52 protein-coding genes, 2 tRNA genes and 1 pseudogene are annotated in these 56079 nt (G+C 67.8%); 30 read left to right on the plus strand and 25 right to left on the minus strand.

The window, feature by feature from the left end:
* The 4 genes and pseudogenes from ASV56_RS22610 to ASV56_RS06525 all read left to right on the plus strand — a co-directional run.
* Positions 1-400: restriction endonuclease subunit S (locus tag ASV56_RS22610; protein WP_172823734.1), on the plus strand; the 400-nt coding region annotated here is incomplete at its 5' end.
* On the plus strand, positions 401-1468 hold the full coding sequence (locus ASV56_RS06520) for a hypothetical protein (protein WP_216635373.1): 1068 nt from the start codon (positions 401-403) through the stop codon (positions 1466-1468).
* 129 nt (positions 1469-1597) lie between these two features.
* Positions 1598-2056, plus strand: coding sequence for a PDDEXK family nuclease (locus ASV56_RS24360; protein ID WP_253879889.1), 459 nt, complete (start codon positions 1598-1600; stop codon positions 2054-2056).
* Positions 1960-4713, plus strand: a pseudogene (locus ASV56_RS06525) (type I restriction endonuclease subunit R). The gene ASV56_RS24360 and the pseudogene ASV56_RS06525 overlap by 97 nt, the downstream one beginning before the upstream one ends.
* A gap of 233 nt (positions 4714-4946) precedes the next feature.
* Here ASV56_RS06525 and ASV56_RS06530 read toward each other — a convergent pair.
* The 3 genes from ASV56_RS06530 to leuB form a co-directional block, all read right to left on the minus strand.
* A tRNA-Pro gene (locus ASV56_RS06530) sits at positions 4947-5023 on the minus strand.
* A gap of 69 nt (positions 5024-5092) precedes the next feature.
* Complete coding sequence (locus tag ASV56_RS06535; protein ID WP_062561271.1) at positions 5093-6043, minus strand: DMT family transporter; 951 nt, start codon at positions 6041-6043, stop codon at positions 5093-5095.
* Positions 6044-6100: 57 nt separating this feature from the next.
* Positions 6101-7219, minus strand: coding sequence for a 3-isopropylmalate dehydrogenase (leuB, locus tag ASV56_RS06540; protein WP_062561272.1), 1119 nt, complete (start codon positions 7217-7219; stop codon positions 6101-6103).
* Positions 7220-7369: 150 nt separating this feature from the next.
* Between leuB and ASV56_RS06545 the strand changes: the two genes are divergently transcribed.
* From ASV56_RS06545 to ASV56_RS06565, 5 genes are all read left to right on the plus strand, one after another.
* A complete protein-coding gene (locus tag ASV56_RS06545; RefSeq protein WP_062561273.1) occupies positions 7370-7786 on the plus strand; it encodes a hypothetical protein in 417 nt (138 codons plus the stop codon).
* 56 nt (positions 7787-7842) lie between these two features.
* Positions 7843-8640, plus strand: a complete 798-nt coding sequence (locus tag ASV56_RS06550) for a uracil-DNA glycosylase (RefSeq protein WP_062561274.1) — start codon at positions 7843-7845, stop codon at positions 8638-8640.
* Positions 8641-8823: 183 nt separating this feature from the next.
* Positions 8824-10971: a hypothetical protein gene (locus tag ASV56_RS06555; RefSeq protein ID WP_062561275.1), complete on the plus strand. Its 2148-nt coding sequence runs from the start codon at positions 8824-8826 to the stop codon at positions 10969-10971.
* Positions 10968-12668 (plus strand): glycosyltransferase family 4 protein, encoded by a 1701-nt coding sequence (locus ASV56_RS06560; protein WP_062561276.1) that lies wholly within the window; start codon positions 10968-10970, stop codon positions 12666-12668. The genes ASV56_RS06555 and ASV56_RS06560 overlap by 4 nt, the downstream gene beginning before the upstream one ends.
* Before the next feature lie 3 nt (positions 12669-12671).
* A complete protein-coding gene (locus ASV56_RS06565) occupies positions 12672-13553 on the plus strand; it encodes a sulfotransferase domain-containing protein (protein ID WP_062561277.1) in 882 nt (293 codons plus the stop codon).
* Positions 13554-13561: 8 nt separating this feature from the next.
* Here ASV56_RS06565 and ASV56_RS06570 read toward each other — a convergent pair whose 3' ends face one another.
* Positions 13562-14512, minus strand: coding sequence for an L-threonylcarbamoyladenylate synthase (locus ASV56_RS06570; protein ID WP_062561278.1), 951 nt, complete (start codon positions 14510-14512; stop codon positions 13562-13564).
* Between the two features lie 114 nt (positions 14513-14626).
* On the opposite strand from ASV56_RS06570, the gene ASV56_RS06575 reads away from it, so the two are divergent.
* Genes ASV56_RS06575 through ASV56_RS06590 form a run of 4 tightly spaced genes read left to right on the plus strand, consistent with a single transcriptional unit; the run spans position 14627 to position 18218 of the window.
* Positions 14627-16318: an acyl-CoA dehydrogenase gene (locus ASV56_RS06575; RefSeq protein WP_062561279.1), complete on the plus strand. Its 1692-nt coding sequence runs from the start codon at positions 14627-14629 to the stop codon at positions 16316-16318.
* The gene (locus ASV56_RS06580) at positions 16315-17337 is read left to right on the plus strand and encodes an MBL fold metallo-hydrolase (protein WP_062561280.1); all 1023 of its coding nucleotides are present in this window, start codon (positions 16315-16317) and stop codon (positions 17335-17337) included. The genes ASV56_RS06575 and ASV56_RS06580 overlap by 4 nt, the downstream gene beginning before the upstream one ends.
* A gap of 59 nt (positions 17338-17396) precedes the next feature.
* Positions 17397-17549 (plus strand): aa3-type cytochrome c oxidase subunit IV, encoded by a 153-nt coding sequence (locus ASV56_RS06585; RefSeq protein ID WP_017998621.1) that lies wholly within the window; start codon positions 17397-17399, stop codon positions 17547-17549.
* A 21-nt stretch (positions 17550-17570) separates the two neighbouring features.
* A complete protein-coding gene (locus ASV56_RS06590; RefSeq protein WP_017998622.1) occupies positions 17571-18218 on the plus strand; it encodes a hypothetical protein in 648 nt (215 codons plus the stop codon).
* Here ASV56_RS06590 and ASV56_RS06595 read toward each other — a convergent pair.
* Together ASV56_RS06595 and ASV56_RS06600 are read right to left on the minus strand one after the other, a co-directional pair.
* On the minus strand, positions 18203-18532 hold the full coding sequence (locus ASV56_RS06595) for an AzlD domain-containing protein (protein WP_062561281.1): 330 nt from the start codon (positions 18530-18532) through the stop codon (positions 18203-18205). The genes ASV56_RS06590 and ASV56_RS06595 overlap by 16 nt on opposite strands.
* Positions 18529-19314 carry an AzlC family ABC transporter permease gene (locus ASV56_RS06600; RefSeq protein WP_172823735.1) on the minus strand — a complete coding sequence of 262 codons (786 nt, stop codon included), beginning with the start codon at positions 19312-19314 and terminating at the stop codon, positions 18529-18531. The genes ASV56_RS06595 and ASV56_RS06600 overlap by 4 nt, the downstream gene beginning before the upstream one ends.
* Positions 19315-19383: 69 nt before the next feature.
* Here ASV56_RS06600 and ASV56_RS06605 point away from each other — a divergent pair, with 69 nt between their 5' ends.
* Positions 19384-19983: a GNAT family N-acetyltransferase gene (locus ASV56_RS06605; protein WP_062561282.1), complete on the plus strand. Its 600-nt coding sequence runs from the start codon at positions 19384-19386 to the stop codon at positions 19981-19983.
* Here ASV56_RS06605 and ASV56_RS06610 read toward each other — a convergent pair.
* Both ASV56_RS06610 and greA read right to left on the minus strand, forming a co-directional pair.
* Positions 19980-20951: a hypothetical protein gene (locus ASV56_RS06610; protein ID WP_062561283.1), complete on the minus strand. Its 972-nt coding sequence runs from the start codon at positions 20949-20951 to the stop codon at positions 19980-19982. The two genes, ASV56_RS06605 and ASV56_RS06610, sit on opposite strands and share 4 nt — an antisense overlap.
* Before the next feature lie 15 nt (positions 20952-20966).
* On the minus strand, positions 20967-21437 hold the full coding sequence (greA, locus tag ASV56_RS06615; RefSeq protein ID WP_062561284.1) for a transcription elongation factor GreA: 471 nt from the start codon (positions 21435-21437) through the stop codon (positions 20967-20969).
* 275 nt (positions 21438-21712) lie between these two features.
* Here greA and ASV56_RS06620 point away from each other — a divergent pair, with 275 nt between their 5' ends.
* From ASV56_RS06620 to ASV56_RS06670, 11 genes are all read left to right on the plus strand, one after another.
* Positions 21713-23359 (plus strand): electron transfer flavoprotein-ubiquinone oxidoreductase, encoded by a 1647-nt coding sequence (locus ASV56_RS06620; RefSeq protein ID WP_062561285.1) that lies wholly within the window; start codon positions 21713-21715, stop codon positions 23357-23359.
* A 95-nt stretch (positions 23360-23454) separates the two neighbouring features.
* Positions 23455-25281, plus strand: a complete 1827-nt coding sequence (locus ASV56_RS06625) for a tetratricopeptide repeat protein (protein WP_253879891.1) — start codon at positions 23455-23457, stop codon at positions 25279-25281.
* A gap of 3 nt (positions 25282-25284) precedes the next feature.
* Positions 25285-26106 carry a 4-(cytidine 5'-diphospho)-2-C-methyl-D-erythritol kinase gene (locus ASV56_RS06630; RefSeq protein ID WP_062561286.1) on the plus strand — a complete coding sequence of 274 codons (822 nt, stop codon included), beginning with the start codon at positions 25285-25287 and terminating at the stop codon, positions 26104-26106.
* 32 nt (positions 26107-26138) lie between these two features.
* The gene (locus tag ASV56_RS06635; protein WP_062561287.1) at positions 26139-26870 is read left to right on the plus strand and encodes a pyridoxine 5'-phosphate synthase; all 732 of its coding nucleotides are present in this window, start codon (positions 26139-26141) and stop codon (positions 26868-26870) included.
* 43 nt (positions 26871-26913) lie between these two features.
* Positions 26914-27363: a holo-ACP synthase gene (gene acpS / locus ASV56_RS06640; RefSeq protein WP_062561288.1), complete on the plus strand. Its 450-nt coding sequence runs from the start codon at positions 26914-26916 to the stop codon at positions 27361-27363.
* A 29-nt stretch (positions 27364-27392) separates the two neighbouring features.
* Positions 27393-28181, plus strand: coding sequence for a signal peptidase I (gene lepB / locus ASV56_RS06645; protein WP_062561289.1), 789 nt, complete (start codon positions 27393-27395; stop codon positions 28179-28181).
* A 40-nt stretch (positions 28182-28221) separates the two neighbouring features.
* The gene (rnc, locus tag ASV56_RS06650; RefSeq protein WP_062561290.1) at positions 28222-28911 is read left to right on the plus strand and encodes a ribonuclease III; all 690 of its coding nucleotides are present in this window, start codon (positions 28222-28224) and stop codon (positions 28909-28911) included.
* Positions 28908-29819 carry a GTPase Era gene (gene era / locus ASV56_RS06655; protein ID WP_062561291.1) on the plus strand — a complete coding sequence of 304 codons (912 nt, stop codon included), beginning with the start codon at positions 28908-28910 and terminating at the stop codon, positions 29817-29819. Before rnc ends, era begins: the two co-directional genes overlap by 4 nt.
* 8 nt (positions 29820-29827) lie before the next feature.
* Positions 29828-30163 carry a DUF1491 family protein gene (locus tag ASV56_RS06660; protein WP_062561292.1) on the plus strand — a complete coding sequence of 112 codons (336 nt, stop codon included), beginning with the start codon at positions 29828-29830 and terminating at the stop codon, positions 30161-30163.
* Between the two features lie 229 nt (positions 30164-30392).
* On the plus strand, positions 30393-32831 hold the full coding sequence (gene gyrB, locus ASV56_RS06665; RefSeq protein WP_062561293.1) for a DNA topoisomerase (ATP-hydrolyzing) subunit B: 2439 nt from the start codon (positions 30393-30395) through the stop codon (positions 32829-32831).
* A 211-nt stretch (positions 32832-33042) separates the two neighbouring features.
* Positions 33043-33756, plus strand: coding sequence for an outer membrane protein (locus ASV56_RS06670; protein WP_253879893.1), 714 nt, complete (start codon positions 33043-33045; stop codon positions 33754-33756).
* Between the two features lie 63 nt (positions 33757-33819).
* Here the strand turns inward: ASV56_RS06670 and pdeM are convergent, their stop codons facing one another.
* The 5 genes from pdeM to ASV56_RS06695 are packed head-to-tail and all read right to left on the minus strand — an operon-like array spanning position 33820 to position 39936.
* On the minus strand, positions 33820-34476 hold the full coding sequence (pdeM, locus tag ASV56_RS06675) for a ligase-associated DNA damage response endonuclease PdeM (protein ID WP_062561295.1): 657 nt from the start codon (positions 34474-34476) through the stop codon (positions 33820-33822).
* Positions 34473-36902 carry a ligase-associated DNA damage response DEXH box helicase gene (locus ASV56_RS06680; protein ID WP_062561296.1) on the minus strand — a complete coding sequence of 810 codons (2430 nt, stop codon included), beginning with the start codon at positions 36900-36902 and terminating at the stop codon, positions 34473-34475. Before ASV56_RS06680 ends, pdeM begins: the two co-directional genes overlap by 4 nt.
* Positions 36899-38443 carry a cisplatin damage response ATP-dependent DNA ligase gene (locus tag ASV56_RS06685; RefSeq protein WP_062561297.1) on the minus strand — a complete coding sequence of 515 codons (1545 nt, stop codon included), beginning with the start codon at positions 38441-38443 and terminating at the stop codon, positions 36899-36901. The genes ASV56_RS06680 and ASV56_RS06685 overlap by 4 nt, the downstream gene beginning before the upstream one ends.
* A complete protein-coding gene (locus ASV56_RS06690; RefSeq protein ID WP_062561298.1) occupies positions 38440-39432 on the minus strand; it encodes a ligase-associated DNA damage response exonuclease in 993 nt (330 codons plus the stop codon). The genes ASV56_RS06685 and ASV56_RS06690 overlap by 4 nt, the downstream gene beginning before the upstream one ends.
* A gap of 30 nt (positions 39433-39462) precedes the next feature.
* The gene (locus tag ASV56_RS06695) at positions 39463-39936 is read right to left on the minus strand and encodes an Lrp/AsnC family transcriptional regulator (RefSeq protein WP_062561299.1); all 474 of its coding nucleotides are present in this window, start codon (positions 39934-39936) and stop codon (positions 39463-39465) included.
* A 94-nt stretch (positions 39937-40030) separates the two neighbouring features.
* On the opposite strand from ASV56_RS06695, the gene ASV56_RS06700 reads away from it, so the two are divergent.
* Positions 40031-41434: an aminotransferase class V-fold PLP-dependent enzyme gene (locus tag ASV56_RS06700; protein ID WP_062561300.1), complete on the plus strand. Its 1404-nt coding sequence runs from the start codon at positions 40031-40033 to the stop codon at positions 41432-41434.
* On the opposite strand, the gene ASV56_RS06705 is transcribed toward ASV56_RS06700, so the two are convergent.
* Entirely contained in the window at positions 41412-42113 is a 702-nt protein-coding gene (locus ASV56_RS06705; protein WP_062561301.1) for a helix-turn-helix transcriptional regulator, read from the minus strand. The two genes, ASV56_RS06700 and ASV56_RS06705, sit on opposite strands and share 23 nt — an antisense overlap.
* 60 nt (positions 42114-42173) lie before the next feature.
* Here ASV56_RS06705 and ASV56_RS06710 point away from each other — a divergent pair, with 60 nt between their 5' ends.
* Complete coding sequence (locus ASV56_RS06710; protein ID WP_062561302.1) at positions 42174-42767, plus strand: glutathione S-transferase family protein; 594 nt, start codon at positions 42174-42176, stop codon at positions 42765-42767.
* Here ASV56_RS06710 and ASV56_RS06715 read toward each other — a convergent pair.
* The 3 genes from ASV56_RS06715 to ASV56_RS06725 all read right to left on the minus strand — a co-directional run bounded on the left by ASV56_RS06715 (position 42722) and on the right by ASV56_RS06725 (position 45766).
* Positions 42722-43645, minus strand: coding sequence for a DMT family transporter (locus tag ASV56_RS06715; RefSeq protein ID WP_062561303.1), 924 nt, complete (start codon positions 43643-43645; stop codon positions 42722-42724). The genes ASV56_RS06710 and ASV56_RS06715 overlap by 46 nt on opposite strands.
* 185 nt (positions 43646-43830) lie before the next feature.
* On the minus strand, positions 43831-44130 hold the full coding sequence (locus tag ASV56_RS06720; RefSeq protein ID WP_017998648.1) for an HU family DNA-binding protein: 300 nt from the start codon (positions 44128-44130) through the stop codon (positions 43831-43833).
* A gap of 151 nt (positions 44131-44281) precedes the next feature.
* On the minus strand, positions 44282-45766 hold the full coding sequence (locus ASV56_RS06725) for an AMP nucleosidase (protein WP_062561304.1): 1485 nt from the start codon (positions 45764-45766) through the stop codon (positions 44282-44284).
* Between the two features lie 96 nt (positions 45767-45862).
* Between ASV56_RS06725 and ASV56_RS06730 the strand changes: the two genes are divergently transcribed.
* Entirely contained in the window at positions 45863-46849 is a 987-nt protein-coding gene (locus tag ASV56_RS06730; protein WP_062561305.1) for an LLM class flavin-dependent oxidoreductase, read from the plus strand.
* Positions 46846-47703: an SDR family oxidoreductase gene (locus ASV56_RS06735; RefSeq protein ID WP_062561306.1), complete on the plus strand. Its 858-nt coding sequence runs from the start codon at positions 46846-46848 to the stop codon at positions 47701-47703. Before ASV56_RS06730 ends, ASV56_RS06735 begins: the two co-directional genes overlap by 4 nt.
* Here ASV56_RS06735 and ASV56_RS06740 read toward each other — a convergent pair.
* From ASV56_RS06740 to dapF, 8 genes are all read right to left on the minus strand, one after another.
* Positions 47700-48323 (minus strand): COG3650 family protein, encoded by a 624-nt coding sequence (locus ASV56_RS06740; protein WP_062561307.1) that lies wholly within the window; start codon positions 48321-48323, stop codon positions 47700-47702. The two genes, ASV56_RS06735 and ASV56_RS06740, sit on opposite strands and share 4 nt — an antisense overlap.
* A 98-nt stretch (positions 48324-48421) precedes the next feature.
* The gene (locus tag ASV56_RS06745) at positions 48422-49243 is read right to left on the minus strand and encodes a hypothetical protein (RefSeq protein WP_156429091.1); all 822 of its coding nucleotides are present in this window, start codon (positions 49241-49243) and stop codon (positions 48422-48424) included.
* Positions 49240-51162, minus strand: coding sequence for a 1-deoxy-D-xylulose-5-phosphate synthase (gene dxs, locus ASV56_RS06750; protein WP_062561309.1), 1923 nt, complete (start codon positions 51160-51162; stop codon positions 49240-49242). Before dxs ends, ASV56_RS06745 begins: the two co-directional genes overlap by 4 nt.
* Positions 51163-51186: 24 nt before the next feature.
* Positions 51187-52050 (minus strand): polyprenyl synthetase family protein, encoded by an 864-nt coding sequence (locus tag ASV56_RS06755; protein WP_062561310.1) that lies wholly within the window; start codon positions 52048-52050, stop codon positions 51187-51189.
* Positions 52050-52286, minus strand: a complete 237-nt coding sequence (locus ASV56_RS06760) for an exodeoxyribonuclease VII small subunit (protein WP_017998656.1) — start codon at positions 52284-52286, stop codon at positions 52050-52052. Before ASV56_RS06760 ends, ASV56_RS06755 begins: the two co-directional genes overlap by 1 nt.
* A complete protein-coding gene (locus ASV56_RS06765) occupies positions 52283-53200 on the minus strand; it encodes a histone deacetylase family protein (protein ID WP_062561311.1) in 918 nt (305 codons plus the stop codon). The genes ASV56_RS06760 and ASV56_RS06765 overlap by 4 nt, the downstream gene beginning before the upstream one ends.
* A gap of 165 nt (positions 53201-53365) precedes the next feature.
* On the minus strand, positions 53366-54619 hold the full coding sequence (gene mtaB / locus ASV56_RS06770; protein ID WP_156429138.1) for a tRNA (N(6)-L-threonylcarbamoyladenosine(37)-C(2))-methylthiotransferase MtaB: 1254 nt from the start codon (positions 54617-54619) through the stop codon (positions 53366-53368).
* 5 nt (positions 54620-54624) lie between these two features.
* Positions 54625-55440: a diaminopimelate epimerase gene (gene dapF / locus ASV56_RS06775; RefSeq protein WP_062561313.1), complete on the minus strand. Its 816-nt coding sequence runs from the start codon at positions 55438-55440 to the stop codon at positions 54625-54627.
* A 97-nt stretch (positions 55441-55537) separates the two neighbouring features.
* Here dapF and ASV56_RS06780 point away from each other — a divergent pair.
* Positions 55538-55613: transfer RNA gene (locus tag ASV56_RS06780), tRNA-Lys, on the plus strand.
* Positions 55614-56079 lie beyond the last annotated feature (466 nt).

Here is a 56079-nt window from a genome sequence, read left to right on the forward strand (position 1 = left end):
GGGTGCAACCGCAGGACGCTCTGCCATCAACAAGATTCCATTAACCACAAACCAGCACTGTTGCTGCCTTGCGATTGATCCGTCACAGGCGAACTATCGCTATGTGTTCCATTGGGTGAGTAGAAACTATGAGACTCTGAGGGATATGGGGCAAGGTGCACGCGGGGACTTGAATTCAGGTCTTATCAAAGGGTTCAAAATACCTATCCCATTCGCTGACGACCCGAAGAAGTCTCTTGAGGACCAAGCCCGCATAGTCGTCATTCTCGACAAGTTCGACACGCTGACAAACTCCATCACGGAAGGCCTGCCCCGCGAAATTGAGTTGCGCGAAAAGCAATATGCTTTTTACCGCGATCAACTGTTGAGCTTTCCCAAGCCGGACGCGGAGGCTGCGTAGATGGGACAGACGCTGACCGAAACCGCTGCAACGCTGCGGGATGCCGACAAGAAGGTGCAGTTGATCTATGCGTTCAATGCCTCCGGCAAGACGCGCCTTTCACGTGAATTCAGGGAGCTGATCGACCCGAAGACCGAGGAGCGGGACGACGATCATCGCCCCAAGGTGCTCTACTACAACGCCTTCACCGAAGACCTCTTCTACTGGGACAATGATCTGACCGGTGATACCGAGCGGAAGCTCTGTATCCAGCCGAATGCGTTCACCAGATCCGCCTTCGAAGATCTCGGGCTCGACCTCAACGTCATCACCGTTTTTCAGCGTTACACACAGCCGAACCTAACGCCCCGCTTCAACGAGGAGTACAAAGCCAAAGACAGGGATGGCAACGAGATCACCGTGCCTGCGTTTTCGGAAGTAACTTTCTCACTTGAACGCGGTGACGATGAAAGCGTCGGAAATCTAAAAATCTCGAAGGGTGAAGAAAGCAATTTCATTTGGAGCGTGTTCTATTGCCTGCTGGATCAGGTCATCAGCACTCGGAACGTCGTCGAAGTGGACGAGCGTGAGACGGATCAATTCAATGACCTCGAGTACATATTCATCGATGATCCTGTCAGCTCCCTTGATGAGAACCACCTCATCCAGCTTGCGGTCGATGTAGCTCACCTCGTAAAAAGGAGTATTTATGTCGAAGGCGTAGGTTTGAGGTTTGTCATTACAACGCACAACCCATTATTTTTTAATGTACTTCACAATGAATTAAATGGTGATGACAAAGCGCTGAGCTACAAGGGAAAAACGTACTCAAAATATCGCCTTGAAAAAGAAGAAGATGGAACTTTCAGTTTGTCGTCACAGCCGAACGACTCTCCGTTTTCTTATCACCTGTACTTGCTCCGTAAGCTTCAAGAAGCTTCAGAAAATGGGGAAATAAAAAATATCACTTTAATTTCATACGAAATATTTTGGAAAAGAGCTCGACATTTCTCGGTCACAATCGTTGGAATGAACTTCTTCCCAAAACAACCGACGGTAGGCCAAATCCTTATCAATCAAGAATTCTGAATATTTCAAGTCACTCCAAGCAATCTGGCGAAGAGAATCAGTACATAAGCGATGATGACAAACGGGTTTTTCGATACTTAGTCAGAAATATTGCTAAGAATTATCAAACTTGGCATTGGGAAGGTGAAGATGCCTGAGCAGACAACGCCGATCGCCGAGACCAATCGCTTTATCGTTCTCGATAAATATGTGCGCGCTTGGGAGGCGGCTAACAGCTATCAGTCTGAGACAGACCTAGAGCGCGAGCTTGTTCAGGACCTGCACGATCAGGGCTATGAGTATCTGCCTGACCTGAAAACAACCGACGCCATGCTGGCCAATGTTCGCGTTCAGTTGCAAGCTCTCAACGATGTTCAATTTACAGATAAGGAATGGGCGCGCTTCGTTGAGACCTATCTGGATCGGCCCAGCGACAGTGCCACTGATAGACCCGCAAGCTTCACGACGACTACATCTTTGACTTCGTCTTCGATGATGGCCGTATCCAGAACATCTATCTGGCTGATAAGGCCAATGTCTGCCGCAACAAGGTTCAGGTCATTAAGCAGTTCGAGCAAGCGGGCGCTCATGCGAACCGATACGATGTGACCATTCTGGTGAACGGGCTGCCGCTGGTGCAAGTCGAGCTTAAAAAGCGCGGCGTTGCCATTCGGGAAGCGTTCAACCAGATCCACCGCTACAGCAAGGAGAGCTTCAACTCGGACAGTTCGCTCTTTAAGTACCTTCAGATCTTCGTAATCTCGAACGGCACGGATACGCGCTACTTCGCCAACACGACCAAGCGCGATAAGAACAGCTTTGACTTCACGATGAACTGGGCGCAGGCCGATAACAGCTTGATCCGGGATCTAAAGGATTTTACGGCGACCTTCTTCGAGAAGCGCACGCTGTTGAAGGTGTTGCTGAACTATTCGGTCTTCGACGTTAGTGACACGCTGCTGGTAATGCGCCCCTATCAGATCGCGGCGACGGAACGAATCCTAAGGAAAATCAGAAGTTCCTTCGAAGCCAAGACCTCCCAAGGCAAGATTTTGGGCAAGCCCGAAAGCGGCGGATTTATCTGGCATACGACGGGATCAGGCAAGACGCTGACCAGCTTCAAGGCCGCCCGCTTGGCCACTGAACTCGATTTCATCGACAAGGTCTTTTTCGTGGTCGACCGCAAAGACCTCGATTACCAGACGATGAAAGAGTATCAGCGCTTCTCGCCTGACAGCGGCAACGGTTCCGACAGCACAGCAGGGTTGAAGCGCAACCTCTCCAAGGACGATAACAAAATCATCGGCACAACGATCCAGAAGCTCAACAATCTGATGAAGAGCGAGGGCGACCTGCCGGTCTATACCCAGCACGTCGTCTTCATTTTCGACGAGTGCCATCGCAGCCAGTTTGGTGAGGCACAGAAGAACCTCAAGCGTAAGTTCAAAAAGTTCTGCCAGTTCGGCTTTACCGGCACGCCGATATTTCCGGAAAATGCTTCGGGTGCGGAGACGACGGCCAGCGTATTCGGGAGCGAACTTCATTCCTATGTGATCACGGACGCAATCCGCGACGAAAAGGTGCTCAAGTTTAAGGTCGACTACAACGATGTGCGCCCGACGTTCAAAGCGATCGAATCCGAACAGGATGAAAAGAAGCTGACCACCGCCGAAAACCGGCATGCTCTTCAGCACCCCGAACGAATCGCCGAGATTTCCCAGTACATTCTCGATAACTTTCGCCGCAAGACGCATCGTCTCTATGGAGACAATAAGGGCTTCAACGCCATGTTCGCGGTGAGCAGCGTTGATGCAGCCAAGCTCTATTATGAAAATCTGAATACGCTGCAGGACGGTAGCGACAGGCCGTTGAAGATTGCGACCATCTTTTCATTCGCGGCTAACGAAGAACAGGATGCGATTGGCGACATCCCTGAGGAGAGTTTTGAGGTTTCGGCGCTGAACAGCAGCGCCAAGGAGTTTTTGAACGCTGCCATCGCGGACTACAACGCCCGTTTCCGAACGAATTTCAGCGTTGATAGCAAAGGCTTCCAGAATTATTACCGGGATCTGGCGAAGCGGGTGAAGTCCAAGGAAGTCGACCTGCTCATTGTGGTTGGCATGTTCCTGACCGGCTTTGACGCGCCAACCCTGAACACACTGTTTGTGGACAAGAACCTGCGTTTTCACGGCTTTATACAAGCCTACTCCCGCACCAACCGCATTTATAATGCGACGAAGTCTTTCGGCAACATCGTTACCTTCCGCGACCTAGAAGAGGCGACCGTAAAGGCGATCACACTCTTTGGCAACGCCAATACCAAGAACGTCGTTCTGGAGAAGAGCTACTCAGAAGACATGGAAGGTTTTACGGACCAGACGACAGGCGAGGCGCGGCGAGGCTTTGTTGATGTCGTCCGTGAGCTGGAAGAGCGTGTCCCGAACCCCGCCGCCATCGAAAAGGAAGCGGACAAGAAGGCCTTTGCGAAGCTGTTCGGCGAGTATCTCCGTGTTGAGAATATCCTTCAGAATTATGATGAGTTCTCCAGCCTAAGAGAGCTTCAGGAGATTGACGAGAGTGATGTCGAAGCGGTGAGAGCGTTCAAGGAGCGGCATCATTTGAGTGATGATGAAGTTGACGAGCTCAAGAGCATCGAGATGCCTGCTGACCGAAAGGTCCAGGACTACCGTTCGACCTACAATGACATCCGGGATTGACTTCGCCGTGAAAAGGCGAGCGCCGAGCAGATTGAGTCAACGACCGACTGGGATGATGTCGTCTTTGAGGTCGACCTCTTGAAGTCCCAGGAAATAAATCTGGATTATATCCTTGAGCTAATCTTCGAGCACAGCAAAAAAACGAAGAGCAAGTCAGAGCTCGTTGGCGAAGTGCGCCGTGTCATCCGCGCCAGTATTGGCAACCGCGCGAAAGAAAGCCTCATCGTCGATTTCATCAATCAGACAAACCTTAACGAGCTGGAGGACAAGGCCGGGGTTATTGAGGCGTTCTTTGCCTTCGCACAAGCCGAACAACGCCGGGAAGCGGAAGAACTGATAAACGATGAAAAATTGAATTCGGATGCCGCCAAGCGCTACATCACGACCTCGATTAAGCGCGAATATGCAAGCGAAAACGGCACGGAGTTGAACTCCATCCTTCCCAAAATGAGCCCGCTCAATCCACAATACCTGACCAAAAAAAGAGACGTGTTCCAGCGCATCTCTGCGTTCGTTGAGAAGTTCAAGGGCGTTGGCGGAAGAATTTAGGCGTGATCATGATGGATAGTCGCGAACCACTGCATACCAGCTCTGGTTTTCGACACATCGTTAGGCACCGCCGTTAACGCCGATACCAGCACTCAGTCGACCCACCTGCACACTCGTCGAGTGGGTAGCACTATTCTGTTATAATTCAATTAGTTGGGAAAGCGCCGACATCTTCAAGAGGCAATTTTCGTGATCAAAAAGGCAGAACTATCTGCCTCTTATCACCGGGAAAATGGTCGGAGCGAGAGGATTCGAACCTCCGACCCCCTGCTCCCGAAGCAGGTGCGCTACCAGGCTGCGCTACGCTCCGACCGTGAGGCGGCAGGTAGCCCGTCGCGCCGGCGAATGCAAGGGGGATCTCGCAGATTTCGTCAGCCTATCAGTCACGCCGCCAGAGCCGGCCCAGAAGGCTGGGACGCGGCGCGGTTACCGTCTCGGAACGCAGCCGCGCCTCGGTCACCGGGCGCAGCCGGGACGAGCCGGTGCGCTCGCGCATCAGGATGTAGAGCCCCGAGCCGATGATCAGCCCCGCCCCCAGCAGCGTCATCGCATCCGGCCGCTCGTCGAACAGCAGCCAGCCGAAGCCGATCGCCCAGAGCATCTGCGAATATTGCATCGGCGCGACATTGGCGGCCTCGCCCGCCTGATAGGCCAGGATCAGCAGGAAACCCGCCGCCAGGCCCAGCACCGCGATGACGCCGGTCAGCGCCAGGTCCCCGGCCAGCATCGGCCGATAGGCGAAACCCAGCGAGGCGCCGGTCAGCAGGAAGTTCCCGATCATCGGCCACAGGAGCAGGATCACCGTCCGCTCGGACCGGCCCAGCTTGCGCACGGCGATGGCCGACAGCGCCGTGGCCGTCGTCCCCATCAGCGCCGCAAGATGGCCCAGGCCCAGGGGCGTCACCCCCGGGCGCAGCACGACCAGCACGCCGCAAAGCCCGGCGACCACGGCCGCCCAGCGATGCAGGCCAACCCGCTCGCCCAGAAGCGGCACCGAGAGCACCGTCACCAGCAGCGGCGCCGCGAAGAGGATGGAATAGACCTGCGCCATCGGCAGGGTCGAAAAGGCATAGAAGCCGCCCACGCCTGAGCCGACGATGCAGATCGAGCGCAACCCGACCCAGAACGGGTTGCGCGGCCGCAAGGTGCCATGCGTCCGATCGCGCAAGAGCAGCACCGCCAGCGGCGGGAATGACAGCAGGGCCGAGAAGAACAGGATCTGCAGCGCCGGATAGGTCTCGCCCAGCAGCTTGATGATCACGTCATGGGTCGAATAGATGCCCATGGCCAGCAGGGCCAGCAGCGCGCCCTTGATATTGCCCGCCGTCATGATCCTCCCCGACGGTGATGATGGGGCCGCGCCCGCCGGGCAGGCGCGGCCGATGCCTTATTGCGCCGAAAGCGCGGCCAGGATGTGGTCGCCCATCTCGGCGGTCGAGACCGGCTTGCCGCCCTCGGGGCCCATCAGGTCGCCGGTGCGCAGGCCGTCGGCCAGAACCTTCTCGACGGCCTTCTCCAGCATGTCGGCCTCGGCGCCCAGGTCGAAGGAATAGCGCAGGCACATGGCAAAGCTCAGGATGCAGGCGATGGGGTTGGCCTTGCCCTGCCCGGCGATGTCGGGGGCCGAGCCATGCACCGGCTCATACAGCGCCTTGGGCCGGCCGTTCGCCATCGGCGCGCCAAGGCTGGCCGAGGGCAGCATGCCCAGGCTGCCGGTCAGCATCGCCGCCGCGTCGGACAGGATGTCGCCGAACAGGTTGTCGGTCACGATCACGTCGAACTGGCGCGGGTTCCTGACCAGCTGCATGGCGCCGTTGTCGGCATACATGTGCGACAGCTCGACATCGGGATATTCGTTGTCGTGGACCCATTGCACCTCTTCGCGCCACAGGATGCCGGATTCCATGACATTGGCCTTTTCCATCGAGCAGACGCGGCCCGCGCGCTTGCGGGCCAGTTCGAAGGCCGAGCGGGCGACGCGGCGGATCTCGCCCGAGGTATAGCGCTGGGTGTTCACGCCGACGCGGCCGCCCTCGTTCTCGGGGTCGTTGTCGTCGGAAATGCCGCGCGGCTCGCCGAAATAGACGCCCGAGGTCAGCTCGCGCACGATAAGGATATCGAGCCCGGCCACCACGTCCCGCTTCAGCGAGGAGAAGTCGGCCAGCGCGTCGAAACATTGCGCCGGGCGCAGGTTGGCGAACAGGTCCATCTCCTTGCGCAGGCGCAGAAGGCCGCGCTCGGGCTTCACCGAGAAATCCAGGTTGTCGTATTTCGGCCCGCCCACGGCGCCCAGCAGCACGGCATCCACCTCTTGCGCCTTCTGCATGGTCGCGTCGGCCAGGGGCTTGCCGTGCTTGTCATAGGCGGCGCCGCCGACCAGATCCTCGCTGACCTCGAAGGACAGGCCGCGGTTCTGCTCGAACCAGCCGATGACCTTGCGCACCTCGGCCATGACTTCGGGGCCGATGCCGTCGCCGGGCAGAATCAGCAGGGAAAAGGGGGTCATCGCAGGCATCCTCTATGCTTCTGGCTGTCGCCAATCGCGTATCCTTGCGCATTCCCTGCGTCAAGTTCACGGCGAATTGGCTTGCGATCGCGGGGTGGATCGGGCCGGATGGGCCGCGTTCGGGAATGCCGAAACCAAGGGGGACAGCCCATGAAGACGAAAGCGGCCGCGGCGAGAATCACACTGGCGGGGGCGATGCTGATGCTGGCCGGGGCGGCGCTGGCGGATGGCGGCATCACCGTGCAGCTTCCCGACGTCTCGGGCCTGTCGGAGGCCGAGGCGAAGGCGCTGATCGCCGAGCTTGCGAATGTGAATGTCATCACCTCGAACTGCCCGGCCTATCCGGTGACGGACGGGGAATGGACGCTGATCACCGGCACCGGCGACCGGCTGGCGGCCCGGCTGGGGCTGGACGCCTCGGCCTATGACCGGACCTATTACGGCCCGGCCTTCAAGCTGCTGGACGATCCCGGCGCCTGCGACCGCATCGGGCCGACCGCCAGGCCGCTGATCCAGCGCCTGGTCGGCATGGGCGGCGGCACCACGCCCCTGACGCAGTCGCAATAGCCCCCGGCGGATCGCCGCACCTTGCCGGCGCCCGCCCGGCGGCCTAGCCTGCGCGCATGACCGCAGATCCGACCTACAGGGGATTCGCGCTGGATGCCGAGACGGCGCTGGCGCTCTTGCAATGGCAGGCCGAACTCGGCGCGGACGAGCCCTGCCTCGACGCGCCGCTCGACCGCTATGACCAGCCCGCGCCGGCCCCTGCCCCCGGCCCGGCCGCCCCCGCACCCAGGCCGCCCGACACCGCCCTGGACCTGGCCGCCCAGGCCGAGGCCATGGCCGCCGCCGCGACCAGCCTGGCCGAGCTGGCCGCCGCGCAAGAGGCGTTCGACGGCATCGAGCTGAAGAAGGGCGCGCGCAATTTCTGCTTTGCCGACGGCAACCCCTCGGCCCGGGTGATGGTCATCGGCGAGGCCCCGGGCGAGGAAGAGGACAACCAGGGCCGCCCCTTCGTCGGCCGCGCCGGCCAGCTTCTGGACCGCATGTTCGCGGCCATCGGCCTGTCGCGCGAGGCGGTGGATGCGGAAAGGGCGCTCTACATCACCAATGTCCTGACCTGGCGCCCGCCCGGCAACCGCCGCCCCGAGCCGGCCGAGATCGCCGTCATGCTGCCCTTCCTTCGCCGCCATGTCGAACTGGCGCAGCCCGAGGTCCTGGTGCTGATGGGCAACACGCCCTGCATGGCGGCGCTGAACCGGCAGGGCATCCTGAAGCTGCGCGGCACCTGGACCGAAGCCTTCGGCCTGCCGGCGCTGCCGATGACGCATCCTTCCTACCTGCTGCGCACCCCCGCCGCCAAGCGCGAGGCCTGGGCCGACCTTCTGTCGCTGGCGGCGCAGCTGGACGGCCAGGGCTGACCCCGGCCGGCGCTTTCCCCCGCGGCAGGCCCCGCCGCCGCGATCACAACTGCAAGCGGCGACATGCCGAGCCGGCGACGAAGCCTTGACGCTTGCGCGGCGCAGCTTCTATCAGACTGCTTGCTGCCGATTCGGCCTTTTTCGGGGCTTTCGGACACAATCCAATTTGACGAGGCGGTTCCTTTGCTTGTCCCCCAGTTCACGCGCATCGCCGCCGGCCTTGCCCCCGAGCGCGCCGCGCGGGAATCGGCGCAGCGCAAGTTCGGCAATTTCAAGCTGGACGCGAACAACTTCAGCCATCCCGACCAGCTTGCGGCGCTGCTTGGCCCCTATCGCATGGTCAGCTTCGACCTGTTCGACACGCTGCTCTGGCGCGAGATCGCGCTCGAGGACGTGCATGCCAAGACCGCCGCCTTCGGTGAACGCCTGATCCGGGGCGACGACGGCCCGCTGCCGCGCGGCCTGCTGCTGCATTCGCGCAGCCGCCATCAGGAGACGCTGAAAAAGGCCGGCATGGCCTCGAAGACCGCCTATCGCAACGAGATCGACCTGGCCGATGTCTTCGACACCGCGCTGGCGCCCTATATCGCCGACGACGCGCGCCGCGCCCGGGCGGTGGAATCGTTGCTGGCCTATGAGATCGAGACCGAGCATCGGGTGCTGACCGTCGATCCGGCGATGCGCGACTTCCTCGAGCGGCTGCGCGTGCAGGACAAGGTGCTGGTCCTGGCCTCGGACATGTATTTCTCGGAACGCTGGCTGCGCGAGCTGCTGACCCGGCTGGACCTGCTGAAATATTTCGACCATGTCTTCGTCTCGGCCACGGTGGGCGTGACCAAGCACAGCGGCAAGCTGTTCGACCATATCGACGCCACGCTGGGGTCGGCCGACTGGCGCCGGCTGCACCTGGGCGACAACTGGAACAACGACGTGGTGCAGCCGCGCAAGCACGGCTGGGACGCGCTGCACTACATGAATCCCGAAAACGAGATGCGCAAGCACCGGCTGGAGCTGCTGCACAGGCTCGACGCCCATCGCCGCCCGGCGGCGGCGCAGGCGCTGCTGGCGCAGATCCGCGGCGACAAGCCCGAGGACGGGCTGGTGCGGCTGGTCACGGCCGGCTTCCTCAGCTTTTCGCGGCAGGTGCTGGCCACCGCGCAACAGGGCGGCTTTGACCGGGTGCTGTTCCTGACCCGCGACGGCACCATCTATCACCACCTGATCCGCCAGCTGATCGCCGACACCGGCGCCGGGGACACGCTGGACCTGCCGCAGCTGGCCGACTTGGCCTTCAGCCGCCGCGCCGGGGTGCTGCTGACCTGCCCGCCATGCTCCGACCCGGATTGGGAGCGCTATATCCGCCACCACATCGGCTGGCTGCGCGGCGGAGGCGCCTCGCTGGGCAGCCTGATGCGGACCTTCGCCCTGTCGCGCGAGGATATGGCCGGCGCGCGCGGGCTCGACAAATGGGTCGACGCCTATCTGGACGGGCGCGACGATTGCGACGTGGATTTCGCCGCCATCCTGGCCCAGCCGGAGCTGGCGCAGGCGGTCGATGCCGCGGTGCAGGTCAAGCGCCAGCGCGTCATCGACTACCTCGACCAGCAGGACCTGTTCCTGCCCGACCAGCGCGTGCTGCTGGTCGACATCGGCTATTCCGGCACGGTGCTGAAATCGCTGTCCGAGCATATGTATGCGCTCGAGGCGCAGGGCCAGCGCCTGGGCAGCCGGCTGGTGATGATGATGTTCGCCGCCAACCGCTATTTCGCCGGCAACCTTGGCCAGATGCATCCGCGCGCCAGCATGCTGGATCCGGTGATGATCGGCCGCGAGGACTGGCGCCAGCGCGCCGCGGCGCTGAACTTCGCCTGGCTCGAGCCCTTCGCCGTGGACCGCACCCGCGGCAGCCTGCGCGACTTCCAGCCCGATGCGCAGGGCGTGATGCAGCCGGTCTTCGGCCCGGCCGGGCTGGACCGCACCCCGATCACCCGCGAGCGCATCCTGGCGACCGCGCGCGAGGTCGATGCCGTGCTGCGCCGCTCGCCCATGCCCGACCGCGAGGCCGAGGCGACGATCGGTCGCGGCATCTCGGACTGCTTCTCGCACCCGCGTCGCGACACGCTGCAGGCCGTGGACGGGCTGACCCATCACGCCGGCCTGACCGAGGTGGTCGAGGGCGGCATGCTGGCCCGCGTCCGGCCCTGGCGGCTGCGCAGCGACCTGGCGCGCTGCATGCGCGAGGATCGCTGGGTGCAGGGCAGCATGGCCGCCAGCCGGCTGGGCTGGCTGAACCCGCTGCTGAACCGCATCATCGGTATCACCACCCGATGAAAATCCTGTTCTACAACTGGGCGCAGTTCGACAACCCGACCATGGCGGGCGGCGGCGTCACCATGTATCTGCGTAACATCATCGACGAACTGCTGTCGCGCGACGGCATCGAGGTCTATTTCCTGTCCTCGGGCGACAAGTATCGCTTCTTCGACCGCAAGCCCCGGATCGAGCCGACCGCGAACGTCTATGGCAACCCGCGGCTCAAGACCTTCACGCTATACAATTCGCCGATCAAGGCGCCGGCGCATGACGCCTTCTATTCGGTCGACCAATGGTTGCGCGACGATGTCACGCCGCGGCTGATCGGCGCATTCATCCAGGCGCATGGCCCGTTCGACGCCTTCCACATCCACAACCTGGAAGGCATCGGCTCGGGCGTGCTGGCGCTGCCCAAGGGCGACAAGCTGCGGCGGCTGTTCTATACCTTCCACAATTACATGCCGGTCTGCCCGCAGATCGAGCTGCTCTACGACAACCGCCTGCCCTGCACCGATTATCACGACGGCGCCCGCTGCACCGGCTGCCTGGGCCACGACCGGCGCATGGCCGACCTGATCGCCTTCGACCGCGTCGGCGCCGCGCTCAAGGGGCGCGGGCTGGCCGGGCATCCGCTGGGCGGCTTCCTGTTCGACGCCTTCGCCGGCACCAAGTCCTGGGCCAAGGCGTTGCGCAACCTGTTCAACGACCTGCGCCACGGCTTGCGCACCCGCTTCCGCCACTGGCACCTGCGGCCCAGGACCGAGCCGGGGCGCACGAACTCCTGGCAGGCGACGCCGCGCACGCCCGACCCGGTGCCGCTGCCGCCGCGCGACCCGATCCTGGACAGCACCGCCTATCGGCAATGGCGCGAGGCGAACGGCCGCGCGCTGCATGACAATGCCGACGGCATCTTCGCGGTCTCGGACCTCTGCGGCCAGACCGCCATGCGCTTCCTGCCGCCCGGCACCCGGGTCGAGACCCTGCTCTTGCCCATCGACATCGAGATCCCGCTCTCGGAACGGCAGGAGCTGCGCGACACGCGCGAGATCCTGCGCGCCAAGGTCAATCCCCCGGCCGCGGAGGACGAGGACGACATCGCCCCGGCCGGCGCCCGCCAGGCCTCGAACGCGCCCGAAGGCGTCACCCTGTCCTTCATCGGCTATGACATCCCGTCGAAGGGCCTGCCCTTCCTGATCGACGCGCTGGCCCAGATCGACGATCCGTTCTATCGCGACCATGTCGACCTGTTGATCGTCGCCCGCATGGGGCCGCAGCGCGAACGCCAGCTCGCGCAGCTTGAGACCCGGTTCCGCAGCGTGCGGATCGTGCCCAGCTATGCGCGCGAGCAGATCGCGGCGCTGTCGCAGCTGATCGACCTGAACGTGGTGCCCTCGATCTGGTGGGAGACCTTCAACCAGGTCACGGTCGAGCTGGCGCGCCTGGGCGTGCCCTCGCTGGTTTCAAGCCATGTCGGCGCCAAGCAGACCCTGACCCGGCCCGAGGACTTCGTCTTCGAGGCCGGCGACGCCGCCGATTTCCGCGCCAAGCTGGACCGGCTGGTGCGCGACCCGGCCCTGCGCGACAGCTTCTTCGACGAGGAACTGCAGATGCCCTCGCTGGCCCAGCACGTGGACTGGCTGCTGGAGCGGTATCGGGGAAAACAGCAAGACGAGGCAGGTCACATCGGTGACGTTACTGAAAGGATGACAGGCTAGAACATGCGCGGATATCTGTTCTGCATCGGAGCGGCGAAATCAGGGACGACCTGGCTTTATGAGCAATTGCGCCACTCGCCGGAGATCTATTTCAGCCCAGAAAAAGAGCTGCATTATTTCTTCTCCCGCTATGGCAGTTTCGATCGCCTGCCCAACAACACCCGCTTCAGGTCGCTTCAAGCCTTTGTCAATCTGGCGGCACAGAACTATCAGTCAAAGCTTCCCGACGGCGAATATGCACGCAAGTTTTCGTTCTTCGAGAAGAACCTCAGTTGGTATCAGAATTTCGCCAGGGGTCCGGTCTGCGACAGCTGGTATCGTCAGCTTTTCGGCGACGCCCGCCCGCATCAATATGCCTGTGACTTCAGCCCCTCGACCAGCAAGATCGGCCTTGATGGCGTCCATGCCATCCGAGCGCTGGGACCTAATGTCAAACTCATCTACATCCTGCGCAATCCGGTAAAGCGGCTTTGGTCGCATCTGAAGTTCCATGCAGAATTCATGGGCCGCTGGGAGGAAGTCAGAAACTATTCCCCTGACCAGATGCTTCGTTTTATCAAGGACTTCGATCTGGATGAGGACGGTAAGTATGCGCGGCATCTGGAGCGGTTCCTTCAGGTCTTTGACCGCAAGGACGTTCTCGTGCTGGACTTCGACGATATCAGATCCGAACCGACCGGTCTGATGGCCAAGGTTGCAGACTTCCTCGATATCCGTCCCTTGCAGCTTCCCGAAAGCGCGCGCGAAGCCGTCAACGTCAGTTCGCGCATGGATATGCCGCAGGGCCTGCTGGATGGCTTCAAGTCCGAGATGCTTAGGGACACCCGAATCCTGGACGGTTTGGGCGTCGACTTCGTGCGGAAATGGTATTCCAGCTTGGAATAACAGTCGTCCTACCTCGGCGCCGCCGCCCGGCGCAGGCGGTCGTTGACCGCGGCGCCGAGGCCGGTCTCGGGCACCGGCGCCACCGCGATGGGGCGGCCGTCCGCATCGGCGCGGTGCAAGAGCTCGAACAGCCGCGCCGCCGCCTCGGTCGGGTCGCCCGCCTCGCTCAGCGACATCTCGCCGGCGATGGGGCCGAAGCCGATCAGCAGCTCGCCCGGGCGCGCCTCGCGCGCGTCCAGCCGCACCGGGGCACGGGGCGCGTAATGGCTGGTCAGCTGGCCGGGCGCGCTCGGCGCGGCGGCGTCCAGCACCGGACGGGCCAGCGGACGGCCCAGCACCGCCTCGATCGCCTCGGCGGCGACGCCGCCCGGGCGCAGCAGCGCCGGCGCGCCATCGACCCAGCCCAGGATCGTCGATTCCACCCCGACCGGACAGGGCCCGGCATCCAGGACCGCGGCGATGCGGCCGCCAAGCCCGGTCTCGGGGTCGGCGACATGGGCCGCGGCGGTCGGGCTGATCCGCCCCGAGGGGTTGGCCGAAGGCGCCGCCAGCGGCCCGCCGAAAGCGCGCAGCAGATCGCGCGCCACCGCCAGCGCCGGCACCCGGATCGCCACCGTGGAAAGCCCCGCCGTGACCAGTCCGGCGATGCCCGCGCCCGGCCGCAAGGGCAGCACCAGCGTCAGCGCCCCCGGCCAGAAGGCCCGCGCCAAGGCCAGCGCCGGGGCGTCGAACACCGCGATGCGCTCGGCCGCGGCCAGGTCGGGCAGATGCACGATCAACGGGTTGAAGGCGGGCCGGCCCTTGGCCTCATAGATCGCGGCCACGGCGCGCGGGTTGCGCGCGTCGCCGGCCAGCCCATAGACCGTCTCGGTCGGGATCGCGACCAGCGCGCCCTGCGCCAGCAGCGCGGCGGCGGCGGCGATGCCGTGGGAATCGGGCTTCAGGATCCGGGTCTTCATGCCGTTACGTGAGGTTGCGGTTGCTGGCCACCGGCCGGCACCTATGATCGGGAACAAGGGATCAGTTACGCGCCAGAGCCGCATTTGCCAAGGCGCCAGAGGGAGAGAAGTCGGATGGCTTACCAGGCGCCGGTCGAGCAGATCGCATTCATCCTGAACCGGATCGTGGCCTTTCCACAGTTGGCCGAAACCGAGACCTTTGCCGAGGCCACGCCCGAGACCCTGGCCGCCGTGCTGTCCGAGGCCGGAAAGCTGGCGACCGAGGTGATCGCGCCGGTCAACCGCGCCGGCGACCTGACGCCCGCGCGGCTGGAGAACGGCAGGCTGCGTTCCTCGCCCGGCTATGCCGAGGCCTTCCGGGCCCTGGCCGAGGGCGGCTGGATCGGCATCGCCGCCAATCCGGAATACGGCGGCATGGGCCTGCCGCAGGCGCTGAACATGGCGGTCGGCGAGATGGTCGCCTCGGGCTGCCTGGCCTTGCAGCTGAACCCGCTCTTGACCCAGGGCCAGATCGAGGCGCTGGAGCATCACGGCAGCGACGCGCTGAAATCGCTCTATCTGCCGAAGCTGATCTCGGGCGAGTGGTCGGGCACGATGAACCTGACCGAGCCGCAGGCCGGTTCCGACGTCGGCGCGCTGACCACCCGCGCCGAACGGGCCGAGGACGGCAGCTATCGCGTCACCGGGCAAAAGATCTTCATCACCTGGGGCGACAGCGACGTGACGGAGAACGTCTGCCACCTGGTGCTGGCCCGCCTGCCCGACGGCGGCAAGGGCACGCGCGGCATCAGCCTGTTCATGGTGCCGAAGTTCATCCCCGACGCGGACGGCAACCCCGGCGTCGCCAACGACCTGCGCGTCGTCAGCTTGGAGCACAAGCTGGGCATCCACGGCTCGCCCACCTGCGTGATGAGCTTCGAGGGCGCCAAGGGCTGGCTGGTAGGCGAAGAGCACAAGGGCATGGCCGCCATGTTCACCATGATGAACTGCGCCCGTTTGGGCGTCGGCGTGCAGGGCGTGGCGCAGGCCGAGGCGGCATTGCAGCAGGCCGTGGCCTATGCCGCCGAGCGCAACCAGATGGGCCCGATCATCCGCCACCCCGACGTGCGCCGGATGCTGGCCGAATCGCGGGCCGAGGTCTTTGCCGCCCGCGCCATCTGCATGGCCTGCGCCGTGGCGCTGGACATGGCGCGGGCCACCGGGTCCGAGGACTGGGCGGCACGCGGCGCGCTGCTGACCCCGATCGCCAAGGCGCATGGCACCGATGTCGGCATTCGCGTCGCGGATACCGCGGTGCAGGTGCATGGCGGCATGGGCTATATCGAGGAGACCGGCGCGGCGCAGTATCTGCGCGACGTGCGCATCACCGCGATCTACGAGGGCACGAACGGCATCCAGGCCATGGACCTGGTCGGCCGCAAGCTGATGGACGGCGGCGCGGCGGCGATGGCGCTGCTGGACGAGATCCTCGACGGTGCCAAGGCGGCGCAGGCCGAGGAGCCGGAACTGGCGAATCAGGTCTGGCAGGCGGCCGAGACCCTGCGCGAGGCGACGCTGGAACTGCTCGACCGCGACCTGGACGAGCGTTTCGCCGGCGCCGTACCCTATCTTGCCGCCTTCGCCCGGGTGCTGGGCGGGCATTTCCACCTGCGCGCCGCGACCGGCGGCGGCAGCAAGGCGCTGGCCCGGGTCTATATCGCCCGCATCCTGCCGCATTTCGCCGCCGACCTGGCCGCCGCCCGCGCCGGGCTGGCCGATCTGCAAGCGCTTGACGAGGCGGTGTTCGCGGGCCAAATGGCCGGGTGATACGCAGCGAGACCCATACCATTCCGCCCGAGGGCGAGGCGCATGAGATCGCCCCCGGCGTGCTGTGGCTGCAAATGCCGCTGCCCTTCAAGCCCGATGCGGTGAACGTCTATGCCTTCCGTGACGCCGAGGGCTGGACGCTGGTCGATACCGGGCTCGACAGCCGCCGCGGCCGGGCGCTGTGGCAAAGGATTCTGCAAGGCCCGCTGGCCGGGGCGCCGGTGACGCGGGTCATCGCCACCCATCACCATATCGACCACATGGGGCTGGCCGGCTGGTTCCAGGCCCAGGGGGCCGAGCTCTGGACCTCGCGCACGGCCTGGCTGATGGCGCGGATGGGGGTGCTGGACCTGCAGGAGCGGCCGACGCCGCAGGCGCTGGCCTTCTGGCGCCGCGCCGGCATGCCGGCCGAGATCATCGAGGAGCGCAGCGGCGAGCGGCCCTTCAACAGCGCCGATTTCTGCGCCCCGCTGCCGCCCGGCTATCGCCGGCTGCGCGAGGGCCAGCAGATCGCCTTCGGCAACCGGCGCTGGATCGTGCGCATGGGCAATGGCCATGCGCCCGAGCATGTGACGCTGTGGTCCTTGGACGACGATCTGGTCATCGGCGGCGACCAGCTTCTGGCGACGATCTCGCCCAATCTTGGCGTCTATCCGACCGAGCCCGAGGCCGATACCGTGGGCGACTGGCTGGAAAGCTGCGCGCGGCTGGCGGAGTTCGCCACGCCGCAGCAGCTGATCCTGCCCGGCCACAAGCTGCCCTATCGCGGCCTGCCGACCCGGCTGCGCCAGCTGGCCGAGAACCAGCGCGCCGCGCTGAACCGCGTGGTCGAGGCACTGCGGCCCGGCCCGCTCAGCGCCGCGGGCTGCTTTCCGGCGCTCTATCGCCGGCACATCGCCAAGCCGGAATTCGGCCTCGCGCTGGCCGAGGCGGTGGGCCATATCAACCACCTGCGCGCCAGCGGCCGGGTGTGGCACGCCGGCACATCCGAAACCGGCGCCGCGCTTTGGGGGGCGTGACAGGCCGGCCGGCTTGCGCTATCCCTTGGCCCGACGCATCGCATTCGACGGACAGGATCATGGCCTCGCATCACGAAATCACCGAACACAAGCACGGCGAAATGGACATCCGCGCCCACCAGGCGACCTTTGCCGGCTTCATCAAGGCCGCGACCTGGGTCTGCGTGCTGAGCATCGCCGTCCTGGTGTTCATGGCGCTCAGCAACGCCTGACCCAGACCGGAGATCCGAATCATGCAAAGGCGTGCCTTCCTTGCGCTGGCGCTGCCGGCCGCGCTTGCGGCTTGCGGTGCCGACCACAAATGGGCCAGCGACGAGGCCCTGCGCCAGGCGCGCTATGTCACGAACGAGCCGCCGTCGATCACGCTTTTCACCGTGATCGGCATTCCGCGCGGCGAAGGCGGGCATTCCGCGCTGATGATCAACGGCAGCCAGCGGGTGATCTATGACCCGGCCGGCAGCTGGGAACATCCCGCCATCCCCGAGCGGGGCGACGTGCTTTACGGCATCACCCCGAACTTCAAGAACTTCTACATCGACTACCACGCGCGCGAGACCTATTGGGTCGCCGAGGACACCGTGCCGGTGTCGCTGGCCGTGGCCGATGCCGCCATCCGCGCGGTCGAGGCGCAGGGCGCCTCGAACAAGAGCTTCTGCGCCGTGAACACCGGCCAGGCGCTGCGCAAGGTGCCGGGCTTTGCCGGCGCGCCCACGGGGCTGTCGCCGCTGAAGCTGCGCGACTGGTTCCTGACCCTGCCCGGCGTGCAGTCCAGAAAGCACATGGACGGCGATCCGGCCAACAACCACAACGTGCTGGTGCGGCAGAAAAGCGGCGTGATCGAGGGTTACGGCCAGGACGGCCAGCTTCACCCGATCAGGTAAAGCGACAGGTAAAGCGCGGTCATCCCCGACAGGATGGCCGCCAGCGCATTGCGCGTCGCCACCCCCGCCACGATGGCCACCGCCGCCGCGAACAGCCGCGCCGGATCGGGCTGGCCCTGGGTCGCCGCCGGCCAGGCCACCAGCGGCGCGACGATGGCCGGCAGCACGCCGACCGCCGTATAGCGCAAGAGCCGCTGCGCCCAGACCGGCAGCGGCCGGTTGCCGAGCGCGCCGAGAAACGACCAGCGCAGCCCATAGGTGCCCAGGCCGATGGCGATGATGATGCCCCAGATCGTCGGGTCGGAATAGGTCATGGCAGGGATGCTCCGATCCGGGCGCGGCGGCGCTCCAGCGCCAGTTCGGTCAGGGCGCCCGACGCCATCGCCAGCGGCGCCGCGACGAACAGGCCCATCCCCGAGGGCAGGAAGGCAAAGACCAGCGCCGCCGTGACCGCGACCAGCGCCGCCACCAGATGCGGCAGGCTGCGCAGCGCCGGCGCGATCAGCGCGATGAAGGTGATCGGCACCGCGAAATCCAGCGCCCAGCTTTCCGGGATCGCCTGGCCCATGATGGCGCCCAAGGCCGCGGCCACGAACCAGGGCACGCAGGTCGCCAGCGCCGCGCCCAGGAAATAGCCCAGCCGCTGCGGCATGCTCAGGCGCGGGTTGCGCTCGTAATGCTGGACCGACAGCGCATAGGTCTGGTCGATCAGCACATAGGACACCCAGGCCCGGTCGCGCGGCCGCGCCGCGCCCAGCCAGGGCACCAGCGCGGCGGAATACATCGCCATGCGCAGGTTCACCGCCACCGCCGAAACGATCACCACCAGCGCCGGTGCCTGGTCCGTCATCAGCTGCACCGCGGTGAACTGCGAGGCCCCGGCCAGCACCAGCACGGTGAAGCCCATGGTCTTCGCCAGATCCAGCCCCGCGTCCGAGGCGACCACGCCGAACAGCAGGCCAAAGGGCAGCAGCACCAGGATGAAGGGCAGCGCCTGCAGAAAGCCGTGCCGGACGCATTGCCGGGGCGTGCGCGCCAGGGCACGGGCCTGATCGGGCGTCGGCTCGGTCGCGCTGGCTGGGGTGGGGGCTGGCATGGAATGGGCTCGTCAAACGCCTTGGACTGCGGCAGATAGGCGCATCCGCCGCCGAATGACAAGCCGCCCATGATCCCGCCCTTGCCCCGCCCCTTGCCGCCGCCCCGCATCGCGCAGGGTGTGCCGCCCGCGCTGCGCCGGGCGGCGGCGGCGCTTTACTGGCGGCATTTCGGCCGGCAAATCCTGCCGGTCCCGGTCCCGGCGCGGCAGGGCATTGCGCTGGTTGCCGCCGCCATGCGGCCCGGCCAGGCGCTGGTCGCGCTTTCGGCGCAGGGCGGGCTCGTGGGTCTTGTCGGGCTGCGCGATGCCGGGGGCGGCTTTCTCGACCCCGGGCCTGGCAGCTTCGTCGCGGTCTGGGGCCGCGCGGGCGGGCGGCTGCGGCATCTGTCGACCGCCCTCTACCGTCCCGGCCAGGGCACGACCGACCTGGTTCTGGACGGGCTGGCAACGCATCCGCGCTGGCGCCGGCAGGGGATCGCCCGGGCGCTGGTCCGCGCGGCACTGGCCGAGGCACGGGCGCGCGGCCATCACGGGCTGCGCGTCGAGGTCGAGGCCCGCAACCACGCCGCCCTGGCCGCCTGGCGCGCGCTCGGCTTCCAGCCGCTGCCGCGGCAGCGGCTGGGCTGGCCCTGGGCGGCGCCGGCGCATGTGCTGCGCCTGCCGGTCTAGGGCTGTTCGTCTTCGGTCATGCCCTCCGGCCCGGCGCCGGCGCGGCCCAGCATCCCCGTCACCTGCGCCAGCAGCGTGAAGGCCCGGCCCGAGCGGCTTTCGGCCAGCACGGCCAGCAGCTGCGGCTCGCCGTCCTGCGCCTTGCGGCTCAGCAGCCGGTCGAAATGGCGCAGGAAGTGATGCGCGACATCGCGGAACACCTCGTCGCCGCGCAGCATGGTGCCGGCGATGCGCAAGGCGTTCTCGTCGCCGATGACGGCAAGGCCGGCGACCGGCTCGCCGCGCGCCCCTTCGGCAAAGCGGCGCCACAATGCGGCATCGGTCTCGGGGACGACCAGCTCGTCCATATAGACGCCCTGACCGGCCAGCAGCGTGACCACATCCTGCGCGGCGCGGATCAGCCGGGCCATGCCGGGATCGGCCAGCGCCAGCCGCAGGCAGCGAATCGCCTCGCGGTCCTCGGGCCCGTCGGGAAAGTTCAGCGCAAAGAAAAGCTCGGGCCCGGTCAGCTCGGCGGCGGGCGGCGAGTCGAGCTCCAGCATCGCCTGCCGGCTGTCGGCGGCCGGGCGGGGCGGTGGCGCGGGGATCGCGGCGCGCCGCGGCAGCGGGGCCGGCGCCGGCGTCGGCCGGGGCTCGGGGCGCGGCTCGGCCAAGGCGGGCGGCAGCGGCTCGGCGCCCCCCTCGCTTTGCATCCGTGCCAGGGTGGCGCGCAATTCCTCGGCCTCGGCCCGCAGCAGCAGCAGCGCGCGCGCCGACCAGACCGCCAGCCAGATCAGCGCCAGCGGCAGGAGCAGGCCCAGAAGCCAGATCAGCCAGCCGGCGCCGCCCTGGGCCTCGGTCTCGGGGCTAAGCAGCGCCAGCAGCCCGGCCAGCGCCAGCCAGCCGAGGCTCGCCGCGACACCGAAGGCCAGCACCCGGTCGCGGGCCTGGGCGGTGGCGAGACGGCGCAGGACATCAAGCGAACTCATGCGCCGCCCCCCGCGTCAGACGAACCGGACCGCGATGATCTCATAGGACTTGCCGCCGCCGGGCGTGACCACCTCGACGCTGTCGCCCTCGTCCTTGCCGATCAGCGCGCGCGCCAGCGGCGAGCGGATGTTCAAGAGCCCGCGCTCCAGGTCGGCCTCGGCCTCGCCAACGATCTGATAGGTGCGCTCTTCCTCGGTATCCTCGTCCACCAGGGTGACGGTGGCGCCGAACTTGACGCTGCCCGACAGGCGCGAGGGATCGATGACCTCGGCGCGCGAGATGATCATCTCGAGCTCCTTGATCCGGCCCTCGACGAAGCTCTGCTTCTCGCGGGCGGCGTGGTATTCGGCGTTTTCCGACAGGTCGCCGTGTTCGCGCGCCTCGGCGATGGCACGGATCACCGCCGGACGCTCGACCGCGCGCAGCTCGCGCAGCTCCTCGTCCAGCTGGTCATAGCCCGCGCGGGTCATCGGTATCTTTTCCATTCCAGTCCTTCCGGTCGCGACAGGGCGACACCACTCAACGCGAAACAAGGTGTTGGAACGCCCCCGAGCCGATGGCCGGGGGCGTCCGCAGAAATCCGGGGGGCATCGTGGCCGGTTCCGCCCCCTGTTTCAAGCCCCGCCGGCGCGCATCCGCGAAGCTCCGCGCAGAAAGGTCGCAGAATTGCAATTGTTCGTCGCGTTCCGATTGCCCGCAACAATATGACGCGCTAGGTGTTCCGCCCAGATTGATGAGCCAGGGAAGCGGGGGCCGAGCCATGTCTGAGATCGAACGCGAATCCATGGAATACGACGTGGTGATCGTCGGCGGCGGCCCGAGCGGGCTGTCTGCGGCGATCCGGCTGAAGCAGGTGAACCCCGAACTCAGCGTCGTGCTGCTGGAAAAGGGCTCGGAGATCGGCGCGCATATCCTGTCGGGCGCGGTGCTCGACACCTCGGGCCTCGACCGGCTGATCCCGGACTGGAAGGACCGGGGCGCCCCCATCGAGACCGAAGTCACCCAGGACAATTTCTACATCCTCGGCCCGCATGGCCAGGTCCGGGTGCCGAACTGGCCGATGCCGCCCTTGATGTCGAACCACGGCAAATACATCGTCAGCATGGGCAATGTCTGCCGCTGGCTCGCCGAGCAGGCCGAGGCGCTGGAGGTCGAGATCTTCCCCGGCATGGCCTGCTCGCAGCTGGTCTATGAGGGCAGCCGCGTCGTCGGCGTCGTCGCCGGCGAGATGGGGCTGAATGCCGACGGCACCCCCGGCCCGGGCTACGAGCCCGGCATGGAACTGCGCGGCAAATACGTGCTGATCTGCGAGGGCGTGCGCGGCTCTCTGGCCAAGGAACTGATCGGCAGATACGACCTCTCGGCCGGCCACGAGCCGCAGAAATTCGGCCTCGGCATGAAGGAGATCTGGGAGATCCCGGCCGAGAAGGCCCGCCCCGGCACCGTCACCCACACCATGGGCTGGCCCTTGGGCAAGAATGCCGGCGGCGGCAGCTTCATCTATCACCTCGGCGGCAACCAGGTGCTGGTCGGCTTCGTCGTGCACCTGAACTACAAGAACCCCTATCTCTACCCCTACATGGAGTTCCAGCGCTTCAAGCATCACCCGCTGGTCGCGGACCTGCTGGAAGGCGGCAAGCGCGTCGCCTATGGCGCCCGCGCCATCTCCGAGGGCGGCTGGCAGTCGATCCCCAAGCTGACCGTGCCGGGGGCGGCGCTGCTCGGCTGCTCGGCCGGGCTGGTGAACGTGCCGCGCATCAAGGGCAACCACAACGCCATGCTGTCAGGCATCGCCGCGGCCGAGGCGGCGGCGGCGGCCATCGCCGCCGGCCGCGCGGGCGACGAACTGGCCGATTACGAGGCCGAGGTCCGCAGCGGCGCCATCGCCCGCGACCTGAAGCCGGTGCGCAACGTCAAGCCGGTGTGGTCGAAGCTGGGGCTCTGGCCCTCGCTGGCGCTCGGCGGCTTCGACATGTGGGTGGCGAACCTGACCGGCTGGAACCCCTTGGGCACCTGGAAGCACGGCAAGACGGATGCGCAGGCCACCGGCAAGGCCGCGGATTTCCAGCCCATCGACTATCCGAGGCCGGACGGCAAGCTGTCCTTCGACCGGCTGACCAACGTGGCGTTCTCCTTCACCAACCACGAGGAAAGCCAGCCCTGCCACCTGAAGCTGAAGGATCCCGCGATCCCGATCGCGGTGAACCTGCCGCTTTATGCCGAGCCGGCGCAGCGCTACTGCCCGGCCGGGGTCTACGAGGTGCTGGAGGGCGACGACGGCCCGCGCTTCCAGATCAACTTCCAGAACTGCGTGCATTGCAAGACCTGCGACATCAAGGACCCGTCGCAGAACATCAACTGGACCACGCCCCAAGGCGGCGACGGGCCGAACTACCCGAATATGTGATCGCACCCGCCGGCACCGCCCCGGTCGCGGCGTTGCCCAATCGCGCCGCGCCGGCTAGGGTCGCGGCGCGAATTGCGAAGGACTGGGCCAAAGCCGTGACCACAAGACTGATCCCGCTGGCGCTGATCGCGCTGACCGCGACGCTGCCGCTGCAACAGGCCGGCGCCGCGCCGCTGATGGCCCAGACCCAGCCGGCACCAAAGCCCGAGCGCCCCGCCCATCGCCCCGGCGAGATGGCCGTGATCCACGGCTTGGCCGGCCCCTATCTGGCGGCGCGCATGGCGGCGATCCAGAACGACTATCGCAGCGCCGCCGACTACTACCTGCAGGCGCTCGCCCAGGACGACACCGACGCCTATCTGCAGGACAGCGCGATGGTGGCGCTGATCTCCGCCGGCGAGATGGAGCGCGCCACGGCGCTGGCCGTCACCATGTCCGACCAGGGCCGCGCCACCGAGCTGGCCCGGCTGGTGCAGCGCGCCGAACTGGCCCGCGCCGGGCGCTGGGACGACCTGGTGGCCTCCATCGACTCGGCCCCCACGGCCGAGAACGCCGCCGATGCCCCCGGCGGCGCGGCGCTGGTCGACGGCATGATCCGGGCCTGGGCGCTGCTGGGCGCCGGCAAGGCGGGCGAATCGCTGGCCGCCTTCAAGAAGCTGGCCACGATGCGCGGCGCGGCGCCGATGGTGAACTACCACCTGGCGCTGGCCAAGGCCAAGGTCGGCGATTTCGAGGGCGCCGAGGAACTGCTGGCCGACCCCGCCACCGGCGCGCATATCCTGGGCGTCGTGGCCCGGGCACAGGTCCTGTCGCAGCTGGAACGCGACAAGGACGCCGTCGCCATGCTGGACGCCACCCAGGGCCTGGCCGAGGAACCGCATCTTCTGGCCATGCGCGACCGGCTGGCCAAGGGCGAGACGCTGGCCTTCGACAGCATCCGCACGCCGGCCGACGGTATCGCGCAGGTGTTCCTGACCTTCGGCTCGGTGCTGGCCTCGACCGAGGAGCCCGACCCGCTGGCCCTGATCCATGCCCGGCTGGCCGAATACCTGGCCCCCGACCTGGGCGAGGCGCGGCTTCTGGCCGCGCAGCTCTTGCAAGGCTTCGGCCAGTTCGACCTGGCCGAGCGGGAATTCGAGAAGCTGCGCGAGCTTGGCGACATGCGGCCGGTGGCCGAGCTGGCCCGCATCGACGCCCTCGCCCGGGCCGAGCGGCTGGACGACGCCGAAAAGGCGGCGCTGGCGCTGACCGCCACCCATCCCGAACTGGCGCAGGGCTGGATCGCGCTTGGCGACCTGCTGCGCCAGCAGGACAAGTTCGGCCAGGCGATTCCGGCCTATGACAAGGCGCTGTCGCTGATCGGCGACAAGGCGCCCGAGGCGCGCTGGTTTCCGCTTTACGCCCGCGGCATCGCGCTGGAACGCGCCGGCAAGTTTTCCAAGGCCGAGGCCGATTTCCGCGAAGCGCTGAAGATCCGCCCGGATTCGGCGCAGGTGCTGAACTATCTCGGCTACAGCCTGGTCGACCGCAACGAAAAGCTGGACGAGGCCCTGAAGCTGATCCAGCGCGCGGTCGAGCTGCGGCCGGACGACGGCTATATCCTCGATTCGCTGGCCTGGGCCTATTTCCGCCTCGGCCGCTATGACGAGGCGGTGGCGCCGATGGAACGCGCCGTCGCCGCCATGGCCGGCGATTCGCTGGTCAACGACCATATGGGCGACATCTACTGGATGGTCGGCCGCCACCGCGAGGCCGAGATCCAGTGGCAGCGCGCCCTGTCCCTGAAGCCCGAGCAGGAGGCCGAGGCCCACCGCATCCGCGCCAAGCTGGAGCGTGGCCTCGACGCGGTGCTGGACGAGGAAAAGGCCAATGGCGGCAAGCTGCCCGAGGCCCCTGCCCCGGAACCCGCCAGGGCCGACTGAGCCATGCCCCTGCCCCGGCGCGAGCGGGCGCCCGCCAAGCTGAACCTGACGCTGCATGTCACCGGCCGGCGTGCCGACGGCTACCACCTGCTGGATTCGCTGGTGGTGTTCCTGGATGTCGGCGACGTGGTGACGGTCACGCCCGGCCCGCTGTCGCTGGAGCTGACCGGGCCCTTCGCCGCCGGGCTGGCCGCCGAGCCCGACAACCTCTGCCTGCGTGCCGCCCGGCTGGCGGGGCGCGAGGCGCGCATCACGCTGGAAAAGAATCTGCCGGTCGCCTCGGGCATCGGCGGCGGCTCGGCCGATGCGGCGGCGGTGCTGCGCGCGCTCGACGCCCGGCCCGAGGGCGCCGAAACCCTGGGCGCCGACGTGCCGGTCTGCCTCGCCGGCCGGCCGACGCGCATGCGGGGTTTGGGCGAGATCCTCGACCCGCTGCCCGCGCTGCCCGAACTGCATCTGCTGCTGGTGAACCCGGGCCGGGGCCTCTCGACGCCGCAGGTGTTCAAGGCGCTGGAAAACCGCGACAATGCAGCGATGCCCGAGCCGCTGCCCGCCTTTCCGGACGCGGCGACGCTGATCGGCTTTCTGCGCACCTGCCGCAACGACCTGGAAGCCCCGGCGATCCGGTTCATGCCGCAGATCGCCGCCTGCCTGGCCGCGATCCGCGCCCAGGGCGCAGAGCTTCAACGCATGTCCGGCTCGGGCGCGACCTGCTTCGGCCTCTTCGCCAGCCGGGCCAAGGCCGAGGCCGCCCGCACCGCCATCGCCCGGGCCCATCCCGAATGGTGGCTCGCCGCATCTGGACTTGCGCCGGCAAATCCCTAAACCTGCAAGCAATTCCACCAGGGGGGACCATCATGCTGCGCCTCGGCGTCAACATCGACCACGTCGCGACCATCCGCAACGCCCGGGGCACGCCCTGGCCCGACCCGCTGCGCGCCGCCGAACTGGCCGAGCAGGCCGGCGCCGACGGCATCACCGCCCATCTGCGCGAGGATCGCCGCCACATCACCGATGCCGACATCGAGCGGCTGATCGGGCTCAGGCTGCCCTTGAACCTGGAGATGGCCGCCACCCCGGAAATGCAGCAGATCGCGCTGCGCCACCGCCCGCATGCCGTCTGCCTGGTCCCGGAAAAGCGCGAGGAGCGCACCACCGAAGGCGGCCTCGACGTCGCCGGCAACGAGGCTTTCCTTCGGGATTTCATCGCGCCCTTGCGCGAGGCCGGCTGCCGCGTCTCGCTGTTCATCGGCCATGAGCAGGCCCAGATCGATGCCGCCGCCCGCATCGGCGCCGCCGTGGTGGAACTGCACACCGGCGCCTATTGCGACCTCGACACCGAGGGCCGGCTGCCCGAACGCGACGCCGAACTGGCCGCGCTGCGCCAGGCCGCGGCCCAGGCCCACCTGCTGGGGCTCGAGGTCCATGCCGGCCACGGCCTGACCTTCGACACGGTCGGCCCCATCGCCGCCATCCCGGAAATCCGCGAACTCAACATCGGCCATTTCCTGATCGCGGAAGCGGTCTTCATGGGCCTTGGCGCCGCCATCACCGAAATGCGCCGCCGCATGGACGCGGTGCGCCCGTGACTTCTTTGCTCTGCAAATACCCCGGCAACGGAGCCGCCTGGCGATGATCCTGGGCATCGGCAGCGACCTCGCCAATATCGAGCGCATCGAGCGCGTGCTCGCGCGCCACGGCGACCGCTTCCGCAACCGGGTCTTTACCGAGACCGAACTGGCGCTCGCCGCGCGCCGCAAGCAGGAGGCCGCGACACTGGCGAAACGCTGGGCCGCCAAGGAGGCCTGCTCCAAGGCGCTCGGCACCGGGCTTGCCATGGGGATCGCCTGGCGCGACATGGCGGTCAGCAACCTGGCGACCGGCCAGCCCAGGATGCAGCTGACCGGCTGGGCCGCGGAACGGCTGGCCGCGATGACGCCGCCCGGGCACCGGGCGCATGTCCACGTCACCCTGACCGACGACCATCCCTGGGCGCAGGCCTTCGTGCTGATCGAGGCGCTTCCCGAGGGCGCAAGCCCGCATCCGCCGCGGCTTGACTTTGCCGCCCCGCGCGGCCCATGAACGCGCGACTTTCGCAGGAAGGAACGGCCATGGCCAAAAGCGACGCCCGCACGGATGGGGGCATCTGGGAAACCGTCAAGACCATCTTCTGGGCGCTGCTGATCGCGGGCGTCTTCCGCACGCTGTTCTTCCAGCCGTTCTGGATCCCCTCGGGCAGCATGAAGGACACGCTGCTGATCGGCGATTTCCTGTTCGTGAACAAGATGGCTTACGGCTATTCCGCCGTCTCCTGCCCCTTCGGCATCTGCCCGATCTCGGGCCGGATCCTGGGCTCGGAGCCTGCGCGCGGCGACGTGGTGGTGTTCCGCCATCCGCGCGGCGACGATTTCATCAAGCGGCTGATCGGCCTGCCCGGCGACCGCATCCAGATGAAAGAGGGCGTGCTGTGGATCAACGGCGAAGCCGCGCCGCAGGTCCCGGCGGGCGAATTCGTCGAGGCGCAGGAACCGCAGGGCCCCGCCGGCAGCCTGCCCTGCCCCGGCCCGATCCGCGAGGCCGAGAACGGCCAATGCGTTGCCCAGCGGTTCACCGAGACCCTGCCGGGCGGTGTCAGCCACGACGTGCTGAACCTGACCGACAACGGTCCGGGCGACAACACGCCGGAATTCACCGTGCCCGAGGGGCATTACTTCTTCATGGGCGACAACCGCGACAATTCCGGCGACTCGCGCTGGCCGGCCGCGGCGGGCGGCGTCGGCATGGTGCCGGCGGATGCGCTGATCGGGCGGGCCGACCGGATCATGTTCTCGTCCGCCGGCAAGTCGCTGCTATACTTCTGGACCTGGCGCGCCGACCGCTTCTTCAAGGCCGTGGACTAAGGGACATTGCCGCGGCGGCCCCGCCGTGGCAGGATGAGACATGAAGATTTCCGCCGACCTGCGCGCTTTCTCGGACCGTCTGGGGCATGAATTCTCGCGCCCCGAATTGCTGGTCCGCGCGCTGACGCATGGCTCGATCTCGACCGCGACGCGGCCCGACAACCAGCGGCTGGAGTTCCTGGGCGACCGCGTGCTGGGCCTGACCGTGGCCGAGGCGCTGTTCGCGGCCGACCGCGCCGCCACCGAAGGCCAGCTGGCGCCGCGCTACAACGCGCTGGTCAAGGGCGAGACCTGTGCCGAGGTCGCGCGCGAGATCGGCCTGGGCGAGGTGCTGAAGCTCGGCCGCTCCGAGATGATGTCGGGCGGGCGCCGCAAGGAGGCGCTGCTGGCCGATGCGATGGAGGCGGTGCTGGCCGCGATCTATCTCGACGCCGGGCTTGAGGCGGCGCGCGCGGTGATCCTGCGGCTCTGGGCCGACCGGCTGGCGCGGGTCGAGGACGACGCCCGCGACCCCAAGACGGCATTGCAGGAATGGGCCCAGGCCCAGGGCATGAGCCCGCCGCGCTATGTCCAGACCGCGCGCAGAGGGCCGGACCACGCGCCGGAATTCGAAATCACCGTCCGGCTGGACGACGGCCGCGAGGCCCAGGCCAGCGGCAAGGGCACCAAACGCAGCATCGAACAGGCGGCCGCGGCCGTGCTGCTGTCGCAAATCGAAGGAACGACATGACCGAAACGCGCGCGGGCTTCGTCGCCCTGATCGGCGAGCCGAATGCCGGGAAATCCACCCTGCTGAACCAGATGGTCGGGGCCAAGGTCTCGATCGTGACGCATAAGGTGCAGACCACCCGCGCCCGCATCCGCGGCATCGCCATGCACGGGCCGGCGCAGGTGGTTTTCGTCGACACGCCCGGCATCTTTCGCCCGCGCCGCCGGCTGGACCGCAGCATGGTCAAGGCGGCCTGGGGCGGCGCTGCCGATGCCGACATCATCCTGCTGCTGATCGAGGCGCATCGCGGGCTGACCGAGGGCGCGCAGGCGATCATCGCGAGCCTGCGCGAGCATGCCGGCAAGACTCCGGTCGCGCTGGTCATCAACAAGATCGATCGGGTCAAGGCCGAGGTGCTGCTGGCGCTGTCGCAACAGGTCAACGAGAGCTTCCCCTTTGCCCGGACCTTCATGATCTCGGCCGAAAAGGGCTATGGCTGCAACGACCTGATGGATTGGCTGGCCGCCGAAGTGCCCGCCGGCCCCTGGCTTTACCCCGAGGATCAGGTCGCCGACCTGCCGATGCGCATGATCGCCGCCGAGATCACCCGCGAGAAGCTGACCCTGCGCCTGCACGAGGAAATCCCCTATCAGCTGACGGTCGAGACCGAGGCCTGGGAGGAGAAGAAGGACGGCTCGGCCCGCGTGGACCAGATCGTCTATGTCGCCCGCCCCGGCCACAAGGGCATCGTGCTGGGCAAGAGCGGCGAGACCATCAAGGCCGTGGGCCAGGCGGCGCGGGCCGAACTGGCCGAGTTCATGGGCCGGCCGGTGCATCTGTTCCTGCAGGTCAAGGTGCGCGAGAACTGGCTGGACGAGGCCGAGCGCTATAACGAGATGGGCCTCGACTTCCGCGACGGCGATGCCTGAGGCCGCCGATGGCTGAGGCGAGGCTCGCGGCGGGGATCTGGGTCGCGGCCTATCTGCGCCGGCTGGGTCTGGCCGACATCCCGGCCTATGTCACCCGCCACGGCGACGACACCGCCGGCAGCGTCATGGTGAAATGCGCGACGCTGGACGGGCGGGCCAGCCTCTGGGTTCGGGAATGGGACCTGGAAACCGACCGGCGGGTCTGGATCCGGCTGAACGAGGCGCCCGAGCGCGACATCGACGCCGAGATCGCCCGCAATGCCAGCCGCGACCCCGACCTGTGGGTGATCGAGATCGAGAGCCGCGACGGCAGCACCCTGCTGGACCAGGACGGGCTGGCTTGAACCCTTGCCGGGAGTATTCGGAAAACGGCGAAAGCGCGCCGGGAACGCCCGGCCTGGCGCTTGGCGTGGGTATTTGGCGAGCAAAGAAGCCGGGTCTGGAGCAGTTCCGTAGCCGTGGCGACGTGACGTCGCGCGCGCGGCGCGCGGACCGCTAAATCTTGTGGCTTTCCCGTGACATTCCCCGGCTTTGCCCCTATAAGATGCGAGCCCAAGGCAGGATAAGAAAACCATGACGACCCCCGCCCCGCAGCCCTCGGAATATGGCGCAGATTCCATCAAGGTTCTCAAAGGCCTGGAAGCCGTGCGCAAGCGTCCCGGCATGTATATCGGCGACACCGACGACGGCTCGGGCCTGCATCACATGGTCTATGAGGTGGTGGACAACGGCATCGACGAGGCACTGGCCGGTCATGCCGATTTCGTCCGCGTCAAGATCCACGCCGACAGCAGCGTCTCGGTGCGCGACAACGGCCGCGGCATCCCGGTCGACCTGCACCCGACCGAGGGGGTTTCGGCGGCCGAGGTCATCATGACCCAGCTGCATGCCGGCGGGAAATTCGACCAGAACAGCTACAAGGTCTCGGGCGGCCTGCACGGGGTCGGCGTCTCGGTGGTGAACGCGCTGTCGGACTGGCTGGAGCTGCGCATCTGGCGCAATGGCAAGGAACATTACGCCCGCTTCGAGAATGGCGACACGGTCGAGCATCTGCGCGTGCTGGGCGACGCCGAGCCGGGCGAGAAGGGCACCGAGGTGCGGTTCCTGGCCTCGTCCAAGGAAGACCGGGCCGATGGCACGTTCTCGAATCGCGACTTCGTCTTCAAGACGCTGGAGAACCGGCTGCGCGAGCTGGCCTTCCTGAACTCGGGCGTGCGCATCATCCTGGAGGACGAGCGCCCGGCCGAGCCCTTGCGCACCGAACTGTTCTACGAAGGCGGCGTGCGCGAGTTCGTGAAGTTCATCGACCGCTCGAAGACCCCGGTCATGGCCGAGCCGATCTTCATCCAGGGCGAGAAGAACGGCATCGGCGTCGAGGTGGCGATGTGGTGGAACGACAGCTATCACGAGACGGTGCTGCCCTTTACCAACAACATCCCGCAGCGCGACGGCGGCACGCATCTGGCCGGCTTCCGCGGCGCGCTGACCCGGGTCATCAACAATTACGCCCAGACCAGCGGCATCGCCAAGAAGGAAAAGGTCGATTTCACCGGCGACGACGCGCGCGAGGGGCTGACCTGCGTGCTGTCCGTGAAGGTGCCCGATCCGAAATTCTCGAGCCAGACCAAGGACAAGCTGGTCTCGTCCGAGGTGCGCCCGGCCGTCGAGGGGCTGGTGAACGAGAAGCTGGCCGAGTGGTTCGAGGAGAACCCCGCCGAGGCAAAGGGCATTGTCGGCAAGATCATCGAGGCCGCTCTGGCCCGCGAGGCGGCGCGCAAGGCGCGTGAGCTGACGCGGCGCAAGACCGCCATGGACGTGGCCAGCCTGCCCGGCAAGCTGGCCGACTGCCAGGAGAAGGACCCGGCGCTGTCGGAACTGTTCATCGTCGAGGGCGACTCGGCCGGCGGGTCCGCCAAGCAGGGCCGCTCGCGCCAGAACCAGGCCGTGCTGCCCCTGCGCGGCAAGATCCTGAACGTGGAGCGCGCGCGCTTCGACCGGATGCTGTCGAGCGACCAGGTCGGCACGCTGATCACCGCGCTGGGGACCGGCATCGGCCGCGACGAGTTCAACCTGGGCAAGCTGCGCTATCACAAGATCGTCATCATGACCGATGCCGACGTCGACGGCGCGCATATCCGCACCTTGCTGCTGACCTTCTTCTTCCGGCAGATGCCGGAGCTGATCGAGGCCGGGCATCTCTATATCGCGCAACCGCCGCTTTACAAGGTCGCGCGCGGCCGCTCCGAGGTCTATCTGAAGGACGAGGCGGCGCTGGAGGATTACCTGATCGAGCAGGGCATCGACGGCGCCACGCTGCGGCTGGGCAACGGCGACAGCATCGCCGGCGCCGACCTGGCCCGCGTGGTGGACGAGGCCCGGATCGCGCGCCGCATCCTGCGCGCCTATCCGACGCATTATCCGGCGCATATCACCGAACAGGCCGCCATCGCCGGCGCGCTGGTGCAGGGCCGCGTCGATGCCGATGCGCAGGGCGTGGCCGCAGCCGTCGCCGCGCGGCTGGACATGATCGCCGAGGAATATGAGCGCGGCTGGACCGGCCGCCCGACCCAGGACGCCGGCATCCGCCTGACCCGCCTCTTGCGCGGGGTCGAGGAAAGCCGCACCCTGGACGGGTCGATGCTGCGCAGCGGCGAAAGCCGGCGGCTGGGCGCGATGACCGAAGGGTTGCAGGATATCTATGGCCAGACCGCGCATCTGATCCGCAAGGACCGCGACATTCCGATCCACGGCCCGCTGAGCCTGCTGCAGGCCATCTTCCTGGAAGGCGAAAAGGGCCTGTCGCTGCAGCGCTACAAGGGTCTGGGCGAGATGAACCCCGAGCAGCTGTGGGAAACCACGCTGGACCCGGCGGCGCGCACCATGCTGCAGGTCCGAATCGAGGATCTGTCCGAGGCCGACGATATCTTCACCAAGCTGATGGGCGATGTGGTCGAGCCGCGCCGCGACTTCATCCAGCAGAACGCCTTGAACGTCGAGAATCTGGACATCTGACCAAATTCCGGCAGTTGCAGGGGACAGGGTCGCCAAAGGTTAACGCAACCGCAGATTGATTGTTGCTATCATGCCGCGCATCGTGCGAGACAGTGCCCAATCAGTGCCCCGCGGCTTGCAGCGCGGCGTTAGCGAGACTAGTTCTGGTTCAAATCCGACGCCCGCGAGACTTGCTCCTGTGCCGGGCCTTGTCACATTAGGAGAGATGAATATGCGCGCAGCTTACCTGACCGCTCCCCTCGCCGTCCTGGGCGCCTTTGCCGCCAATGCCGGTGGCTACACCCCCCCGGTGGTCGAGAGCGGCGTCGTGGCTCCGGTGGTCGAAACCGCTCCGGTCGGCGACTGGGCCGGCGGCTATGCCGGTCTGACCCTGGGCTATGCCTTCGGCGGCGAAGACGATGTCGGCGTCAACTCGGTGGGCGGCCTCGGCGGCACCCCGGACGAGCTGAAGCTGAACGGCGTCAATGGCGGCGTGCATGTCGGCTATCGCTGGCAGCGCGACCGCTGGGTCTTCGGCCCCGAGCTGGGCTATGAAGGCGGCAGCGTCGAGGACAGCTTCTCGACCGACGGTTACGACGCCGAATCGAAGGTCAAGAACGTCCTCGCCCTGCGCATGAAGACCGGCTACGAAGTCAGCCCCGGCATGCTGGTCTATGGCATCGCCGGTGTGGCGCGCGCCAAGGTCGACTATTCGGTCGAGGGCACCGGCGGCGCTGGCGCCATCGACCTGAACGACAGCTATTCCAAGACCGGCTACATCGTCGGCCTGGGCGCCGAGAAAAAGCTGAACGACCGCATGTCGGTGACCGGCGAATATGAATTCGCCAACTTCGGCAAGGAAACCCTGGAAGACGGCCTCGGCGCCTCAACCAACGCCACGGCGAAGTTCCACAACGTCAAGCTGGGCCTGAACTTCAAGTTCTGATCCGCAAGATCTGATCCGGCTCCACGGACGGGACAGGGGTCGCCTTCGGGCGGCCCTTTCTCGTCAGCGCCGCCGCGGCTGGCCGATGGGCAGCGGGATCGCCCGCGGTCCGCAGGCGATGGCCAGTCCACGCGGGACCAGCGCCTGCACGGCCGCATGGTCATGCGCCAGGCCGCCGGTATAGGCGCCGAAGGCCGGCAGCAGCAGATGCTGCGGCCCCAGCAGGAAGGCGCGCCGCCGCTCGCCGGCCAGGCGCACCACCGGGTGGAAATGCCCGGATATATCCGGCCCCGGCCCGGCCTCGTGCCGCAGCGCGACCGGGCCAAGCCGCAGCTCCGCCGCCGAGCGGCCGGGCAGGTGCCGCGGCGCGGCCGGGTCGTGGTTGCCATGCAGCCAGACCCAATCCCGCCCGCGCGCCAGCGCCAGCAGCGCGCCCGCGACCAGTGGATCCAGCGCCTGCGCCGCCGCCAGGTCGTCGAAACCGTCGCCCAGGCTGACGACGACCTCGGGTGCCAGAGCCGCGATCTCGCCGGCCAGGCGCTCCAGCGTCGCAAGCCCCTCATAGGGCGGCAGCAGCGGGCCGCCGCGCCGGGCCAGGCGCTCGGATTTTCCCAGGTGCAGATCGGCCACGACCAGCCAACGCCCGCCCGGCCACCACAGCACGCCCGAGCCCCGCGCCTCCAGCGACAGGCCATGGAAATCGAACAGGTATCCGGTCATCCGATGCCTTCCAGCCCGGCCTCGCGCATCAGCGCCTCGGCCTCGATCCGGGCCAGCCGCTCGCGGCCCTCGCCGCGGATCGGCACGCGGCCCATTTCCAGCAGCAGCGGCGCGGCCAGGGGCGAGACGCGGTCGAGCAGCCGGTGCTCGCGCCGGGGCGAGCGCGCCAGCATCTCCTCGATGCGGCCGAAATCGACCAGGCCGCGCCCGGCCTCCTGGGCGGTGACGCGCAGCATCAGGTGGTCGGGGTCGTATTTGCGCAGCGTGTCATAAAGGATGTCGCTGGAAAACGTCGCCTGCCGCCCGGATTTGCGCAGCCCGGGCATATTGCGCTGGATCAGCCCGGCCACGATCGCGACATTGCGGAAGGTGCGCTTCATCACCGCGTTCTCGCCCAGCCAGTCGCCCAGGCCCGCGCGCAGCCGTTCCGCATCCAGAAGCGGCGCCGGATCCGCGACCTTGTCCAGCGACCAGACCAGCAGCGCGTAATCGGTCGAAATGAAGCCCAGCGGGCCCAGCCCTTCCTGCTCCATCGCGCGCGTCAGCAGCAGGCCCAGCGTCTGCAGGGCATTGCGCCCGGCAAAGCCATAAAGCGCGAAATGCCACAGCCCGGCATGGGGAAAGCTCTCGGAGAGCAGCAGCCCCGGTTCGGGCAGGCGCGAGACCTCGGCCTGCAAACCCAGCCAGTCGCGGGTGTCGGGCGGCAGCGCCGCATGATGGGCCGGATCGCCGATCAGCGCCAGCACCCGATGCGCAAGCTGCGTCGACATGGCCAGCTTCACCCCGGAATAGACCGCGATCTTCGGCTGTCGCGAGGGATCGGGCGTGACCTCGACCACCATCTCGCGCAGCGCGTCCATGCGCACCACGCGGCCGCCGATCAGGAAGCTGTCGCCCGGCGTCAAGCCGGCGGCGAAGGCTTCCTCGACCTCGCCCAGGGGGGCGCCGCCACGGCCGCGCAGGCGGACCTTCAGCATCTCGGCCTCGACGATGGTGCCGACATTCATGCGCAGAAGCTTCGCCGCACGCGGGTCGCGCAACTGCCACAGCCCCCCGCGCAGCATCAGCCGCTGCCAGCGGTCATAGGCCCGCAGCGCATAGCCGCCGGTGGCCGCGAAATCCAGGCAGGCGTCGAAATCGGCGCGCGCCAAGCCCCGATAGGGCCCCGCCGTCACCACCTCGGCATAAAGCGCATCGGCGTCGAAGGGCGCGGCGCAGGCGGTCAGCAGCATATGCTGGCAGAGCACGTCCAGCGGCCCCGGCCCGCGCGGCTCGCCGTCCAGGTCGTGCGCGCGCACGGCCTCCAGCGCCGCCACGCATTCGATCTGCTCGAAGCGGTTCGCCGGCACGATCCGCGCCTTCGAGGGCGCGTTATAGCGGTGGTTCGCCCGGCCGATGCGCTGCACCAGCCGCTTGACGTTCTTCGGCGCGCCGACCTGGATCACCAGATCGACCGCACCCCAGTCGATGCCCAGGTCCAGGCTGCCGGTGGCGACCACGGCGCGCAATTCGCCTGCCGCCATCGCCGCCTCGACGCGAGCGCGCTGCTCGCGCGCCAGGCTGCCGTGATGCAGGCCGATGGGCAGGTTTTCGTCATTCGCGGCCCAGAGCGCCTGGAAGAACAGCTCGGCCTGCGCCCGCGTGTTGATGAAGATGATCGTGGTGCGCGCCGATTTCACCGCCGCCAGCACCTCGGGAACCGCGTAATGCCCGCCGCCGCCGGACCAGGGCGCGGGGCGCGCGGTTGGCAGCATGGCGATATCCGGGTCCGGCCCCGGATCGGCCTCGACGATCTCGACCGGTCCCGCGCCGGCCATGAAGCGGGCCAGCGCCTGCGGATCCTCGACCGTCGCCGACAGCCCGGTCACCCGCAGCCCGGGCGACAGCGCCCGCAGCCGCGCCAGCCCCAGCATCAGCTGGTCGCCGCGCTTGCTTTCCGCCAGGGCATGCAGCTCATCCAGCACCACCCGGCGCAGCCCGCCAAAGATCGCCGGCGCCTCGGGATAGCTCAGCATCAGGGCCAGGCTCTCGGGCGTGGTCAGCAGGATCTCGGGCGGATCGACGCGCTGCCGGCGCCGCTGCGTCTGGCCGGTGTCGCCGGTGCGGTCCTCGACGCGGATGCCCAGACCCAGCTCGGCCACCGGCCGGCCCAGGTTGCGGGCGATATCCGCCGTCAGCGCCTTCAGCGGCGAAACATAAAGCGTATGCAGCCCCTTCCGGCTTTCTCTGTTTTCCAAATACCCATCCGGCCCCGCCACCGGCGCCAGCTCCACCAGCGAGGGCAGGAACCCCGCCAGCGTCTTGCCGCCGCCGGTCGGCGCGATCAGCAGGCTGTCGCCCGGCGCCGCCAGCAGCGCCAGCTGATGCGGATGCGGCTGCCAGCCCTGCCGCGCGAACCAGTCCGAAAACAGCTCCGGCAGGATCACAGCATCGCCTCGAGCGTGTCCAGCCGATCCGCCTCGGCCGCGGGCTTGTCCCAGCGGATGCGGCTGATGCGCGGAAAGCGCATCGCCACCCCCGAGCGGTGCCGGGTCGAGCGGTTCAGCCCCTCGAAAGCCACCTCGACCACCAGCTTCGGCGCCAAGGCGCGGACCGGGCCGAAGCGCTCGGTGGTATTGGCGCGCACGAACTTGTCCAACTCGCGCAGCTCGGCATCGGTGAAGCCGAAATAGGCCTTGCCGACCGGCACCAGCTCGTCGCCCTGCCACAGGCCAAAGGTGAAGTCGGAATGAAAGCCCGAGCGCTTGCCATGGCCGCGCTGCGCATAGATCAGCACCGCATCGACCACCATCGGGTCGCGCTTCCACTTGAACCAGGGCCCGCGCGGCCGCCCGGCGACATAGGCCGAATCGCGGCGCTTGATCATCACCCCCTCGATCACCGCCGCCGGAGGATCGGCGCGCAGGGCCGCCAGATCGTCCCAGCTCGCGAAATCCAGCAGCGGCGAGATGTCGATGCCCGGCCCGAAATCCGCGCCTTCCAGCACGGCGCGCCGCACGGTCAGGGGCTCGGCGCGCAGGTCGCGGCCCTGCCAGATCAGCAGGTCGTAAAGCCGCAGGCCGGCCGGGTGGCTTGCCAGCAGCGCGCGCCCCACCGCCTTGCGGTTCAGCCGCTTTTGCAGCTCGCCAAAGGGCGCCACCTCGCCCTCGCGCCGGACCAGCAATTCGCCATCGGCGCTGCCGTCGAAATGCATTGCGTCGATCACGTCGGGAAAGGCATGGGAAATATCCTCTCCCGTCCGGGAATAAAGCCGCTTGACCCCGCCGTCGCTGACCGCCTGCACGCGGATGCCGTCCCATTTCCATTCCGCGACATGCTCGGCCGGGTCCAGCGCGCGAAGCTCGTCCAGATCGGTCGGTGTCGACAGCATCACCGGCCGGAACGGCGCCAGCGCCGCGCTTTCCGGCCGCGCCCCGCCGCCGATCCAGCCGAAAAGCGGCGCATAGGGTGGCGCCAGCCCGTGCCAGATCTCTTCCAGATCGGCGACCGAGGGCGCGCCCATTCCGGCCAGCGCCATGCGCGCCATCCGCGCCGACAGGCCGACGCGCAGATTGCCGGTGGCGAGCTTCAGGAAGGCCAGCCGCTCGGACGGTCCCAGCCGGTCCAGCATCCCGGCGATCGCGCCGGGCAGCCCGGCCTTGCCGGTGGTCTGCAGCAGTTCGACCGCCTGCGACAGCGGCGGGTCGTCCTCGGCACCCTCGGGCCAGACCAGCGCGATGGTCTCGGCCAGGTCGCCGACGAAATCATAGCTCAGCGCCAGCAGCTGCCCGTCGATGCGCTCGGCCGCCAGCCCGCGCAGCAGAGAGGGCGTGACCCGGCGCAATTCCAGATCGCCCGTCAGCGCCGCCAGGGCCCAGCCGCGATCCGGGTCCGGCGTGCGTTCCAGGTAATGCTGCACATGTTGCAGCTTCGCGTTGCGCGCCGGCGTGAAGGCCAGGCGTTCCAGCAGGGCGGCGAAGGCCTTCATTCCTCGGCCTCGTCCTCATAGCCGACCAGCCGCAGCGGCCGGGCCGGGATCTGCGCCAGCTCGCACCAGCGGATCACGCCATCCTCGGTGCCATGCGTGACCCAGACCTCGGACGGGCCCAGCTCGGTCAGCGTGCCGGTCAGCATCGGCCAGTCGACATGGTCGCTGATGACCAGGGGCAGCTCGACGCCCCTTTGCCGCGCCCGCGCCCGCACCGTCATCCAGCCCGAGGCGAAGCCCAGCACCGGGTCGCGAAAGCGCTGCACCCACAGGCTCGCGAAGGCCGAAGGCGGCGCGATGACCAGCTGCGCCGACACCTCGTCGGCCGTGGCCGGGACCAGTTCGCCCAGATCGACGCCCTGCTGGACGTAATAGTCGCACAGCGTCTTCAGCGCGCCATGGATGGCGATGGGCGCGTCATAGCCCGCCGCGCGCAGCAGCGCGATCACATGCTGCGCCTTGCCCAGGGCATAGGCGCCGATCAGATGCGGGCGGTCGAGAAACTCGGCCATGCTGGCCAGCAGCTTCTCGACCTGCGTTGCGGGCTCGGGGAAACGGAACACCGGAAGGCCGAAGGTCGCCTCGGTCACGAAGATGTCGCAGGGCACGGCTTCGAACGGCGCGCAGGTCGGGTTCGGCTGCCGGGTGTAGTCGCCCGAGACGACGATGCGGCAATCGCCCGAGGTCACCGCGATCTGGCTGGAGCCCAGCACATGCCCGGCCGGGTGAAAGCCGACCGAGACGCCGCCCAGCCGCATCTCGCCCGCCGCGACCTGGGTCGAGCCGGCGAAGTCCGGCCCCATGCGCAGCCGCATGATGTCCAGCGTCTGCCGCGTCGCCAGCACGGCGCCATGGCCGGGGCGGGCGTGGTCGGAATGGCCGTGCGTGATCAGCGCGCGCGCGACCGGGCGCAAGGGGTCGATGTGGAAATCGCCCTCGGGGCAGTAAAGCCCGGCCTCGGTCGGCAAAAGGATCGGATCGGCGCGCATGAGCCCAAGATGTAGAACATTTCGTGAAAATCAACCCGGCGCCAGCGGGCGGCCGTGAAAGATCGTCTCCATCGAGAAAACGCCGGTGACCCGTTCCAGATCCATGTCGGCGATCAGCCGCTTGTAAAGCTGGTCGTAACCCGCCATGTCGCCGACCACCGCCTTGGCCATATAATCCCACTCGCCGCCGATGCGGTGGAACTCGGTGATCTGCGGCAGGGACTCGATCCGGGCGCGGAAACGCCGCGCCCAGGCGTCGTCGTGATGGCGGGTGCGGACCATGATGAAGACCGTCAACCCCAGCCCCAGCCGGCCGGCGTCGATGACGGCGCGGCTGCCCTGCAAGACGCCGGCCTCGGTCAGCCGCTGCAACCGGCGCCAGCAGGCGTTCTGCGACAGGCCGATACGCTCGGCCAGTTCGCGCTGCGACAGGCTGGCGTCCTGCTGCAAGAGCCGCAGCAGCTGGTTGTCGGTTTCGTCTATTTCGAGAGTTTTACCGTTCATTTGACAACAATATTCGCGGTTTTCGCCAATATCCAGCGGTGATTTTGCGGTGATCCCGGGTCAAGATCCGGCAAAAGCGCGAAAGGACCGAGCCATGACCCCGTTTGACAGCTATCTTGCCGCCCTTGGCCCCGATCCGCTGGCAAGCATCCATGACGGCATCATCGGCCGCGACGCGGTGATCCAGGGGCCGTTCGGGCCGCGCCGGATGATCTATGCCGATTACATCGCCTCGGGCCGGGCGCTGCGCCCGCTGGAGGCCTGGATCATGGAGAATGTCCTGCCCTGGTATGCCAACAGCCACACCGAGGCCAGCCATTGCGGCGGCACCATGACCCGGATGCGCCGGGCGGCGCGGGCGGCGATTGCCGAAGGCGTCGGTGCCGGGCCGGAGCATGCGGTGGTCTTTGCCGGCGCCGGGGCGACGGCGGGGATCAACCGGCTGGTGCATCTGTTCGCCGCGGGGCCCGGCACCACGGTGCTGATCGGCCCCTACGAGCATCACTCGAACATCCTGCCCTGGCGCGAAAGCGGCGCAAGCGTGGTCGAAATCCCCGAGGCCGGGATCGGCGGCCCGGATCTGGACGTCCTGCGCGCGGCGCTGCGGGCCGCGCCCGGCCCGGTGATCGGCGCCTTCTCGGCCACCTCGAACGTCACCGGGACGCTGACCGATGTGGCCGGGGTGACGGCGATCCTGAAGGCTAAGAGCGCACGCGCGGTCTGGGACTATGCCGGCGGCGCGCCCTATCTGGCGATGGACATGCGCCTCGGCATGGATGCCATCGTGTTCTCGCCGCACAAGTTCATCGGCGGGCCGGGCGCCTCGGGCGTGCTGGTGCTGCGCCGCGATGCGGTCGTGGCCGACCGGCCCAGCCTGCCCGGCGGCGGCACGGTGCGCTTCGTCTCGCCGCACGGCCACGACTATGCCGCGAGCGTCGAGGCGCGCGAGGAGGGCGGCACGCCGAACGTGGTCGGCGACATCCGCGCCGCGCTGGCGCTGCTGACCAAGGCGGCGGTGGGCCAGCCGCGCATCGCGGCGCGCAATGCCGAATACCTGGCGCTGGGGCTGGCGCGGCTGGGTGCGCATCCGGGGATCGCGCTGCTGGGCAAGCTCGACGCGCCGCGCCTGCCCTTCTTCAGCTTCCGCATCCGCGACGGGCGCGGCGGCTTCATCCACCAGCAGCTGGCAACGCGGATGCTGTCGGACCTGCATGGCGTGCAGGCGCGCGGCGGCTGCGCCTGCGCCGGGCCCTATGTGCACCGGCTGCTGGGGCTGGATGCGGCGGAATCGGACCGGCTGCGCGCGGCGATCCTGAAGGGCGACGAGATCGAGAAGCCCGGTTTCGTCCGGCTGAACCTGTGCTGGGCCGCAAACCGCGCCGAGGTCGAGGCGATCCTGGATGCCGTCTGCGACCTGGCCGATCACGCGGGCGATGACCTGGCGCAGTATCGCTGCAACCGCGCCACGGCGATCTTCACGCCGATTGCGGCGGAATAGCCGCGCGGGCGCAGACATAGTCGCGCACCAGCGCCACCCGGCGCGGCCGGAAGCTGGCGCCGCCGGACCGCATCGCCTGGATGCGCGCGACATGGAAGATGCGGAAATCCTCGCGCAGCTTGCAATGCGCCAGCAGCATGACGTGGTTCTCGCTGTAGCTCAGGCCCAGGGGCCAGATCTCGCGCGTGCTGCGGGCCTCGGCCAGGTCCAGGTAGTCGATCTCCAAGCTGCGCTCCTGCCACAGCGCCTCGCGCAGCAGGGCCATGTCGATCCGCGGCGCCGCGCGCTGGCTGGCGGGGCGGAACAGGCGCATGGTCGCATGCATGGCGTGGCGGCCCTGGCTCTCGGGCAGGGTGGCGAGGATGCGGGCCATGGCGGCCTCGCCCGCCTCGGTCAGCTCGCCGTCGCCCAGCGCGCGCAGGGCCGAGATCGCCAGCAGCAGCGCCTCGATTTCCAGGCGCGAGAAGCTTTGCGGCGGCAGGGCCGGATCCTCGGTCAGGCGATAGCCGACGCCCGCCTCGCCGTCGATCAGCGCACCGCCGGCGCGCAGCGTGGCGATGTCGCGGTACAGCTGGCGCGGCGAAACGCCGGTCTCATGCGCCAGCCGCGCCGCCGTCACCGGGGCCGGCAGGCGACGCAGCGCATCCATCAGTCGCATCAGCCGGTCGGTGCGGGCCATGCTGTCACCTTCTGTCAGGGTTTCCGGGCCATTCTGGCCGCATCATCACAGGAGGCCAAGATGCTGACGCTTTACCACGCCCCGCAAAGCCGCTCGTCCAGCGTGATCGTGCTGCTGAAGGAACTCGACGCGCTCGACAAGGTCGAGATCCGCCAGGTGACGATCCCGCGCCAGGACGGCAGCGGCGGGCGCGATCCGGCGAACCCGCACCCCGAGGGCAAGGTGCCTTTCCTGGTCGAGGGCGCGGACCATGTCCGCGAACGCGGCGCCATCATGCTGTATCTGACCGACCGCTTCCCCGAGGCCGGGCTGGGGCCGCTGCCCGGCGATCCGGCGCGCGGGCGCTATCTGGGTTGGCTCAGCTGGTATCAGGGCGTGCTGGAGCCGGTGGCGATCCTGAATTTCTTCAAGATCGAGCACCCGGCGCTGGACGCGACCTTCCGCGACTACGACACCGCGATCCAGCGGCTGGAGGAGGTGCTGTCGCGGCAGGACTACCTGCTGGGCGACCGCTTCTCGGCCGCCGACCTGCTGGTCGCCTCGCCCTTCGCCTTCTTCGGCGAGGGCATGCCGCGCCCGCCGGCGGTCGATGCCTGGGTGCAGCGGATTCAGTCGCGCTCCTCGATGGCCTGGGCGCGCGAATTCGACGGCTGAGCCGGGACGGCGCCGGGAAGGCGTGCCAGCTGCACCATCAGGATGCCGGCCGCGACGACCAGCGCGCCCAGCACGTCCGAGGCGCCGAAGCGTTCGCCCAGCAGGGCGGCGGCGATGGCGACGCCGAAAAGCGGCGACAGGAAGTGGAATGTCGCCGCCCGCACCGCGCCGACGCGGTTCACCAGCAGGAACCACAGCCAGGTCGCGCCGATGCCGGGCGCGATCACGGTATAGACAAAGGACCAGACCAGGGTGCCGCTCCACAGCACGGGGCGGCCCCATTCCAGCATCGCGGCCGGGACCAGCAGCGCCGCGGCGCCGACCGCCATCTGCAGGCCGACGATCATCATCATGTTGCGGCTGCCGCCGGCGCCGCGCGCCGCCAGCGTGGCGAAGGTCAGCGCCACCACGCCGCCCAGGCACAAGAGCAGCCCCGGGATGTCGAGCCCGTGGCGCAGGCGCACGCCCATGACCAGCGCCACGCCGATCACGCCGGCGACCAGCCCGGCCACCGCCATCGGCCGCAGCTTTTCCGCGTAGAGCAGCCAGCCCAGGAAGGCGACCAGCAGCGGCATCATCGAGGCGATGATCGCGGCGGCCGAGGCCTCGACATGCTGCATGGCGACCCAGTTCAGGCCCAGATACAGCGCGTTCTGGCACAGGCCGAAGACGATCACCGTGCGCCACTCGGCCCGGCTGAGCCGCCAGCTCTGCCCCATGGCCCAGGCCAGCGGAATCGCCACCAAGGCCGACAGCGCGAAGCGGATCACCAGCGCGGTCAGGGGCGGCGCGGCCAGGACGATGATGCGGGTGGTGGTAAAGGCCGAGGCCCAGACGAGGGCAAAGCCCGTGCCCATCAGGATGGCTTTCAGGTCCATCGCGCTTTCCCTTGCTGCCTGCCCCCTTGGGCTAGCAGATCGGGGGGCGGGCGCAAGGGCAAGGCGCGGCGCGTACACCGCGCGTACACCGGCCGTGCACCGGGCATGCACCGGCAAGCGGGGGCCGGGCATGAAGAAGGGCCGCGCATCCCCTGCGCGGCCCCTCGTGACGCGAGCGCCGGAGCTCAGGCGTTCACGCTGTCTTTCAGGGCTTTCGCGATGGTGACCTTGACCACCTTGTCGGCGGGCTTCGTCATCATTTCCTGGGTCTGCGGGTTGCGGACCTGGCGTTCGGGACGGGCGCGGCAGGCGACCTTGCCGATGCCCGGCAGGGTGACGGCGCCGCCCTCGGCGACGGTTTTCGACACGACGGCCGACAGCGCATCCAGAGCCGCGGCGGCGGTCTTCTTGTCGCTGCCCATCTCATCGGCCAGGGTGGCGACGAGTTGGGTCTTGGTCATCGGTTTCGAAGCGGCCTGGGCCATGTTCTGTCTCCTCGTTGTTCCCCGTTCGGGAAATTTTCGGACGCCACCTTGGCGGCACGAACGCCGCTACACAAGCTTTTTGCGCGCAGTTCAAGCGTTTTCCTGTGGATTCCGCGGTTGGACGCAGCGAAAAGCCGCGGAAAACGGCCTGTCAGAGGAAAGCGGTCTCGTTGAACGACCTCAACTTGCGCGAGTGGATGCGTTCCAGCGGAGTCGCGCGCAGTTTCTCCATCGCCCGGATGCCGATCAGCAGGTGGTTCGCGACCTGGGTGCGATAGAAATCCGTGGCCATGCCGGGCAGCTTCAGCTCGCCATGCAGCGGCTTGTCCGAGACGCAGAGCAGCGTGCCATAGGGCACCCGGAAGCGGAAGCCGTTCGCGGCGATGGTGGCGCTTTCCATGTCGAGCGCGACGGCGCGCGACTGCGACAGCCGCTGGACGGGGCCGGACTGGTCGCGCAGTTCCCAGTTGCGGTTGTCGATGGTCGCCACCGTGCCGGTGCGCATGATCGCCTTGAGGTCGTAGCCGTCAAGCTGCGTGACCTCGGCCACCGCCTCTTGCAGCGCCACCTGCACCTCGGCCAGGGCCGGGATCGGCACCCAGACCGGCAGGTCGTCGTCCAGCACGTGATCCTCGCGCAGATAGGCATGGGCCAGGACGAAATCGCCCAGCGACTGCGAGTTGCGCAGCCCGGCGCAATGGCCGACCATGAGCCAGGCGTGGGGGCGCAGCACGGCGATATGGTCGGTCGCGGTTTTCGCATTCGAGGGCCCGACGCCGATATTGACCAGCGTGATGCCGTCGCCGTCCGGGCGTTTCAGGTGATAGGCCGGCATCTGCGGCATCTTGGCGCCGGTGGCAATGATGTCCTCGGGCCGCTCCAGCACCTGGTTCCCGGGCGCGATGAAGGCGGTATAGCCCGACTCGGGATCGGACAGCGCGCGGCGGGCGAAACCCTCGAACTCGTCGACATAGAACTGGTAGTTGGTGAACATCACGAAATTCTGGAAATGCTCGGGCAGGGTCGCGGTGTAATGCGACAGCCGCGCCAGCGAGTAATCCACCCGCTGCGCGGTAAAGGGCGCCAGCGGCTGGCTGCCGTCCGGGTTCAGCCCCGCGGTGCCGTTGACGATATCGTCGTTCATCGTGTTCAGGTCCGGCACGTCGAAGACGTCGCGCAGCGAATAGTTCAGCACGCCCTCTTGCGGCACGTTCAGGTCGCTTTGCGTCGCCACGGCGAAATGCACCGGCATCGGCGTGCCGCTGTCGGCGACCGAGACCGGAACGCCGTGGTTCTTCATCAGCAGCCCGATCTGCTCGGTCAGGTAGCCGCGGAACAGGTCGGGCCGAGTGATCGAGGTGGCATAGACCCCGGGCAGCGCGACATGGCCGAAGGACAGCCGCGAATCCGTCTTGGAATGCACCGGCACCCGCAGCCGCAGCTCGGGGTAGAAAGCGCGATAGCGCGCCTGCGGCCGGGCGCCCTGCAAGGTGGCGACGAAGCGCTCCAGCAGGAAATGCGAGGCGCGTTCGTAAAGTTCGATCAGCCGCGCGACGGCGGCGGCGGGGTCGTCGAAGGACTGCCGCTCGGCGGGTTCGGGCGTTTCCAGGGGAAGGGTCCGGCGGTCGGTCGTCATGCGCGCTCTCCAATTTGGCGCCAGAGTGCCAGCGCGCCCCGCCACTGGCAAGCGGCAGGCCCAGTGCCTATCTGGGAAGGCAAAGGAGTGATCCGCATGGAATTTTCCGTTCTCGACCTTGCCGTCGTCGCCGAAGGCGCGGACGCCCGGCAAGCCATCGCCAATTCGGTTTCGCTGGCGCAGGCCGCCGAAGGCTGGGGCTACAAGCGCTTCTGGCTGGCCGAGCATCACAATATGCCCGGCATCGCCAGCGCCGCGACCGCGGTGCTGATCGGCCATGTCGCCGGCCATACGCAGACGATCCGCGTCGGCGCCGGCGGCGTCATGCTGCCCAATCACGCGCCGCTGGCGATTGCCGAACAATTCGGCACCCTGGCGACGATCCATGGCGACCGCATCGACCTGGGCCTGGGCCGCGCGCCCGGCGGCGACGGCGCGGTCATGCATGCGCTGCGCCGCGCCATGCAGCGCAACGACGATTTCCCGAACGACGTGGTCGAGCTGATGCGCTATCTGGGCCCGCCCCGCCCCGGCGCCCCGGTCGCGGCCCATCCGGGCGAGGGCACCAACGTGCCGGTCTGGATCCTGGGCTCGTCGCTTTACGGCGCCAGCCTTGCCGCCGTGCTGGGCCTGCCCTATGCCTTCGCCAGCCATTTCGCGCCCGGCGACCTGGAGCAGGCGGTCGGGCTTTACCGCGAGCGGTTCGAGGCGACCGAGTTCGGCACCCGCCCGCGCTTCATGCTGGCGGTGAACGTCATCGCCGCCGACACCGACGCCGAGGCGCAGCGGCTGCGCACCAGCCAGATGATCTCCTTTGCGCGGCTGCGCACCGGCATGCCGGGGCTGCTGCCGCCGCCGGTCGACGACATCCATGACGCGGTGCCGGCCGCGGTGCTGCCGATGGTCGAGCACGCGCTGTCGGTCAGCGCCGTCGGCGCGCCCGAGACGGTGGCGGCGCAGCTGGACGCGCTGATCGCGACATACCGCCCGGACGAGCTGATCCTGGTCGGCAACATCTACGACCAGGCGGCGCGGCACCGCTCCTTCGCCATCGCGGCCGAGATCCTGCGGGGCCGGACGTGAGGGCGCTGGTCTTCGGCCACGGCTATTCCGCCGGCTTCCTGACGCCGCTGCTCGTGGCCGAGGGCTGGCAGGTCACCGGCACCACGCGCGGCGACACCGCGCGCGTGGCGGCGGCGGGGGCCGAGCCGCTGCTCTGGCCCGGCGACGATGCGGCCGTGCGGCAGCAGATCGCGGCGGCGGATGCGATCCTGGTCTCGGTCGGGCCGGAGGGTGGCGCGGACCCGGTGCTGGCGGCGTTCGGCGCCGAGATCGGGCGCGCGCGGCCGCGCTGGCTGGGCTATCTCTCGACCACCGGGGTCTATGGCGACCGGGACGGCGGCTGGGTCGACGAGGACAGCCCCTGCACCCCCACCACCCGGCGCGGGCGCGAGCGGGTCGCGGCCGAGCAGGGCTGGCAGGCGCTGGCGGCCGAGCACGGGTTGCCGCTGCACATCTTTCGCCTGGCCGGGATCTATGGCCCCGGGCGCGGGCCCTTTGCCAAGCTGCGCGCCGGCACCGCGCGGCGCATCGTCAAGCCCGGCCAGATCTTTTCCCGCGTCCATGCCGAGGATATCGCCCGGGTGCTGCTGGCCTCGATCAAGGCGCCCTGCCCCGGCGCGGTCTACAATGTCTGCGACGACGATCCCGCCCCGCCCGAGGCGGTGATCGGCCATGCCGCGGCCCTGCTGGGCCTGCCCCTGCCCCCGGCCGAGGATTTCGCCACGGCCGAGATGACGCCGATGGCGCGCAGCTTCTATGCCGAAAGCAAGCGCGTGGCGAACGACCGCATCAAGCGCGAGCTGGGCGTCGCGCTGCGCTATCCCGACTATCGCGCCGGGCTGGCGGCGCTGGCCCGGGCCGAGGGGCTGATCTAGGGCGCGATCGAGCAGCAGCCGGTCAGCATGCGCGACGGCTGCTCCTGCCCGTCCAGGATCACCGTGACCGCCAGCGCATAGCCGCGGTCCGACATGCCGTCCGAACATTGCCGGGGCTGCATCACCGCGGTCAGCCGGCCCTTGTCGTCGCCGGCGATCATGCCGCGCATCGGCTCGCCCTCGATGCCGCGGTCCATGACCTTGCGCAGCGACAGCGGGCGCTCGGGCTGGTCGGGCTCGCTGAACACCAAGCCCTTCTCGACGGTCTTGAAGGACCAGAACGGCTCGGTGCCGCTGCAGCGCAGGGTCAGCGGCAGCGCGTTCGGCTTCCAGGCCGAGGGCTGCGGCTTCAGGAAGCGCAGCGCCACCCAGCCGGTGCTCTCGCCGACATTGACCCGGCCCCATTTGCCCGAGCCGTCGCGGTCCAGAAGCTCGACCCCCTTGGCGGTCGAGGGCAGCGTGCCGACGACCTTGGCCTTGCCGTCCGGCGCCTCGCGCACGTTCAGCGTGTCCCAGGTTTCCACCACGGTCACGTCGAAGAGATTCGGCAGATAGTCCCCGGCCAAGGCCGCCGGAGCCGCCAGCGCCAGGCCGGCCAGAAGGGTCGTCAACAGGTTCATGGGAGCACCGTGTCGGAGTCAGGTCACATCGAAGAAATTAGCATCAACCGAGCGCAGGACATAGGTCTTGTCGATGCGCACGCCGACGCCGTGGTCGATCAATTCGCCGCATCAGCATAGTGGCACAGCGGTGGACGGGGCGCGCCTTTTTCCGTCGCGGCCACGCCCTCATACCAGTCGGATGGATAAACGATCATGAAGGCTTCGAACCACAGCCACGCATGGTGCGAGGTGCCCCGGAGGTCATTGTGCATGCGCTCTCTTTCGGTGGTGCTTGGCCACGTGCTGCCGTATTCGCAGGGGACTTCGCGCAGGTTCCTGCGCACGATCCTGTCGAAGTTCTGGACGAGATGGTCATGCGCACGGCGGGCATCGTCCCGATAGGGCAGCGCCTCTCCGCAGCTTCCGGTCATCAGATGGGAACCGTATGGCGTGCGCAGCGGACTATCGGCATATAATGTCATGGCACCGCTGGCCATCGACTGTCCGACAAGCCGCAGATATTCGACCGTGGCCTGATCCCTGGTCCAGCCTCGTGCAGCGGCCGTCGTGTCCAGCAACCGGTCCTGATCCAGAAAGCAGCCGGGCGAACCGTCGTTTGCATGGGCATCCACGGCCGAGAACGCCGCCCGCACGTCCGGATCGGTCAGCTTCAGCGCACTTTCGACAACCGGCGGCTTGATCGTGCAAGCCGCTGGCGGCAGGACGAGCCAGTCGCCGGTCAGCACGGTTTCCGGGTCGTCGCGCCATCTGTCGCCCAGCGCATCGACAACCGCGCGGTCAAGGCCGGCGGCCTCGGCCCGTGCAGCCGTCGCGGGGCCGATAGCGCAGCCCTCGGTCGCGAGGAAATCGGCCAGATCGTCGGCAAGGACCGGAGGCGTCAGCGCCAGCAAGGCCGCAACGGCGGCAGCGGACCTCACGCGCGCCTCTCCATCTGCGCCACGCCCAGCACCTCCAGCACCTTCGCCTCGATGTCCGGCGCCGACATGCGGGCGCAGCGATACATCGCCTCGGGCGAGGCGTGGTCGATGAAGGTGTCGGGCAGCACCATCTGGCGGAAGCGCAGCCCGCCGTCGAACACGCCCTCGTCGGACAGCAGCTGCGCCACCAGCGAGCCGAAGCCGCCGACCGCGCCCTCTTCGATGGTGATCAGCGCCTCATGCGTGCGGGCCAGGCGCAGGATCAGCGCGCGGTCCAGCGGCTTGGCGAAGCGCGCGTCGACTACGGTGGGGGTGACGCCGCGCGCGGCCAGCGATTCGCGGGCGCGCATCACCTCGGCCAGGCGGGTGCCGAAGGACAGGATCGCGACGCGCTTGCCCTCGCAGATCACCCGGGCCTTGCCGATCTCCAGCGGAATGCCGCGCTCGGGCATCTCGACGCCCATGCCCTCGCCGCGCGGATAGCGGAAGGCGATGGGGCCGTCGTCATGCGCGGCGGCCGTCGCGACCATATGCACCAGCTCGGCCTCGTCGGCGGCGGCCATCACCACGAAGCCGGGGAGATTCGCCAGGAAGGCAATGTCATAGGCGCCGGCATGAGTCGCACCATCGGCGCCGACCAGCCCGGCGCGGTCGATGGCAAAGCGCACCGGCAGCCGCTGGATCGCCACGTCATGCACCACCTGATCGTAGCCGCGCTGCAAAAAGGTCGAGTAGAGCGCACAGAAGGGTTTCATCCCGCCCGCCGCCAGCCCGGCCGAAAAGGTCACGGCATGTTGTTCCGCGATGCCCACGTCGAAGCAGCGGCGCGGGAAACGCTCGGCGAACAGGTTCAGCCCGGTGCCGTCCGGCATCGCCGCCGTCACGGCGACGATCTTGTCGTCGCGGCTGGCCTGGTCGACCAGGGCGCGGGCAAAGACCGAGGTATAGCTCGGCGCGTTCGATTTCGCCTTGGCCTGCGTGCCGGTCGCCACGTCGAATTTGGCGGTGGCATGGCCCTTGTCGGCGGCACGCTCGGCCGGGGCATAGCCCTTGCCCTTCCGGGTCACGGCATGGATCAGCACCGGACCGTCGGCGCGGGCCTTGACCGTGCGCAACAGCGGCAGAAGCTGGTCGAGGTCATGGCCATCGACCGGGCCGATATAGGAAAAGCCCAACTCCTCGAACAGCGTGCCGCCCACGGTCATGCCCTTCAGCATCTCCTTGGCGCGCTTGGCGCCTTCCTGCATCGGGCCGGGCAGCAGGCTGACGGCGCCCTTGGCGGCGGCCTTGAGATCCTGGAACGGGCCGCGGGTATAGAGCCGCGTCAGATAGGTCGAAAGCGCCCCGGTTGGGGGCGCAATGGACATCTCGTTGTCGTTCAGGATCACGAACAGCCGCTTGCCCAGATGGCCGGCGTTGTTCAGCGCCTCGAAGGCCATGCCGGCGCTCATGGCGCCGTCGCCGATCACCGCCACGGCGTCGCCGGGATCGCCGCCCAGTTCCCGCGCCATGGCAAAGCCCACGGCCGCGCTGATCGAGGTCGAACTGTGGCCGGCCCCGAACGGGTCATAGGCGCTTTCGCTGCGCTTGGTGAAGCCGGACAGCCCGCCCTCGGTGCGCAGGGTGCGGATGCGGTCGCGGCGCCCGGTCAGGATCTTGTGCGGATAGCACTGGTGGCCGACGTCCCAGATGATCTTGTCGCGCGGCGCGTCGAAGACGGCATGCAGCGCCACGGTCAGCTCGACCACGCCCAGGCCCGCGCCCAGGTGGCCGCCGGTGACCGAGACCGCGCTGATCGTCTCGGCGCGCAATTCCTCGGCCAGCTGCCGCAATTCGCGGTCGGTGAGCGCCTTCAGGTCCGAAGGCAGGGCCACCCGATCCAGCACGGGCGTTTTCGGGCGATGGTCGTCTTCGGTCATGGCTTGCCCCTTTCCGGGCGGGCTTCAGGCGTCGCGTTCGATAACGAAACGCGCGAGCTGTCGCAAGTTTCCGGCGAGTTCGCCATAGGGGTCCAGCGCCGCCTCGGCATGGCGCGCCAGCTTGCGGGCCTTGTCGCGCGCGCCCTCGAGCCCCAAGAGCGACACGAAGGTCGCCTTGTTGGCGGCGGAATCCTTGCCGGTGCGCTTGCCGGTCTCTTCCTCGTTGCCGGTCACGTCCAGGATGTCGTCCTGGATCTGGAAGGCCAGGCCCAGGTTCCTGGCATAGTCGGCCAGGGGCGCCGCATCCTCGCCCGCCATCACCGCCCCAGCGGTGGCCGAGAACTGGATCAGCGCGCCGGTCTTGGCGCCCTGCAACCGCTTGATCGCGACGATGTCCAGGGGCTCCAGCGCGGTCTCGGCGGCGATGTCCAGGGCCTGGCCCCAGACCATGCCGCGCGCGCCGATGGCCTCGGACAGGCCGCGCACCAGCGCCAGGCGCACCTCGGCCGAGCTGATCGCCGGATCGGTCAACAACCCGAAGGCCAGCGATTGCAGCGCGTCGCCGGCCAGGATCGCCGTCGCCTCGGACCATTGCACATGCACGGTCGGCAAGCCGCGGCGCAGGTCGTCGTCATCCATCGCCGGCAGGTCGTCATGGACCAGGCTATAGGCATGCAGCGCCTCGACCGCCGCCGCCACGGGCAGCGATTCCTTGTCGCGCAAGCCGAACATCCGGGCCGATTCCATCACCAGCAGCGCCCGGATGCGCTTGCCGCCGATACAGGCATAGCGCATCGCGTCGGCCAGGTCGCCCGAAGGCAGGCCGGCCATGGCCTCTTGCAGCGCGGCCTGGACCTGCGCCTTCACATCCTCAAGGCGGTCCTGCATCACAGCCCCTCGACCGGCACGGTCCCGGTGGGCTGGCCGCCGGCGGCCAGGGTGATCTTCTCGACCCGCTCCTCGGCAGCGCGCAGCACCTTGTCGCAATGCGCGCGCAGCTTGGCGCCGCGTTCGTAAAGCGCGATGGATTCCTCCAGCGTGGCCTCGCCATGCTCCAGCCGGCCGACCGTGGCCTCAAGCTCCTTCATCGCCTCTTCAAAGGACATCATCTCGATCTCGGTCACGCGGCGGTCTCCCTCAGCACTGCGACATGGGCGCGCGCCGAGCGGCCCAAAGCGCCGAGATCATAGCCGCCTTCCAGCGCAGACACCACCGGGGCCGAACAGGCGGCGGCGGTATCGCAGATCATCCTGGTAATGGCGGTGAAATCGCTTTCGTCCCACATCAGCCCGGCCAGCGGATCCTCGGCATGGGCATCGAAGCCGGCCGAGAGCAGAATCAGCTGCGGCCGCCAGGCCTCGACCCGGCCGCAAAGCCCGCGCCAGATCGCGCGCGCCGCATCGCCGCCGCTGCCGGCAGCCAGCGGCACGTTCACCACCTGGCCATGCGCCCCGGTCTCCGAGGCTGCCCCGGTGCCGGGGTAAAGCGGCGACTGGTGGGTCGAGACGAACAGCGCCCGCGCCTCGTCCCACAGCACGTCCTGGGTGCCATTGCCGTGATGCACGTCGAAATCCAGCACCGCCACGCGGTCCAGTCCGTGATGCTCCAGCGCCCGCTTCGCCCCGATCGCGACCGAGGACAGGATGCAAAAGCCCATCGGCTTCATGCGCTCGGCATGATGGCCGGGCGGGCGCATGGCGACAAAGGCATTGGGCGCCTGTCCTGCCAGCACGGCATCGACGGCGGCGCAGACCCCGCCCGCGGCATGGCGCGCCGCCAGCAGGCTGCCCGGCGCCAGATAGGTGTCCGAATCCAGCATCGCCCAGCCCTCGGCCGGCTGCTTGCGGCGCAGCATGGCCAAGTATTCGGGCGGATGCGCGCGCAGCAGGTCGGCCGCGTCGGCCTCCGGTGCCATGCGCCGCTCCAGCGCCAGCCCCTCCAGGGCCGCCAGCACCGCATCCAGCCGCGCCACCTGCTCGGGGTGGCTCGGCGGCGTCACATGCGCCTGTGCCGAGGCATGGGTGTAAAGCAAGGTCATCGGCCCAAGGATTATGTGCCGCCCCGCGCCCCGGCAAGCAAATGTTCCGCGAGCTGCCGAAATCGACGCCCCGGGCGGAACCGCCGCCGCCAAGTCGCATTCTCTTTTGTGCCAAATATCCTCGGGGGTCCGGGGGCAGACAGCCCCCGGCGCGACGGCGAAGGATCAGGCCGTCAGCCGCTGCCCGTCATGCCCGGCCATGCGCAATTCGACCAGCGTGCCCTCGGGCATGTCGCGGTCGAAAGCCACCTCGGTGAAATGCTCGGTCCGCCCCAGGCGCGGACCCTCGGTCAGCACCATGCGCCGCTGCCCGACCTCCGAGCCCAGATGCCGCAGCAGCGCCGCGTCGCCCTCGGCCCGCAGCCGGGCGGCCCGCTCCTTGATCGCCGGTCCCGGCACGCGCGGCATCCGCGCCGCCGGCGTGCCCTTCCTCGCCGAATAGGGGAACACATGCAGGAAGGTCAGCCCGCAATCGCCGACCAGCTTCAGGCTGTTTTCGAACATCGCCTCAGTCTCGGTCGGGAAGCCGGCGATGATGTCGGCGCCGAAGACGATTCCCGGCCGCAGCTTGCGGGCCTCCTCGCAGAAGCGGATGGCGTCGTCGCGCAGGTGCCGGCGCTTCATCCGCTTCAGGATCATGTCGTCGCCGGCCTGCAGGGACAGGTGCAGATGCGGCATCAGCCGCGGCTCGCTGGCGATGGCCAGCATCAGGTTCTCATCCGCCTCGATCGAGTCGATGCTGGAGATCCGCAGCCGCGGCAGGTCCGGCACCAGCCGCAGGATGCGCATCACCAGATCGCCCAGCCGCGGCGTCCCCGGCAGGTCGGCGCCCCAAGAGGTCAGGTCGACACCGGTCAGCACCACCTCGTTGAAGCCGCGATCCCGCAGCCGCTTGATCTGGTCCACCACCACCCCCGCCGGCACGGAGCGCGAATTGCCGCGGCCATAGGGAATGATGCAGAAGGTGCAGCGATGGTCGCAGCCGTTCTGCACCTGCACATAGGCGCGATGCCGGCCGAAGCCGTCGATCAGGTGGCCGGCGGTTTCCTTGACCGACATGATGTCGTCGACCTGCACCTTCTCGGTCGCGCCGATCAGGTCGGGGGCCTGCATGCGCTGCCAGGTCTCGGGCAGCATCTTTTCGTGGTTGCCGATGACCCGGCTGACCTCGGCCATGGCGGCGAAGGTCTCGGGCTCGGTCTGGGCCGCGCAGCCGGTGACGATGACCGGGGCGCCGGGGTTCTCGCGCGCCAGCCGGCGGATCTCCTGCCGGGCCTTGCGCACCGCCTCGGCCGTCACCGCGCAGGTGTTCACGATCACCGCGCCGGACAGCCCGGCGCTTTCCGCCATCTCGCGCATCGCCTCGGTCTCATAGGCGTTCAGCCGGCAGCCGAGGGTGGCGAACACGGGCGCCTTCAGATCCTTCATCCGCGCCAGACCCCGTCGAAGACATGCGCGGTCGGGCCGGTCATCCAGACCCCGTCCTCACGCCAGTCGATTTCCAGTTGCCCGCCGGGGACGTTCACCTTGACCCGGCGCCCGGTCAGCCCGCGCCGCGCCGCCGCCACCACCGCCGCGCAGGAGCACGAGCCCGAGGCCAGCGTGATGCCGGTGCCGCGTTCCCAGATACGCAGGATGATCTCGCTGTCCGAGACGACCTGCACGAGTTCGACATTGGCGCGCTGCGGGTAGAGCGGGTGATGCTCATGCAGGGGGCCGAAGCGTTCCAGCTCGACCGCCGCGGCGTCGGGCACGAAGAAGGTCATATGCGGATTGCCCATGCCGGTCGCCACCGGATCGCCCGCGATCGGCAGGTGCAGCAGGTCGACATCCTCGGCCAGCGGGATCCGCGCCCAGTCCAGCACTGGCGCGCCCATATTGACGCGGGTCAGGCGGTTGCCCGCATCCTCGGCCAACAGCACGGCATGGTCGGTGGCCAGCCGCAGCGCCGAAGCGCCCGATTCGTCCATCAGGAAACGCGCCACGCAGCGCGTGGCATTGCCGCAGGCCGCCGAGCGCGAGCCGTCCGCATTGAAGAACACCAGCCGCGCATCGGCATTCTCGCCGGGCAGGATGACGGCCAGCTGGTCGAATCCGACGCCGCGATGGCGGTCGGCCATGGCGGCGACGACACCGCCCTCGGGCAGGAGGCCCGTGCCGCGCGCGTCGAGAACGACGAAATCATTGCCGAGCCCATGCATCTTCATGAAAGGCAGGCCGGGGTTTTGCTGGTGTTCCATGAAAGCCCTTTACGCCCGCCGCGAAGTTTTTGCCAGAGGCGGCGTTTTTTCCGCTTGACCCCACCCGCCGCCGACCGTAGTTAGCCCCCCGTGCGATGGGCCCGTAGCTCAGTTGGTAGAGCAACTGACTTTTAATCAGTGGGTCACAGGTTCGAATCCTGTCGGGCTCACCACTGAACTTCCTTACATGACAAGCGGTTACGATAAACTGCCTGCGAGGCGGTTTCGGCGCTAACGATGTGCCAGCGGACATTTTCACGGTGATGCGCTTGGCTCGAATCTATCGCCAGCGCGCCGCGCGCCAACGGGCGGCGATAGCCTCGGCCTCGTCGCAAAACCAGCGCTCGCCCTTGCTTAGGCCCGGCGACCAGGGGCGTGTGATAGATTCGTTCGCCCTTGTTGAAGATGTTGCCCTTGATCGGGCAGCCATCGCCCAGCGGTCGCGGAAGACATTGCCTCGATGGATCACAGTCCATACGTCAAACCGGACCGCTCGGACGGGGACAGTCAGCATTCGAAGGCAAAGCTGCTTCAACGCTTCACGACGACCTGCTCGATGGCGCGCTGGCCCGCGACGACGACCGGCTCCCTGACAGAAGCGGTTGCGATTCGGCCCGGCTCCGAGCGCGCGGGGTTGGT

This window comes from Paracoccus aminovorans (assembly GCF_001546115.1).
Taxonomy (GTDB): Bacteria; Pseudomonadota; Alphaproteobacteria; order Rhodobacterales; family Rhodobacteraceae; genus Paracoccus; species Paracoccus aminovorans_B.

Bases quoted from the DNA above. Each gene is read 5' to 3' on its own strand.
- ASV56_RS06690 (WP_062561298.1), bottom strand. From the start codon at position 39,432: ATGCGCGCCGATCCGATCCTTTTGCCGACCGAGGCCGGGCTTTACTGC.
- ASV56_RS06575 (WP_062561279.1), top strand. From the start codon at position 14,627: ATGGCTTACCAGGCGCCGGTCGAGCAGATCGCATTCATCCTGAACCGG.
- ASV56_RS06600 (WP_172823735.1), bottom strand. From the start codon at position 19,314: ATGCCAGCCCCCACCCCAGCCAGCGCGACCGAGCCGACGCCCGATCAG.
- ASV56_RS06715 (WP_062561303.1), bottom strand. From the start codon at position 43,645: ATGGACCTGAAAGCCATCCTGATGGGCACGGGCTTTGCCCTCGTCTGG.
- gyrB (WP_062561293.1), top strand. From the start codon at position 30,393: ATGACGACCCCCGCCCCGCAGCCCTCGGAATATGGCGCAGATTCCATC.
- ASV56_RS06595 (WP_062561281.1), bottom strand. From the start codon at position 18,532: ATGACCTATTCCGACCCGACGATCTGGGGCATCATCATCGCCATCGGC.
- ASV56_RS06720 (WP_017998648.1), bottom strand. From the start codon at position 44,130: ATGGCCCAGGCCGCTTCGAAACCGATGACCAAGACCCAACTCGTCGCC.
- ASV56_RS06565 (WP_062561277.1), top strand. From the start codon at position 12,672: ATGCGCGGATATCTGTTCTGCATCGGAGCGGCGAAATCAGGGACGACC.
- ASV56_RS06765 (WP_062561311.1), bottom strand. From the start codon at position 53,200: ATGACCTTGCTTTACACCCATGCCTCGGCACAGGCGCATGTGACGCCG.
- ASV56_RS06630 (WP_062561286.1), top strand. From the start codon at position 25,285: ATGCCCCTGCCCCGGCGCGAGCGGGCGCCCGCCAAGCTGAACCTGACG.
- ASV56_RS06710 (WP_062561302.1), top strand. From the start codon at position 42,174: ATGCTGACGCTTTACCACGCCCCGCAAAGCCGCTCGTCCAGCGTGATC.
- ASV56_RS06725 (WP_062561304.1), bottom strand. From the start codon at position 45,766: ATGACGACCGACCGCCGGACCCTTCCCCTGGAAACGCCCGAACCCGCC.
- ASV56_RS06520 (WP_216635373.1), top strand. From the start codon at position 401: ATGGGACAGACGCTGACCGAAACCGCTGCAACGCTGCGGGATGCCGAC.
- ASV56_RS06685 (WP_062561297.1), bottom strand. From the start codon at position 38,443: ATGAAGGCCTTCGCCGCCCTGCTGGAACGCCTGGCCTTCACGCCGGCG.
- ASV56_RS06535 (WP_062561271.1), bottom strand. From the start codon at position 6,043: ATGACGGCGGGCAATATCAAGGGCGCGCTGCTGGCCCTGCTGGCCATG.
- ASV56_RS06570 (WP_062561278.1), bottom strand. From the start codon at position 14,512: ATGAAGACCCGGATCCTGAAGCCCGATTCCCACGGCATCGCCGCCGCC.
- ASV56_RS06730 (WP_062561305.1), top strand. From the start codon at position 45,863: ATGGAATTTTCCGTTCTCGACCTTGCCGTCGTCGCCGAAGGCGCGGAC.
- ASV56_RS06590 (WP_017998622.1), top strand. From the start codon at position 17,571: ATGCAAAGGCGTGCCTTCCTTGCGCTGGCGCTGCCGGCCGCGCTTGCG.
- ASV56_RS06705 (WP_062561301.1), bottom strand. From the start codon at position 42,113: ATGGCCCGCACCGACCGGCTGATGCGACTGATGGATGCGCTGCGTCGC.
- ASV56_RS06560 (WP_062561276.1), top strand. From the start codon at position 10,968: ATGAAAATCCTGTTCTACAACTGGGCGCAGTTCGACAACCCGACCATG.
- ASV56_RS06695 (WP_062561299.1), bottom strand. From the start codon at position 39,936: ATGAACGGTAAAACTCTCGAAATAGACGAAACCGACAACCAGCTGCTG.
- dxs (WP_062561309.1), bottom strand. From the start codon at position 51,162: ATGACCGAAGACGACCATCGCCCGAAAACGCCCGTGCTGGATCGGGTG.
- ASV56_RS06670 (WP_253879893.1), top strand. From the start codon at position 33,043: ATGCGCGCAGCTTACCTGACCGCTCCCCTCGCCGTCCTGGGCGCCTTT.
- pdeM (WP_062561295.1), bottom strand. From the start codon at position 34,476: ATGACCGGATACCTGTTCGATTTCCATGGCCTGTCGCTGGAGGCGCGG.
- rnc (WP_062561290.1), top strand. From the start codon at position 28,222: ATGAAGATTTCCGCCGACCTGCGCGCTTTCTCGGACCGTCTGGGGCAT.
- acpS (WP_062561288.1), top strand. From the start codon at position 26,914: ATGATCCTGGGCATCGGCAGCGACCTCGCCAATATCGAGCGCATCGAG.
- lepB (WP_062561289.1), top strand. From the start codon at position 27,393: ATGGCCAAAAGCGACGCCCGCACGGATGGGGGCATCTGGGAAACCGTC.
- greA (WP_062561284.1), bottom strand. From the start codon at position 21,437: ATGGAAAAGATACCGATGACCCGCGCGGGCTATGACCAGCTGGACGAG.
- ASV56_RS06755 (WP_062561310.1), bottom strand. From the start codon at position 52,050: ATGCAGGACCGCCTTGAGGATGTGAAGGCGCAGGTCCAGGCCGCGCTG.
- era (WP_062561291.1), top strand. From the start codon at position 28,908: ATGACCGAAACGCGCGCGGGCTTCGTCGCCCTGATCGGCGAGCCGAAT.
- ASV56_RS06550 (WP_062561274.1), top strand. From the start codon at position 7,843: ATGACCGCAGATCCGACCTACAGGGGATTCGCGCTGGATGCCGAGACG.
- ASV56_RS24360 (WP_253879889.1), top strand. From the start codon at position 1,598: ATGCCTGAGCAGACAACGCCGATCGCCGAGACCAATCGCTTTATCGTT.
- dapF (WP_062561313.1), bottom strand. From the start codon at position 55,440: ATGGAACACCAGCAAAACCCCGGCCTGCCTTTCATGAAGATGCATGGG.
- ASV56_RS06585 (WP_017998621.1), top strand. From the start codon at position 17,397: ATGGCCTCGCATCACGAAATCACCGAACACAAGCACGGCGAAATGGAC.
- ASV56_RS06700 (WP_062561300.1), top strand. From the start codon at position 40,031: ATGACCCCGTTTGACAGCTATCTTGCCGCCCTTGGCCCCGATCCGCTG.
- ASV56_RS06545 (WP_062561273.1), top strand. From the start codon at position 7,370: ATGAAGACGAAAGCGGCCGCGGCGAGAATCACACTGGCGGGGGCGATG.
- ASV56_RS06620 (WP_062561285.1), top strand. From the start codon at position 21,713: ATGTCTGAGATCGAACGCGAATCCATGGAATACGACGTGGTGATCGTC.
- ASV56_RS06660 (WP_062561292.1), top strand. From the start codon at position 29,828: ATGGCTGAGGCGAGGCTCGCGGCGGGGATCTGGGTCGCGGCCTATCTG.
- leuB (WP_062561272.1), bottom strand. From the start codon at position 7,219: ATGACCCCCTTTTCCCTGCTGATTCTGCCCGGCGACGGCATCGGCCCC.
- ASV56_RS06740 (WP_062561307.1), bottom strand. From the start codon at position 48,323: ATGAACCTGTTGACGACCCTTCTGGCCGGCCTGGCGCTGGCGGCTCCG.
- ASV56_RS06635 (WP_062561287.1), top strand. From the start codon at position 26,139: ATGCTGCGCCTCGGCGTCAACATCGACCACGTCGCGACCATCCGCAAC.
- ASV56_RS06605 (WP_062561282.1), top strand. From the start codon at position 19,384: ATGATCCCGCCCTTGCCCCGCCCCTTGCCGCCGCCCCGCATCGCGCAG.
- ASV56_RS06610 (WP_062561283.1), bottom strand. From the start codon at position 20,951: ATGAGTTCGCTTGATGTCCTGCGCCGTCTCGCCACCGCCCAGGCCCGC.